The following is a 51554-nucleotide window of genomic DNA, read 5'->3' on the forward strand; positions in this document are numbered from 1 at the left end:
CTCCATTAACCCCCGGTGTCGATTCAACCAAACCGCCTTTTGCAAGTTTGGTCAGTATTTTCGAAAGGTAGGTCGGTGAAAGATCTTGCATTTCTGCCAAACTTTGAACCCCGATCGTACTTCCTTTCGGTACCGTTAGTAAATGCACCATTGTGTGTAATGCGTAATTTGTGGCTTTTGAGTATTTCATGATTTCTTCCTTTCTGAGTTATTGAAGATATTAAAGACTCTTTTTATCTATGATTAAATCAAGGATATCTCACTGTTGTGGATATGTCAATGTGGGAGATTGTGAAGGTTGTATTGAGGCGGTTTTATTAAGTGGTGTGAAGAAGAACAGGTAGATGATCTGGAAGATTAGTGGAAATGGTTGTTTGAGAATTCCAGCGTGTTAAAAGGATAAGTGCAACAAGGGAAATTAAAAAACCGCATGGACTCCAACAATCCATGCGATTTTCATATATTGTAAGATTAGTTCATCTCTTCAAGGAACGCTTTATTAAACACATCCAGAAGATATTCCAGTGTGATTGGATCACTATACGTAATCGCTTTTGTATCTAATTCTATGACTCTATTGTTTTTAACAGCAGGGATATTCTTCCATGTCTGTGTTTCCATAAATGAACCGTCACCGTCCTGGTTTTTACTAAGGACGATATAATCTCCTGCAAACTCTGGAAGGACTTCAGTGCTTAGGGCATAGTAGCCTGGTCCTAATGCATTTTCTTTCACTTTTTCAGGCATTTCCAGTTTCATTGTTTGATATAATAATTCGGTGCCCCGCGCCCAGTTGTTCCCGAATACATAAGCCGATTTCGTATCGTATTCAAAGACTGATACAGTGGCATCCTCACCGATCTTTTCTTTAATCTCTTTCCCTGCTTCATCTGCACGGGTAGTGAAATCTTCAACCCAATTTTTTGCTTCCTGCTCTTTATTGAGTAGCTTACCGATTTCGATTTGCTGTTCCAGGTAATCCAATTTCCCCCACGTATATGCAACTGTAGGAGCGATTTCACTCATCTTATCAATATTTTTCGAGTGTGAGCCCACGATGATAAGGTCTGGCTCCAGCTCAACGATTTTTTCGATGTTTTCCTCTGATACCACTTCAATTCCCTCCAGTTTCTCTTGAAACAGGGGATTCATATTCGTCCATTCATCGACCCCGACAATTTCACCATCCAAGGCAAGTACGTTTGGAGCGTTCGAAAGCGCCACAATACGGGTAGGATTTGCCGGTACCTCAACAGGGCCGGTTTCTGATTGATATGTAATGGTTTCTGATGCTGATTTCTGATTAGCATTCTCTTCCTTTTGTTCAGTCTTTGCCGTCTCGGTGCTGCCACAAGCATGAAGAATGAAGATTGCCATGAGCAGGAAGGGGATGAGTATTTTTTTCAATTTGTTTTCCTTCTTTCTAATTAATATTGATAATCATTCTCAATGATGTTTTAAATATACTAATGATGATTATGGTTGTCAATAAAATTTTACATTGGTTCAAAAGTTTGGATAATTGGAAATTATAGTGATTTTTTTTGTATACGAAGGGTGCTTTAAAGACAGGGGGGCGTTCTTTAAATTGAACAGTGGTGGGTCAGGTTCCCATACCTTTATGGGTCATCTACAGGTGGAAATATGGTTTGTGAAACTAGTAAACGAATAATATGATCAAAGGTATATGATGGGGACCTGCCCCCTTGGGATAATTCTCTAACGTGCCGGGGCAGGCCCTGATTTATAACGGGGACAAGGGACCTGTCCCCGTGGCTTTCGCTCTCTGTCGAAAAACATTAAGTCGGGACTTATTAATGATGAAACAAATTCCATCCATTTCCGTTATAATAGTTATTGATGAGTGATTTTTGTTAATATTAAAAAAATAATCGAAAGTAGGGAAGCAATGGCGATGAATCATTCTGATTTGCTGACTGGTTTACTGTTGAACCTTCTTGTCATTTTGATCGTTATTCTACTTTTAAACTTTAATTATCTTTCTAGAAATAAAGTACATAAGCTTCACATTCAACCACTTTCGATCTATTTGGCCAGTTCACTTCTCTTGTTGCTTAGTCTGGCTTTGTCCGTTCAATTTGAAGATGGATTTGTCTATGATTTGCGGTTCATCCCTTTTCTATTAGGGGGGATATACGGTGGGAAGCGGGTCTTACCTTGGCTTGCTGTCACGATGATTGCGATCCGTGCTCCGATGATGGGTCCGGGATTAGTGGTTACGGTGATCATGGCGATTGTCTTCACGTTTGTGATTTTGTATATGCGTCCGATATGGGAGAACAAAGCATGGAAGACGAGGGTATACTGGTATACGTTGATGTCGTTCGGTTACTCGGTTCTTTCTTTATGGATCCCGTCAATGATCTTTGATTTCGATTATTCGAGCTCGTTCCTGGTCTATACGGCTGTCCTGAGCGGCTCTACATTCTTTGTCTTTTACTTATGTGAAATCATCCGAAAGATTTATACTCTTCAGTTGGAAGCGATTAAATATGAGAAAATGCAGGTGGTCAGTCACTTGGCAGCCAGCATGAGTCATGAAGTACGGAATCCTTTGACAACGGTAAAGGGATTTCTTCAGCTGATTAATGAAGATCCTTCCAATGTAAGCACCAATAGCGAACTGTCCAAGGTGGCCGTCAGTGAAATCGACCGTGCAACAGAGGTGATCAACCAATACTTGAACTTTGCCAGGCCTCACCCGGAGCTTGAGATGGAAGTGGGGATCCGGAATGAGATCAACCGTTCGAAGGAGATCATCATGCCCCTTGCTGTCAAAAAAGGGATCATCTTAAAGGCAAGCATCCTTCATCACCTTTCAATCAAAGGCGATCCCAACAAGCTGCAACAGGTTCTCATCAACGTCATGAAAAACGGCCTTGAAGCAATGGAAACGGGCGGTACGCTGCGAATCTTCAGCTATCAAGAAGGAGACAAAGTGTTCATTGTCATTAATGATACAGGAGTCGGGATGACCAAGGAACAACTCATGCGCCTAGGGGAACCCTACTTCTCCATGAAAGGCAAGAACGGGACGGGCCTCGGAATGATGACCGCCTTCCAACTCGTGGAAGGCATGAAAGGTACCATCAAAGTCCTAAGCAAACCGGGCAAAGGAACCTCCGTCATCTTATCCTTTCCAATCCATGGGGGAGAAGAAAAAGTAAAAAGCGTCAAACAAACAACAAAGGTCCGTCCCTCACTGCGTTAATGCTTTACCGGAGCGAGGGACGGACCTTGGCTTTTGAGGTGGGACAGTGGGGAAAGGCATCTTGTCCCAGGATGGAGAGATTACTAGTTTCATTTCCATTTTGGTGCTTATTTCGGATAAGTGGATGTAGCTTTATGTATTTTATATAAATAACACGGCTATTCCAATGATCAGGAAGATTAGCAGGATCGATAATATGATTACTCTTCTATTCATGTTAGCAGCCTCCTAAGTTGATGAAGTTACACTCATCTTAACATAGATTTTCTGGGTCTTGATTCGCGTTCCCTGATAACGCGTTGAAGGGCCGGTGTCATTTGGGGTACTTCGGTCCAGGTCTTGGGTTGGAGCCAAGGTGCCTGTCCCCTTGGCCTTTTTCGTTATGATCGACTAGACAAGGGAAATAAAAAAACCGCATGGACTCCAACAATCCATGTGGTTTTCATATAGTGTAAGATCAATTCAACTCTTCAAGGAACGCTTTTTTAAATACATCCAGAAGATATTCCAGTGTGATTGGATCACTATACGTGATCGCTTTCGTATCTAATTCTATGACTCTATTGTTTTGAAAGGCAGGGATGTTCCTCCATGTCTGTGTTTCCAGGAAAGATCCGTCACCATCCTGGTTTTTGATGGCTTTAATGGGAGCGGGCTTTATTAAAAGAATCATAAACGATTTGGTTTATCGATACATCTGATTTAACGTTGCGCTCTTTGATATCATTACAAAATATGGATAGTTTTTCTATGTTAAGGCGGTGAAATAAATTGATTGATCAAATAAAAAAACTAGTGGAGCATTCAACAGAGGACGAAGTGAAATCCCTGCTATTCCACATACTGTTACGAATCAATATGGCGGAAGAAACAGAGCAAGCCCAGCTGTTAAAAGATCTGAAGAACACCTATCACAATTTTGTGGAGTATAAAAGAAGTCAGGCTGTGACGGTAAAAAACTATGAAACCGTCCATATCTTGTTTGGAGATTCTGCATCCGGGAGTTTGAAAGTGGCCTTAAAAGAAAGGGATGTAGGAGACGCTAAGGTGCTCGCTTTTTCGGATGTGTTCTCCATCGGTCCCGTATGGAAACTGCATGAAGAACGAGGGCTTCATTACCGTTATGAATGGCTCGAAAATCATATTCTTTTTGAAGGTGATGAACTAGCGGAATTCCTTGAAAGGTTCAATGAAACGATATCGGAGATTGAGGCGATTCCTGATCATATTCCCATTACGATTTGGGTCGGTGGAAATGCTCACGAACAAACGGCCATGCGATATGTTCTGTATCTATTAAAAGAAAAGCAAAACGATCTGTATATCATGAATACAACCCATTCCCATACCTTGCACACTGGAGAACTTCCCCCAGAGAAGGTAGGGCTCATATATGAAAAAGAATCTGCTCCATTGAATAAAGAACAAAGAATAGCTTACGAAGAGGAGTGGCAAGAGCTGTCTGCCACACAGGAAGTATTGAGAATCTGGGAGAATGGTGAAATAAAAAGGGTCCGGGAAGATTATTATGATGAGTACATCATCCATACAGCTGAAAAACTGCATAAAGAGTTGGAGAATCAGGGGTTCATGAAATCAGCGCGACTGATAGGTGAAGTGCTGGGCCATGTGGAACAATATATCGGTGACGGATATTTTGAGTATCGAGTAAGGCATTTAATCATGAATGGCGTATTTGAGATCGAAGGGGTCCCGAAAGCGATGAGGTTTTATAGTGTGAAACGTAAATAAAATGGGCGGTCTTTCACGCCCGCCCGTCATTTTGTCTCTAATCCTGCAACTTCTTATCCAGCTTGTCAGAAATGCTTTGCAGGATCCGGTTTTTCTCTTGTTGGATCTTCAGGAACTTCATCAAGAACCAGATGATGAATATAATGGGAGCCAGGTAAAACAAAAGGGTCAATAGCGGGAAAATACTGAACAGGACATCATTGGACATGGATGGGTCTCCTCTCGGTTATTGGATAATTATAACATATGTGAGGGTGTATGATTCTTGTATTTAAACAAGGAGGAGAAAGGTTAAATCCAATGAGACCTCTGGATGTATCTGAACACGCTATGAAAATAGATAAAGTGAAAATGAACAATTATTCCAGCAGCTCTTCAAATTAAAAATACAATAAAAAAATGGTCAGCAGCTAAAAGCCCTGACCATTTTCCAACTAACCTTCTATACTTGCTTGAGGTTTCGCCTCTCCACCAGCACTTGGTTTTAAGGCAGTGGCCAGTATCACAAGCATGCTCCCCAATCCAATCCACACAAGCGTCGACACAGATGAACTCCACGTCAACCCTTTTCCGAAGAAGAACAATTCACGTAAACCTTCTACCATGAATCGCATTGGGAGCCATGAATAAAACCAATCGCGATAAAACGACGACATCATTTCAGGAGCCATGGCAAGCAGTGGTGCTCCGAAGAATAGCATTAAGACAAAGAGGGGCATGCCCTTAAGTCCGATCAGTGAAAGAATGCTTGAGATCATGAGATAAAAGCTGAATGACGTGAGACTCAGGAACAAGGCGGTATCGGTCATATCCGGGATAGTGAATCCGATCAGCCCTTCAGCCATCCAGGTTAAACCAAATCCGACGACAAGGGCGACTACCGCACCGATCAGGATTTGGAGGAACTTTGCTGCAAGCTTTTCTTTTCGATTGGAGGCGGATACTTTGGTGACAGCGAGATAGATGATTGCTGCACTTGCCATGCTTGCCATCCAGAGAGGCTGGAATAGTGACACAGGCGCGTTTCCATTTGCGCTATTCGTCCCGATTTCATTCACGTTGGTCACGTTTTTCGTAATCGGATTAACCAGGCTTGAGACTTGTTTTGGCGTCAGGGTGACACCTTGCTTCTCAAATCCATCAAGGAGCTGCCCGCGAACATTGTTGTTCATATTGTCGACGATTCCATTCACCATTTGTCCGGCAGCAGTGGCAGCCATTGTATTCATCCCTTGGTTAATGTAAATCTTCACTTCAGGGGAAGTTGGATCCGGTGTACGCAAAGAAGCCTGCTTCGCACTGAAATCCCCCGGAATGACGAGTGCTGCGTAATACTCTTGGTTATCTAATCCTATTTGTACAGCTTCTGTACTTTTTACTTCAATCCATTTCACGGCATGGTCTTCATCCGTATTTGATTTTGACATCGTTTGGATCTTTTCAAGCAGTGTTTCGCCCATATTCATCTTTGGTTGATCTGGCATCTGCACACCCTGATCTTCATTTACAATCGCAATCGGCAAATTCTTCGGTTGGGGCTGAACCGATGGGAACAGGGTCAGGGAGAAAATAAAGATAATGGCCAATGCAATGAGAGGTGAGGCCAGCACCAGTTTGTTTTTGAAGATCTTCATATGTTTGAACCTCCGTTTAAGAAAAATATAAAAGGAGTGAGTAATCACTCACAATTAATATTACTTCCTTTTTAGGGAAAGTCAATAAAAAAGTGAGTGATCACTTTTTTAATTATGGGTCAGTCTCTCTTCCAAGTCCACCCATCAATCGCCACACAATTAACATAAATCCCCTAAACAACTACCCGGACCTTCCTGTTATAGTTATAGTACAATGAAGGTTAAAATAAAGTAGATAATGAATGTCTATTAATCTAGCGATGGTAGGGGAAATCAATCATGACACTGAAAAAGATAAAGAGCATCCTGTTTATGCTGCTTGGCTCGATATCCCTGGTGTTCGGGATTGCCGGCACTGTGCTTCCGGTTCTGCCGGGTGGCCCGTTTTACTTATTTGCCGCGTTTTGCTTTGCAAAAAGCTCCAAGCGGATCGATCGTTGGTTTAAGAGCACAGTCATATATGATAAATATGTTCTCGCCCTCCTTCAAAAGAAGGGGATGACCCGGAAAGAGAAGATCAGGATCAACGTAACGGCTGATTTCTTTATTCTGCTTTCAGTAGTATTCGTGGATATCCTGTTTGTCCGGATCATCTTAATCGGTCTCGCTTTATATAAGCATTATTATTTTATAAAAAAAATCGAAACGATCTATCCGGAGTCGTATCAGGTGGAGAAGAGCCAGTAATCTATGGGGATTACTGGCTTGGAATGAGCCAAGGAGTTACGAAAGACAATGCTGAAAAGATATCAATTAAAAAGCGATTTCAGAGGGTTCAAAAAAGGGTCCCACTTCTATTTGATTGCTGAATCGGAGTATATTGGCATCAAGGAATTTGTTTTACGAACGACAGATTTATCCACGAGAATGATTATCTCTGAAAGGGAAATGGAGAAATATTTTTTTCCTTTGAAATGATGCAGCCAAAAGACCCGTCGATAAAACGAGTCTTTTTTTTATGAGAAAATCATTTTTTCTTAGGCGACTATTTCTAAAAGGCTGTTGTCCAACACCAAAACATTTGAAATAATTGACATTAAGGCAACATAAAAAGTAAGGAGGGGGAAACAACATGATGTATTTTTTTATTTTCGTCGGAATTCTAATCCTTTACTTTGCTATTAGAATTTGGATCGGTTCCAGGAAGATGGAGTTTTACGGAGATAGCATCAAGAATACGTCCCGAAATCCAAGGGATGGAGCCTACGAAAAGTCCGCCCGGCACTCTCATCAAGCGATGAATTCGAATCACCATTCAGGTGGTGGATCCAATGGGTAACGGAAAATTTCATTTGAAACTAATGATGGTGTTCCTCGTTAGCTTGATGGCAGTCCTTTCATTATTAGGCTGTGCGAATGATGGGACGGGAGGCATTGACAGTGAAAAAGCCGAAGCTATTGCCTATGAACAATTTGAAAAAGATGTAAAGGAACATAATGAAACAAGCCGGGAGAAAATCAGTATGGATGACGCGGAACTCCTTTCCAATGAAACAAACTTCAGTAGTTCTTCAAAGGCATGGGAGATAACGTTTAACTATAAAGATGGGCTTTTGAGAGAAGAATCAGCATCCAACTCGATTGCTCAGTACAGTGTAAGTCCTGGGGGAGAAATCATTCAACAGTCAACTTCATTCAAATGAAAGACGCATGGACCACTCATCATGAGAGGTTCTTGCGTCTTTTTTATAACCCCAATCTCAAAGTGGCTATACGACTAAAAAAGATTCTTTCTCAGCGATAAGTGAGTAGAGAAGTCTATGATAACCGCATTTCCATAGGGAAGAAGAGAGGGATAAAACCCCAATTGTCCCATTCGTTAAACCATTATAGAATTCAACTAACATCACTAGATTGCGTACGAATCACTCCTTACTTCAGCTTCTATCACTCTACATCTCTACTCATTTCGAAAATCTACAACTTCATCATCGACCGACATTATACATAGCTTCTGTGAGGATAATCCATTGTCTATATGGGATGAAAAGTGATGGCAGATAGAAAGACGTTTGCTGTCGAAGAGAGGTTCGCTTCAACACGAAACAAAGTTCGAGAAAGGAAGGATGGAATTGAAACCATTCAATGCAGTAACAACAAGCTTCTTGGCAACCAGTTTACTAGTATCGGGGATTTCACCAGCGTTTGCAGAAGGAAGCTCAACGACAGAGGACAAGCTGGAACAGTATTTGCAACACGCCACCCAGGAGGATCGCGAACGTATTCATGAGGGGCAGAATCAAGCCGGGGAGAAATTCGTTTCTCCGGAGATTAATGTTCATTCAGATGAAGAGATTGCGGTCATTGTTCAGTTTTCACAAGATCCTGCAGAGGTGGAAGTGAAGAAGAAGGAGCTGAAGGGAGAAAAGGTTTCTCTTCAAGCTGCCAAAGAAAAGGTGCATAAAGTCCATCATCAATTTAAAGAAAAGGTAACGAAAAAACAGGCAAAAGCCAAAGGGAAGTCTACCATTCAAATCGGGACGGAATACCGTCAGGCCTTTAACGGGGTCGCGATGAAACTGCCGGCGAGTGAAGTGAAGGAGCTACTAACATACGATGAAGTCAAAGCGGTTTATGTAGATGCGGAGATAAAGGTTGATCCCGTTCCTTTTAGCGGGGAAATCACGGATTCTTCACCTGCGATGGATAGCCTATCTCAGATCTCTGCCCCGGCAGCCCACGCTGAAGGCTATACCGGTAAAGGAATTAAAGTCGGGGTACTGGACACGGGAATCGATTACCATCACCCGGATTTAAAAGAAGCCTACAAAGGTGGATATGATTTAATCAACAATGATGATGACCCAATGGAAACGACGTATGAAGAGTGGCTGGATTCCGGCCTATTGGAGTACCATCCACTGGGGGGGACCCCTTATTACACCTCTCATGGCACCCACGTAGCCGGGACGATTGCCGGTCGTACTGGGAATCAGGATGGGAATGGGGTCAAAGGAGTGGCCCCCGATGCAGATATTTATGCGTATAAGGTATTAGGTCCTTACGGCAGTGGGGCGATGTCAATAGTCATGGCAGGAATCGAGAAGGCCGTGGAAGATGGGATGGATGTCATCAATCTATCACTTGGCGGTTCCTCCATCAGTCCTTTGGATCCTACTTCAATAGCCATCGACAATGCCATGCTGTCAGGGACAGTCGCCATTGTGGCAGCAGGGAACACCGGGGATGACCAGTATACGTTGGGCGCACCTGGGACAGCGAGTCTCGGAATTACTGTAGGGGCAAGTGATTATTCTGTTACGACTTCCCAAGCGGAGGGAACTCTTGTAAATGGATCAGAAAGCATGGATCTTACCAATATTCGTTTACTTGGGAAAGATTTTGGTTCCCTGGATGGACTCCTGGGCACAGAAGCCTCCATCACATACGTAGGGGTAGGACGGGATGCTGATTACGAAGGAAAAGATGTAGAAGGAAAAGTGGTCTTAATCTCCAGGGGATCCAACGGTGTGAATGAAAAGATTTATATTGCCAAACAACATGGGGCGAAGGCAGCGCTTATTTTCAATACCAATCCGGATGAAGGGCATATCCCATATTATTTTGGGGAAGAAGTGGCATTCATTCCTGGATTTTCTTTAACGTATGAAGATGGACAAGCCTTACTAGGATCTTTAAAAGAAGACACTAGATTCTCGTTCAGCCATTTCGAAGAGGTTCAGTCTGAAGGTGACCACCTGGCCGGTTTCAGTTCTCGCGGTCCGTCAAGAATGACCCATGACATCAAGCCGGAAATCGTTGCGCCGGGTGTCGGTGTTTATTCCTCCGTCCCAAGCTATATGCAGGGAAGCGAGTATATTGGCAATTATGATGTTGCCTACAAACGGGCTTCAGGAACGTCGATGGCAGCGCCACACGTAGCGGGTGCAGCAGCTTTACTTCTTCAGGAAAATCCGGACTTAAAGCCGGAAGATGTAAAAACGGCCCTGATGAATACAGCGGATGAAGTGAAGGGGGATACGAGTGTGTTTGAACGGGGTGCCGGGCGGATTGATGTCTATGAAGCCATGCATGCTGATGTGGAAATCGAAGTGGAGCATGAGATCCTGACGGCATCTCCGGATTCAGAGGAAGCCCATGAAGATGAAACGCACGATCATACAAGTCATTTGGTGGATCAGATTGTCGAGCACAGCGGTGACCTGAGTTTTGGGGGGATAAGTCAAACAGGGGAAAATCTATCTGAACGTCTATCCGTAACCCTTCATAATAACAGTGATGAGCAGAAAAAGTTTGCCATCTCGTTTGAAGAGAATGGGATCGATGGAAACCAAAGCATGAAAGAAAATGGAGTCAGCCTGTCGTTTCCTAAAGCTGTAAATGTGAAAGCTGGAAAAGACAAGGATCAGAATGTGTTCTTGAACATTCCGAAAACGGCTAATCCGGGATTTTATGAAGGGATGGTGACGTTCACGAATCGAGAGAAGCCGGATGAGGTGTACCAGCTGCCGGTAGGGTTCCGTCTGTTGGATACAGGAATCAAAGAAGTGACGGCCCATTTTACTTCTTTCACGACTCGACGCGATTTCAATAATGGGTATATGGGATACTCACCGATTACCTTCTCCCTGAATAACGGAATGGAAACAGTGGATATTGTTCTGAAGGATGCAGATACAGGAGAAGGTCTTGGGGTGATCGATTCGTTCCCGTTTTATTTACCTGAAGACTATCTCTATGGAATTGAGTTTGGATTTGTCGGTCTGTACTATCCGTTCACAGGAAATGCCGACAATCCAGTAGCCTACTCAAAAACATTGGCTCCCCCAGGAAATTATGAGATTGAAATCGTCGGGACGGATTCAAATGGGAAGACCTATCGAAAATCCGACAATCTGTTTATTGAAAACACACTGCCGGAAGTAAAGACCGAGCAAAGGGGCGGGGTGTACGAAGTCAGCGATGAGGGCCTTGTGATAAATGGAAACATCCATAATGACCAGATCGACAAAATGAAAGAATACGGGGAAACCTTTGATCAGTCTACAAATACAGTCAGTGTACTGTCCTCAAGTCCGTACAGCATGACACCTGTTAACGTAGACGGGGAAGGAAACTTTGAAGCTGAATTCCAACTGCCTGAAGGAAAAGAGACAGGGAAATTCACCCTGAACTACTATGATCAGGCCGTGAATGGGATGAAGGATCATCCGGATCAAACGTATGATCTGATTAAGAAAGGGACGCCGTATGCGAAATTGACTTCTTCCAAGAGCGATGTAAAATACGGGGAATCCATGACCTTGCACCTTTCCTCTCATCACACTTCGATTCTTGGGGGCACCTTTGATGTCCGTTATGACAACTCTGTCTACGAAGGCTTTGACGTAACCATCAGTGAGGAGCTTCGAGCATTTGCAGATGAGCACGAAGTAGAGATCGTAATAGAAGCAAACGATTCTGTTGTGTCGGGATCCAGAACGACCATCCCAGTGACCTTGACGGTAAGCGGAGAACTGAATGAAGAAATACCAAACGGGATGAACCTGCTGGACATTCAAGTAAACGTGAAACAAACACCGGATACGTATAAAAAATGGATCTATCCAATTGAATTGACGAAATCTGAAGTGACTTCTTCAAATGGGGAAACCACCATCATTCGATCGTTTGGCAAGGGAGTCAACATCCTTCCGACCCATTCCCAACTTGAAGGCGGGTTTTTACCGGAAGGATTCACCGATGGCGTTTGGTTCCGACCTGGCCTTGATATGTCTTCTGTAGGAGCCAAGGTGAGCTTGTCGGATCAAGCGGGGAATGTTCGCGATGGCAGTATCAATCGCGGGGCCAGATACACCTTTAAAGAGCTACCCGTTACGGATGAAGAATATGATATCAAGATTACCCTCCCTGGGCACTTTACGCGTCATGCAACCGTCAGCCACTTGGAGGACGAATTCAACGGTGAGCCGACTGGACGAATGACCTATATCTTCTACGCAGAAATCCAAGCGGGGGATGTCACCCAGGATGATGTCATCGACGTGATGGATGCCATCGAGGTCCAGAAGCATTTTGGAACCGACCACCGCGCGGCAGATATCAATTACGATGGCAACGTGGACAAGACCGATTTGCAGTATATCATCGACAACTATCTGGTGCAGAATCCGGATGTTCCACATCCTCCTGCAGCCAAGACAGAAATGGATGGGAAAACATTAGATGATATCGTTGCAGAATTGAATTGAGAAGGGATGAACGTTTCTCAAAATAACTTTTAAAAGTGAAAGAGAGGCTGTCGATATAAGATTGACAGCCTCTTTTTTCATTTTCGATCACTCATATTGAACTCGTCCCTCTTCTATAACCATCGCCCTGCCCGACCTATTTAGTTAAGTTATAGTTAATGAATATTAAATTTAGTTAAATTTACATTAATGATAATTGATTTTATACTAGTTGTGACCTTGAAGAAATATTCATGATTTCCCAACTATATAAGGACTCCCTATCATTGACATTTTGTTAGTTTAGTTATAAACTGATAATCAAAGGGAATGATGATAGAACTTGTCATCCAGGTTTCATGTGCACATAAAAAAAGAACGGCTTGATCGCTTGAATCAATGCCGTTCTAGTTTTCTTCAGTTGACTCCATATGCTTTTGGACTTTTTTCAGAAGATCGATCAGTTGCATCTGCTCGGTTGGATCGAGTCCGCAGAACTGGGAGGCCTGGAAGTCCTCCTGATCAGGGACGACCTGATCGTAGAGTTTCTGACCCTGGTCGGTCAAGGAAATCGTTTTCGTTTTCCAATCCTGTTTGCGCTGGACCCACCCCAGCTTCTCCATTTTTACAAGGAGCTGCGTAATGTTCCCTTTAGTGACAAACAGTTTCTCGCCGAGTTCTTTCTGGGTGATTTCGTTATGAATCCCGACTTGGATCAGGATATCGAATTGTGCGCTTGTGAGGCCCCACTCTCTCAGGTGCTCGTTATTCCGGCGGATGCTGTGGTTGTAGACCCGGGAAAGGCGAAACCAGATCATCAATCCCAGTCGCTTATTTTTTTTAGAGTTATTCGTATCGCGTTCGCTGCCCATTGTAAGATTCTCCTAAACGGTTTGTGTATCTAGTTTAGAAACAAAGGGCGCCGATTGTCAAATCATACAAATATTGAAATCTTGAGGAGGTCATGTCTATGCAATTGAAAGGAATCCATCACGTATCTTCATTGACGGCGAATGCCAAGCAAAACCTGGATTTCTACACACGGATCATGGGACTGAGATTAGTGAAGAAAACCGTCAATCAGGATAATACCTCATATTATCATTTGTTTTACGGTGATGAAAAAGGAAATCCCGGAACGGAACTGAGCTTCTTCGAAATACCGAATATGGCGAGGAAGCATCCCGGTACAAACAGTATTTCCGGCATGTCGTTAAGAGTGAAAACCAACGCTGCCCTTACGTATTGGCAGAACCGCTTTGAGGAATACGGTGTTGTGTATGCACCGGTCACCGAGCGTTTCGGGCATGCCGTCTTGCCTTTTTGGGATTCAGAGGGGCACGAGATGACCTTGATCTCTGATCAGAATGATAGAGGGGTAGAGGCCGGGAAAGCATGGACAGGAAGTGGCATCCCAGAAGAATATGGAATTACAGGTCTGGGTCCAGTTAGGCTTACGGTTAGATACTTGGAGCCTACGATTCAGGTTCTGACTGAGCTCATGGGGTACAGGTCATCGGGAGAATACAGAGCCGGTGACGACGACTCCCATCTTGTCTACGTCTTTGAAACGGGTGAAGGAGGCAATGGCTCTGAACTCCATGTGGAACAGCGGAAGGACCTCCCCGACGAAAGACAGGGCAGGGGCAGCGTTCATCATGTGGCCTTCAGGGTCGAAACGGAGGACGAACTGCGGGAGTGGGTTCGACATCTGGAGGCGGATGGATTCAAGACATCGGGATTCGTCGACCGTTATTATTTCCAGTCCCTTTACGTCACAGAGCCAAACGGGATCCTGTTTGAGATTGCCACCGATGGCCCGGGCTTTGATCTGGACGAATCCATTGATGAGCTGGGGGGACGTTTATCCCTTCCAACGTTCCTGGAAGATCGCAGACAAGAAATCGAATCCAACTTAAAGCCTTTACCTTCCCCTTTTAAAGGAAAGGATTGATAGATATGAAACATTTTTTTCATGACAGTGAAGAGTCCAATCAAGTATTTATCCTATTACATGGAACGGGTGGCCGGGAAACCGATTTATTGCCTGTCGCCGGTCAAGTGGATCCGTCTCTTTCGGTTCTGGGAGTGAGGGGAGAGACTATTGAAAATGGGCAGTTCCGTTATTTCGCCCGTACGAAAGACGGTGGAATGGACGAAGGCTCCCTCCTTGAGAAAACAGGGGATGTTCTCAACTTCATCGAAGAAGCAGCCACCACGTATCAAATAGACAAGCAATCCTTCCACCTTATCGGATATTCGAACGGCGCCAATATGGCGATCAGCCTGCTGCTACATCGTCCTGATCTGTTCCGCACTGCGATGCTGTTTCATCCAAGTCACCCCCTGCAATCATTTGAGAAAAGTGATTTGGGGGGGCGGGACATCTTTATGACAGCTGGCGCAGTGGATCAAATTACCCTGCCGGGAGAGGCGTTTCAATTGAAGGCTCATCTCAGTCGTTTGGGTGCGGATGTTTCCATGCATATAACCGATCACGGACATGAACTAATGAAGTCTGAGTTCAGGGAAGCGTCTAAGTGGTGGAAAGAAATAAACATAGATGATAGGGAGAGATAATCATGAATAAACGTATAAAGATCGCCGCCATGTGCGGAAGCCTGAGAAAGGATTCATTTAACAAGAAGCTCCTGCAGGCGATAGCAGAGGAAGCAAACAACCAATGGGAGATGTCTTTTGTAGAGATAGGGGAATTGCCTTTATTCAATGAAGATCTGGAAAAAGAAGGAGATCCTGAAGAGGTCGTCACCTTTAGGGAAAAGCTGAAAGAAGCGGACGGCGTATTGATCATCACGCCTGAATATAATTCCGGGGTCCCAGGGGGCTTGAAGAATGCGCTGGACTGGGCTTCTCGTCCACCGAGGCAAGCGGTCTTGAATGGAATGCCGGCAGCGGTGGCGGGTGCCACTCCAGGAAGCGGCGGGACCGGGTTGTCGCAAATGCAGCTGCGTCAGACCCTGGTCGCCATGAATGTGAATGTCATGAGTGCTCCGAAAGTATTGGTGGGGGAAGTACACAAGAAGATCAACCAGGAAACGATGAGACTCGAGGACGAAAGAACCCTTACTCATCTTCAGAGTTTCATTCATGGATTCACGGAATTTGTGGAATTGTATAAGGGGAAGGGATACTAGGTGCCACATAAAAAGGTCAATTGGATCGAATTATTTAATGACTTGATTTTCGTAGCGGCGATTGCAACAGTGACACACACACTGGTTCACGTAGAAGACGGACATATCCATCCGGAATACTTTATCAAATTTGTCCTCATCTTTATCCCGATCTGGTGGGCTTGGGTGGGTCAAACCCTTTACATCAACCGCTACGGGGAAGATACAGTGAAAGACCGCTTATGGATGATCTTCCAGATGATGTTCGTCATCTTAATGACTGCCAGTCTCTCGGTTGATTTTGATGCATATTTCCTCCCCTTTTTAATTGGATATTTGGGAATCCGTTTCGTGGCAGCTGTCCAGTATCTCATTGTAGCACGAGTGGAAGCGGGGCCTCGGAAAGTCGTCGCCCAGTACCTTGGATACGGGTTCCTCATCGGGGGATTGTTCTCCCTCGGATCAGTCTTTTTTGATTCGTGGTTCAGATACTTTGTTCTATATTTGGGAATCGCGATTGACATTGTCATTCCTTTACTCGGTCGGAAACATTTGAAGAAGGTCCCGATCAATACGCCCCATTTACTGGAGCGGTTCGGCCTGCTCACGATCATCCTGTTTGGTGAATTCATTGTCAGCATTGTGGCGATTGTCAACGGAGTGGATCATTTAGGAAAAGGACTTTTTGTCTTATTCATTTCCTTTACCCTCGTCATGGCCATGTGGTGGCAGTATTTCGAGAATGTGGAGAAGAAAATCGATAAAGAAAGCGAAACATCGGGACAAGTGATCATTTACGGTCATCTGGTCATCTTCATGGCGATGAGTGTCATCGCTGCCATGATTCAAGTGGGCTTTCTCTATTCCCTGAATAAAGGGTTGTTTGTCTCATTGGTATTTGGCGCCACGTTCCTATACTTTATTGGAACGACGGCGGTCTTTCATAAGTACAGGCATCCACACACACGTTTAGGGATGAAACATTTCTTCACTTTACTGGGCCTGATTGCTGTTTTTTGGTCAGGGAGTTTCTTACTGCCAGTCGAAGAGACCGTGGTCTTTATCGAGCTTGCCTGCTTCTTTATCGTGTATGCTTTCATGACCGTGAAATAAATAAATGTGAGAAGGAGAATCAGCTATGAATGAATTAAAAGGAATCCATCACGTCACCGCCATCACGAGCAGTGCGGAGAAGATTTATGAATTCTTCACCTATGTACTCGGAATGCGCTTAGTGAAAAAAACGGTGAATCAAGATGACATCCAGACGTATCATCTCTTTTTTGCCGATGATAAGGGAAGTGCCGGAACGGATATCACGTTCTTTGACTTCCGTAACACCCCGAAAGGAACTCATGGAACAAATGAAATTTCGAAGATTTCGCTCCGTGTGCCAAGCAACGCAGCACTGGACTACTGGGTGAAGAGATTCGAACGCCTGAACATAGAACACTCAGGGATCAGTGTGCAATTCAACAAGAATACACTCTCCTTCACAGACTTCGATGATCAGCAGTATCAGCTGATTTCAGATGAAGGAAACGAAGGGGTCCCATCCGGCACTCCGTGGCAGGATGGACCGATTCCTCTTGAGTTCGCGATTACCGGCCTTGGACCTGTTTTCATTCGGATCCGAGAGTTTGATTTCTTTAAAGGGATGCTAGAAGAAGTTCTCTTGTTCAAGGAAGTAGGAAGCGAGGGTGCGTTCCACTTATTCGAGGTGGGCGAAGGGGGGAATGGTGGACAGGTCATTGTCGAGCACGATACGTCCATGCCTCAATCCCAGCAAGGGTATGGATCCGTTCACCACGTTGCCTTCCGCGTAGAGGATCGTGAAGAGCTGAACCAGTGGATCGACCGGATCGAGGGAATGGGTTTCCGTACCTCAGGCTATGTTGATCGCTTCTTCTTTGAATCCCTATATGTTCGGGTCTCTCCTTATATATTGTTTGAATTTGCCACGGATGGACCAGGATTCATGGGAGATGAACCTTATGAAACCTTAGGAGAAAAGCTGTCCCTCCCGCCTTTCCTAGAATCAAAAAGAGGCGATATCGAGAGGCTTGTCCGCCCGATTGATACGATGAGAAGCAATAAGGAATTCAAGAAAGAGATGGAATAGTACGCATTGAATAGCAAACAGCTGCTTGTAAGGATTGCAGCTGTTTGTTTTTTATCGGTGAATCAATTCCCTGACCTTGTGGTGGAAATCCCTAGCTTCCAAGGAGAGCGGTTGTTTAGCGGGATACATGACCCAGAAATCATACCCTTTAACCGATTCCTTATTTAAGGGGATGATAGCCAGGTTTCCATTCAAGACATCAGGATGATTCTTAAAGGTAAAGTCATAAATGATGCAGATTGCTTTTCCATCCAACACGGCGGCCTTCAATACCTCGATATTGTTCGAAGTGAAAAGCGTAGGGTTATTCTTGGTATATTGCTCATTAAGGGACTTGGCACGCTTGGAATTATAGATGACGATTTTTTCATTCCGTATGTCTTCTGGGTAGAGGAGGTTCTGATGATAGAGGGGAGAGTGCTTACTCACACAAACGCATACCTCACCCGTATACAATCGTTCAAACCCAATGGGAACGTGAGCGGTCTGTTTCTGTAATTCTTCCCTTGTAAAAGGAGAAAAGACGAGATCGATCTCCTTGCAGGAAAATGCTTCCCATACTTCGTCCTGATCCATTTCAATGATTTCAATGTTCACATGGGGAAATTCCTGATTGAACAGGACAAAGGCGTCATAGACCACATAAGTCAATGCTGGCCCACACCCGATTTTCAATGAAACCGGAGCTGTGGTGTCCGAGAGTTCATTTTGGAGTTCATCGAGTTTCCCAAGAATATCGATCCCTGTATGGATGATTTTCTTGCCTTCTGGCGTCGGAACCGTCCCCTGCCTCGACCGGTTGAAAATCGTGACTCCGAGTTCCCGTTCAAGTTGAGTGATGGACTGGCTGACAGCCGACGGAGATAAGTGCAGCTTCCTGGCAGCCCTCGTGATCGAACGCTCTTTCGTGACTTCCAGGACGTACTTGATTTGGTCTATATTCATATGACTGAATCGCTCCAACCTATTAAGTTTTTCTTCATTATACATTAAAAATGATTACATTTACTTAACCTAATAAATGGTTATATACTACTATTATAGTAAGAAGGCGAAAATGACGGTAGCCTGTGCTTCCCTTCTCTCTTCTATAGGATGGATTTCTAATAGGTTTCCCATTCATCCCAAACAAAATGAGGGAAGAAGGGGAGAGCACGTAAAGCCGAAGCCTTGGAAGCTGGAGGATCCAAATGAACATGCAACAACCTTCCATCTATCAGCTTATAGATGAAATGAAAGAGAGGTTGAATCAATCCGTTATTCAAAACGGTCTAAATAGCCACATCACCATACACATCAGTCAAGAACTTGATGCCTTATTAAACTTGGCGGAAAAGGATAAGCTCAGTCGGGGGAGAGGTTCCTATGCCCCATATTCAAAACGCTGAGGGAATGACCCATCACTATTGACGATTGTGGGATGCAGCCAGTTAAGGGGATGCATCCTTTTTTTATTTTCACATCCAGTCAGGAGGAGGAAGAATTTTAGCCCAATCGTAGTGAGCAATCCACTTTCCATTGACGGCTGACGGCTTCTTTATTATTTTCAATCCCCTTTAACTGTGAAGAGAGCAATTATCAAGAAATTTCGACACGAAGGATCAATTATGTGAAAAAGTGGTTCAATACATCAAACTCAGGTTCAACAAATCCGAAAAAGGATCCATTATCCCAAATCAGGATTGAAAGTCGTTCAAACCGGAATCATTACAGGTCTGCCCCTTGTAGAAAAGGGCGGATTCCAGACCTTTACTCGTTTGGCCCTTTTTCTATAAATCTCTCAAAAGAAGGAATTTCCTCTTCAGAAAGAGTATATATGCCTTAGGAACAAGTACAAAGTGCATAAATAGGATGTGAATCTCATTGAAAAAATCAATGCTCCCCATCTTAATCGGAATCATGGCTGCCCTCTACATATGGATTATTCCTTCAGAACCGTTGACATTAAAAATCGTCTTCAAGCTGATCCCCATGGCACTCATCATTTTTTTACGCATTCCGTCAGCTGCCCGCCAAAGCGGCACCAGCCATGCGTCTCATCATCATCGGCCTTTTTTTCTGCATGCTGGGCGACGGGTTTATTGTCTTGTCATTTGTTGCCGGGCTCGGGGCCTTCCTCATCGGGCACGTCTTCTATTTAATGGGCTTTATCAGAATGTCCCGTTTCAACAAAGCGCGCCTGGCGGCCTTATTACCGATTGCCTTGTATTCCTTCTTCATCGGCCGCCAGCTGATTACCGCGCTCCAAACAGATGGAAATGATGGGCTCGTGCTTCCGGTCGTTTCCTACATGCTGGTCATATCCCTGATGGCCCTGACTGCCATCTTGACGGGTAACCTATGGGCAACTGTCGGTAGCATCCTGTTTGTCATCTCGGACTCCATACTGTCCTGGAATATGTTCGTTGCAGCCATCCCTTATTCGGATGTCCTGATCATGACAACCTATTACTCGGCGCAATTCCTGATTGCCTCAAGCCTCGCAAGCATAGGGATCACAAACAGGTATCAAGAAGGAAAAAGTATGAACATGTAATCAGCTTTTGCGCCTGTCGAGGGGTCTCGTCAGGCGTGTTTTTATGACAAATTGTGAAATAATCCAAACTTTTTCTAATTAAGAAACGTCTTATTTAGTGAAGATACATACAAAGCAGGTGAGTGTTTGAAATCCGGAAATGTTTCTAAATCCGAGAAGGATCGACTACTTGAGAAAGCCATGACGGAATACGGAAATGATGTCTATTACATTGTCTATTCCTATGTGAAGGAACATAGCCTGGCGGAAGATCTGACACAAGAGATTTTCATCAAGTTTTATCAAAAGATGGATACCTTTCGCGAGGATTCCACCCTTAAAACATGGATCATCAGCGTGGCCGTCAATCATTGCAAAGATTATTTAAGGCGGTGGGATACACGTATGGTCAGTATATCGAATAAAATCAATGAAATGGTCAAAGGAAAGATGGGGGCGCCGGAACAAACCGTGATCGAGAAGGAAAAGAATTCAGAGCTGATCCAACACGTTCTATCCCTGCCCATCAAATATAGAGAGGTCATCTTTCTTTATTATTTTGAAGAGATGAAGCTTTCCGAGATCGGGGCCTGTATGGATTTGAACACCAATACGGTGAAGACCAGATTGACAAGAGGGAAGGCATTGCTCGGTTCAACGATTAAACGGAATGAGGTGTATAACAATGGATGAGCTTAAACAACTCCGTGGCCTGATGAAAGAAGAAACCTTCAAAGGGCATGGTTTCACGAATAAGATGAGGAAAAACATTTTGAATGAGATTCATTCGAAGAGGTCCAAATCGTTCACTTACAATAAAAAACCAATCCTGGCTCCTTTGATGTCCTTTCTATTCGTTGCGGCATGCCTCTCTTTATTCGTTTATTTCGGTGGAACACAATTGGGACTCTTTGACGGAAATAACGCCAGTGCCCCTTTTTATCGATATCAGGCCAAAGATCGTCCTGAATCCCTTGGCACAGAATACAAGTTTCTCACAAAGGCCCCATTTGAAGTAACGGAGGTCACAACCAAAACAAGTGAGGATTCTTCAGGAAAGATAGAAATGGTGACCTTGAAGGGAAAAGAAAAGCAAACAATTAGACTGTCGTTTCAATCCATTGATCCGAGTGAATATCTGACCTTGTCCCAGGACGAAGTGAAAGTCGGTCAATCCAAAGGAAGCTATTACGAATCTGAAGGTCCGGCGAAGGTCAGCCGTCTGATATGGATTGAAGGGGATACCATTAAATATGAAATGGAGTACATGCCAGGGGGATCTGTCGTCACCTTATCCAAGAAAGACATGATTAAGATGGCGGAGTCGTTTCGTTAAAGTCTCCGGGTTGAATAATGTAAGGAGGTTCTGCATCATTAGCGGGCAGACGGAGAAATTTGGAGGTGTATCACATGTACAGTTTTATCGTTTATATTGTCATCTCCTTGGCCGCGTACTTTATCGTTGAGAAGATTGTCAGGAGATGGTGGAACATCCCAAATAACAGGAAATCCGGCTTTGAAGGACTTGGTACAACTCACACTTGGGTTATGCGAATCGGTTGGACGGTCTTTTTTATATGGGTCGTGTTTTTCAAAGCAGAACTGGTAAGTGCGATGATCATTTTCTTAATAGGGGGATTCGATGCCTTTATTCAATGGAGAATGAATAAAGCTGAAAGAGAGTACGTCATTAGACTCTTTGGCCTTGTATTCTTCATCATCTTTGTAACGGTTGGCTATACATTTGATTTCTTAGTGTAAAAAGATGGGAGATCGTAGTCCCGTCCCGGCGCATCACTCAAAGAAAAGGATGGTGGATCCAGAGTCCATCATCCTTTTTCCCTTAATATGTCCCATACACAACCTTAACGATGTATCCATACTTATTATAGGTCACTTCTTTCCACTGACTCCCGCCATTTCCACTTCGATACACGATGATGGTGTAGCTGCCTACAGTCTTTCGATACGATTCCTGCCAGGTGACTCCCCCTTGGCCGCCGCCATCTTCTATGACATTTGTATCGTCATTCTCTGCTGCGAAAGTCTGCGTTATCCCTACGGCAGCACCAGCAGAAAGAACCAGTGAACACGCCACCACATACTTTACTGAACATAGAAGGAATCCTCTCACTATTATCATCCCCTTTTGTTAATAAATGTAATTATATAGTCAATCATACTATAAATAACTTTGTGTGGACTAGGTCGTATTCTCTATTATTCAGGAGAAATAACCTCCGGATAGGACGAATTCTTAATGATTCTTGTTGGGTATAAATATATTAATAATTCAATTTCGCTTCGTTGTGTAAATTCGATGTCATTAAAGTAATGGATAAGAAATTGTGGAAAGTTGAATAGTTAGATGTGGAGTTGTGACAAAATCACGGTCCCATTTCTAAAATCCCTCTTATAGGATACGAATGGTAGGAAGCGCGGGAAGGGTTCTACTGCTTTGGTGATTTTTTGTTACATGAATGTAATAAACGTAACATTGTGCATGGGGATGTTAATTAAGTGTCTGCCAAATGATGGTATACAGCCTCTGTGTGATGCCTTGTGCATAATGGTTACCCTCCTATTAAAAGTGTTTTATAAACCGAAAATGAGACTCATATAGTGGTTAAGATTGAAATCAGGGGGTGTGTTTAGGTGAGTTTCTTTCTATGAAATAACCTAATTGTAAAATAGTAGAAATAAAGGGAGATATTTTCTTTTGTATAATGTAAGTATTACATATTGATAGGAGAGTTTACGATGAATGAAATCATTACAAATTACTCTGGTTTAATGAAAACGCTGGATTCTCTACTAAGAGATCCAACCCAATTTTGGGATGAATTCTATGCAAATCGAGATAAGGAAATCCCCATTTTCGTGAATTCACCTGACGAAAATTTAGTGAGCTACCTCCGGGAAGGAATCATAACCCCAGGAAAGGTGTTGGATCTCGGATGTGGGGCGGGAAGGAATGCCATCTTCTTAGCTGAAAATGGGTTTGAGGTCGATGCTGTGGACTTATCGATCACTTCACTGGAATGGGCAAAAGAGCGTGCAGATGAAAGGGGGCTCTCGATCAATTTCATTCATGACAATATATTTGAATTGAAGGTTCATGAGGGAGAATACGACTTCATCTATGACTCTGGGTGTTTTCACCATCTAGCCCCTCATAGAAGGATTACCTATATTGAATTACTACAAAAGGGTTTGAAAGAAAAAGGACACTTTGGGATCACTTGTTTTCTTGTAGGAGGCAGCTTGGGTGGAGCAGAGCTATCGGATGTAGAAGTGTACAAAAAAGGTACGTTAATGGGTGGACTGGGATACACAAAAGAATCGCTAGCCAAAATCTTCAGCGTGTTCGAGCCGTTAGAACTTAGAAGAATGAATGAAGGCAGTGAGGCAGAGGGCACATTTGGTTCATCCGACCTTCTAGCAGGTTTGTTTCTTAAATGAAAAGAAATTCGACGAACCGTTTTTCACTTCTCGGTATAAAGACTAAAAATATGTTAGACGGAATTAAAGCTCTACCTGAGAAAGTAGCATTTACAATAGGTTTATCTTTAATATTATGTAGTCCATTATGTTTATTTTTCATGTCATTTTTATTCCCATTAGGTAATGGGACAAAGATGATTATAGGAAGTGTTGTTTATTTTTTTGCTCTTTTATTGATACTTAGTGCGGCTGATAAAAGACATTCTAGAATTGGTAAGAAAACGTGAGGATTATCTAATGAGAGAAAGGCGGTAAAGATAGTTGACAGGTTGTAAAGCAATCCTATTTGATCTGGATGATACCTTACTTAACAGGGATCTGGCAGTAGATAAAATGTTTTCGATTATTTTAGAAAAGTGTTATGAGGGAGTTCCACATCCAGCAAAAGACGAAATGTTGCATAGGTTCAAAGAATACGACAAAGGAAGCTATGGCGATAACAATAAGATAAACGTTTTGGAATCATTATTTGATAAGTTCCCGCCACATTATAGATTGCCGCGCCATGACATCCAAGATTTTTGGAATCATCATTTTCCTCGTTGTTTTTCTATTAACCAGCATACTCTTACTATCGTAAATACTATAAAGCATCACCTTAAAGTTGGGATTATTACAAACGGCTCCACTCAGAGACAAAAAGCGAAAATAATGAACTCCGGGTTAACTCATTATTTCGACACAATCATTATTTCTGAAGAAGTGGGAATGAGTAAACCAGACAAACGCATATTTGATTTAGCATTAAGTAAGCTGAATGTTCAACCGGAGGATGTCTTATTCGTAGGAGATGACTTAGAAAAGGATATTAGCGGTTGTCAACATGCTCATATTAAGGGCATATGGTTCAACCCTAACAGGATTAAGAATGATACCGATATCAAACCATATGGCGAGATTGATTCTTTTGATAGACTAATAAGCTATATGACATAATGCCAACACGCCAGAGGTGAAAAAAGATGATTTTTGTATTCGATTTAGATGGGACGATTTGTTTTAAAGGAAAACCCTTAAGCAAAGAGATATGTGATGCGTTAAACGTTTGTAAGCAACAGGGACACGAAATAGTATTTGCTTCAGCCAGGCCCATTCGTGATTTATTACCCGTTCTGCCTGAAGATTTCCGGCATTATCGGATGGTTGGTGGGAATGGTGCCTTTACGTATGCAGATGGGGTGATTAAGACCCGTACTTTCTCAGCAGAAACAGTAAATCAAATAAAAAATATAATAGAAACCAACCAGCTGACTTATCTGATAGACAGTGACTGGAACTACAGCTACACAGGAGACCGTCATCATTCTATATTTCGTAATCTTGATCCTGATAAGCGTGCTGAAAATCAGCCATTGGCTCAATTATTAAAGATCACCAAAATCGTATTATTTACAAAAGATCAAGCTATCAAACAACAACTCGAGAAGCTATCTGTACAAATATACGAACACGGGGATGAAGAACTCATGGATATAAGCCCGTTAGGAATACATAAGGTAGAGGGTATGAGACAATTAGGCATCCATCCAGGAGAGTTTATTGCATTCGGAAATGACCAAAATGATTTACAACTGTTTCAAAACGCAAAGCACAGTGTTTGTGTGGGACAGCATCCAATAAAAGAATTTGCATCTACTGTTATAAGTGTTGAGGATGTTCCTTTCAAAATAAAAGAAATCAGTGAATTATATCAACAAAGAGGACTACTGCTGGAAAGCTGATTTAGTCCGCTAGAGCATCTTGCCATGGGCTTATCCAAACAAGGATAGGCTTATTTTTTAGGGAAAATTCTTGAGTATGGTGCAGAGTTTTGAAATAATTGGTAGTAGGTTTGGTTTGTATATATATTCCATGCGGTTGTAAAAACTATTTCATCGAGTTATACGCCTAATAAACAATAAGAAAAAGGAGATTGTATATATGTTTGGTTTACTTAATCTTGGAAGCCTCTTGCTTGGGCTCATTGCCTGGATACTCCCAATTCTTAATCTAACCCGGGATAAAAAGCAGAATAAAAATTGGGTTGTTCTTTCCACGATCAGTATCTGTGCTTGTGGTATTTCACTATGCTTCCAGATATTTTATACCTACTATAAAGTAACGGTTGAGGATTGGACTGCTCTTATGGACACCATGTATGCCGTGGCTTATGTTTCAGCAATTCTTCTCATCGTTACGATCATACTAAATGTCATCACTCTGAAAGTTTATCGTAGAAGAACAGTAGAGTAGGAATGTTTTTTAATTATTGGCTGTGTTAAATGTTAATGTTGATAAATTAAAAAAGATTGGGAAACCGAAATATAAAGGTTTCCCAATCTTTCTTAACTATTTTCTCATTCGTTACGTGAGATCAAACTATTTTAATTTTAACCTATATTTATTAAAAGCTACTACTGGAGGTTTTGTTTTCTCAAAAACGTCGGTATCGTTGTAAGGCATATCAATGGAATCCCAATTGAAGTTATCTGGAACACAAGATATAAATAAATCATATCCTTCATTATCTGATGTCGAAGAGCACGTTCTAAATTCCCCATGATTCAAAGCCATATCAATAGCTTCTCGAAGTTTTTCCAGACCGATTCGGTTGGCAACAACATAAGCATTGTCGTGCCACATACCTTGTCCATACAAATGACATAGCGGAGTTTCTTCATAATAAGTGCCAGCTATGATAGCTTCAGTTAGTCTAATGGGCACATCTTTCAAGGAATTGGTATCCAAGTAGACATCCATACCGCCAAGTTCCCCTTCACCTTCACTTCCAAATTGTTTAGTGAATTCATCGTATAATTCATTATTTTCGATGAATAATAGCCTATCAGGCTCTTGCCAGTCCTCAACAACATAGAAACAATGAATCAATTTGTCTGCTTTGCTATAAACATAATGATAAACACTATTATTTAAATGCTCGCTGGTATGAATTTTGAAATCATATTTCTTGGCTTTCTTTGGTTTTAGTTGCCCGTTTACAAAAGGGGTATCTGCTATATATATGGGTGTAAATAGTTTTTGATTTGACATTTAAAACACCTCGGAATTTCATTTATCTAATACATTTATTCCGTTTTTCTGATTGTTCCTTCTTGGTGTGTGGTAATTTGTTGATGATTTAGAAGGTTACTGAGCGCCTTGCTCAAACTTAGGTCCTTCAGAATATTTGTTTTTATATTAATTTTACTAAGAATTCAGGGAGGCATCAAATATCAACATTTACCTTTAATAAAGCCTAATTTTTATTGCCTGACCCCAAGCACGGTAAGCTTAACCTGCCGGGGTTCAGCCCAGCCTATTATATTTAAACAATGTTATCAATCGAACCTTAATGGAGGCAAATAGGTGATGAGTACGTTTGTTTATATGGTGAGGCACGGTGAGTCACCAAAGGAAGGAAATGAAAGAACAAGAGGGCTAACTCAAAAGGGTCATTTGGATGCTCAAAGAGTAACTGACATTTTAAAAGATGAGAAGATTGCCGCAGTTGTTTCAAGCCCCTATAGACGTTCAATCTTAACTGTCAAAAAAGTAGCTGAACAAATAGGACAAGAAGTTATCGTATATGAAGATTTAAAAGAGAGGATCTTTTCTTCTGAAGATAATCGAGTTTCTGATAAGGAATTGGTTCCACTATTGGAGAAGTCGTTCGGGGATTCAAATTTCGCTTTAGAAGGAGCAGAATCAAATGCTGACTGTGAAAAAAGGGCTATTAACGTTTTAAAAGAACTATTAGAAACCTTTAGAGATAAACATATCGTAATAGGATCTCACGGGGCTGTTATGACCTTGATGATGGGATATTTCGATTGTAAGTATGACTTGGATTTTTTACATAGCACATCCAAACCCGATATTTATAGGATGGAATTTAAAGAGAAGGAATTGGTGGATGTTCGAAGACTGTGGGGTATAAAGTAATACGTTAATTATATTTTAAAAAAATAAATCAAGGCTATACGTTATTCAATTACAGGGAGTAAGTTGTACAATGTCATTAGATGCTATTAAATTGAGGTGTTATCAATGATATTAGTGAGTTCATGTTTAGCAGGATTGGAAGTAAGATATAACGGTACGCATAGTTTAAATCATAAGATCAGTAAACTAATAGAAGAGAAGAAGGCAATACCTGTATGCCCGGAATTGCTTGGTGGATTTTCAACCCCCAGAGAACCTGCTGAAATAGTAGGTGGTCATGGGGAAGATGTATTGGATGGGAAAGCTAAAGTAGTGGAGAAGTCAGGAAGAGACGTTACGGAACTGTACTTAAAAGGGGCTAATGCTACTTTAGAAAAGGCCAAAGAAGTTCATGCAAATGTAGTTGTTCTGAAAGAGTACAGCCCATCGTGTGGAAGTGCAATGATTTATAATGGTGAATTTATAAGTAAGAAAATTGTTGGAAATGGAGTCACAACTGCTTTACTCAAAAGAAACGGAATACAAGTCATTTCTGAAGAACAGCTTTCCCATTACGGTCATTTATCATAAACATTGATCATAATCCTGTTGTCATTGGCAACAGGATTTTTTCTTATTCAATAAATGAGCAAATACATATGAACAGATGACATACACGGATGAAGCTTATCCGCAATAGGATAAGTTTTTTTATGGGGATTAGTTATTGAGTTTCTAACATTGATTTGAAATAATTGGAATTAAATAATAGCATCGACCACCATTATAGGTCTTGAGGGCAAGATATTAGAAAAAGACATGGATTAACAAGGATATATTGTTTTTTTAAGTATCTTATTTAAGAGACGAACAAAAAGAAGTAGGTGAAAAATTTGAATGGAATTTCCAATAAGACGGCCTTTGAAGATATAACCAACTATACTGAAGAAACGAAAGATAAGATGCATGCTTCTGGGGCAGCGTTAGTCATAATAAAGGATAACGAGATAGTACACGAGTGGTATTCTGGTACCCATCATTTTGAAACGGGAGCTAGGAATATAGATCGCTCCTCACAATTTAACGTATATTCAACCAGGGTTACATATGTTGGTTTAGCGGCTGCATTGGCTGTGTTTGAAGGACACATTGATCTTGAGGATAAGCTCAGTGATTATTTTAAAGAATTGGATAAAGAAATCTTAGGCGAGACTACAGTTAGACATTTGGTAACCAGATCTACTGGTTTAAAGATTAAGAATGATACAGTCCAGAGGGTATTTGATTCAGGAACCAACATTGAGGGTAAACGACCAGACTTATTAGCTAAGATCGTCAGGAAAGCTACCGGCAAGACTGTTAACCAAATTCTTACTGAGAAGGTTATTAAACCTTTGGGTTGGAAAAGTACAGAATGGGCGACCGAGGGAAAAAGCTCTTTAGTATGTGACATACATTCGCCAGATAGTCAGCCTTCCATTAGGATTGGGTCAAATGTTGGGGATGAAAGAAACTTATATGTTAATAGCAGAGAGTTGGCTTTATGGGGAAGCTTACATTTGAATAAAGGATTCATGGATGGAAAACAAATCTTGCCGGAAGAAGTATTTGACCTTTCTACCACCATCCAAAGTCCAGGTGAAATGGGTGAGAATCTACCTAAGTTCGGTTTGTTCTGGTGGCTGAAAGATAACCAAGTGTCGTGGGACTACAATGAATTAGGAACAGACTTACCTGAAGGCAGTTACCAAATTCTTGGGGCGTCAGGATGTGCCTGCCTTGTCATTCCCCGATATAATGCTGTTGCCGTAAGGATGTATAACAGTCTATATACCTATCAGAATAAGAATTTTGATCATATCGAGGATATCCAAACGTTTGGGAATTTGGTTGTGAAGGAACTTCAATTATCTATTAAATAGGAGAAAAAAGATTAGTGTTAAAGGTATCTGTCATCACTAATATATACAGCAATAGGCAAAAAACATTTTTCATTAAACGAAAGGAAGTATTTAAATGAGTGACATTAAACTGCTTATTACGTTCAAAGGTGACCTTAACCATTATTCAATAGAACAGCTAAGGTATATTTCGAAAGAAGGGGTATGGTCCATTGGACAGATGTATGACCATTTAATGGTTGTTGCCCATGAGTATCTTGATAGTATGGAAGAATGTGCTGCATCGAATGGGGAACAGCCCTTTGGGAAAACCCAGTTTGGTGAGCAATTATTTGAGAACGGAGGTTTTCCACCAATCAAAATAAGGTTACCAGATGAACTGAATTCTCCTCCAAATAATTCAGACAGCAAGGAAGAACTCATTAGCAGGATGGAACAATTAATCCAACGATTGAATCATTGGGAAACGAAAGTGGATGATATTCACCCGGAAAATAAAGTTGAACATGGAGGATTCGGCTGGCTGAATGCAAAGGAATGGTATGATTTGGTCGGAATGCATTTTCGTCATCATGTACGTCAAAAAGATGAGCTGGAGAGTTACTTAGTATATAAATGAAGGAGAGGAGAGTATGAGTAAATCATTTATTGAACAAGTACATTATATTAGAATTCCTGTAAAAGATTTAGAACGGTCTGCACAATGGTATAAAGATGTATTAGGGCTCCAGTTAGTAAACATTACGGAGGAACATGCGATTATAAAAGTAAATGAAGGACCTTTCTTACTTATCTTAGTTCCTACTGAAGATGAAACATTTGTACATTTTACAATTGATCATGAACCAGAATTTAGCATTGGCTTTACAAGTCCGGAATTATCTGAATTTCATCAACACTTAATGGATCATCAAGTAAAGGTCGAGGATATAAAAGAAGATAATGGTCATGCCTTTTTCCACTTTTATGACCCAAATGGTAATAAACTTCAAGTACACTGGTAAGATTAGACCAGCTTCATGAATTGGGCTGATGGTGGATTTCTTTTAAAAAGTAAAAGGAGTGAAAACAATGAATTTAGGAACTCCTATTGCCATCGGAAATACAGCAAATGTATTTCTTTATGAGAACAAGGTCTTCAAAGTTTATAATGACTCTTTACCAGATAAGGAATCCACTAATGAAGCTCATAAGCAAAAGTATGCGTATTCTTGTGGACTCTCTGTGCCGAAAATAGTTGATGTGACCAAAATAGATGGTAAACAGGTAATCGTCATGGAGCATATAAAAGGGAGAACTATAGGGGATCTTCTAACGGACAACATGGAAAAAGCGGAATATTATCTGAACATCTCTGTTGATATACAAATGAAAATACATAGAATCAAAGCGGATTCTATTGAACCTATGTCTGAAAAATTAAGTAGACAAATAGAAAGTGCACCAGGTTTGGATATTCAACTTAAATCTACTTTAATTAAAAAACTGGATTCAATGACCTTCGACGAAAAACTTTGTCATGGGGACTTTCATTTATTCAACTTAATTATGTCAGATCATAACGTCACCATTATCGACTGGGTTGATTCCAGTGCAGGGGATATACGTGCTGACGTATATCGAACGTATCTCTTGTATTCCCGGTTTTCAGTGGAATTGGCTGATATGTATATGCGTCTTTATTGTGAGAGAAGCGGTTTGTCTAAAGATGAGGTTTTTCAATGGGCGCCCATCATAGCTGCGGCAAGATTGTCTGAGTGTGTTTCATCAGAAAAACCAGAGCGTCTTTTGGAGATTGTTAATCAATATTGTCCCATTTAACTACTTCATTTTGGATTACTTTAGGTGCGTCAGAACCATTCCGCAGCTTGCTCTGGTCCCTTTTATTGAACCATTAACCAGTCTACTTGAGGATATCCCCGATTTATAGAAGATTTAAAAGGATCGATTTTATAGATATCGGGTAGATTTTTCAGATTGCCTTTATAAAAGGAGGAACCTTTATGCTGTTTATGATAATTGTCAAAGCCTCGAAGAATTCGGAAGCCGGAAATCTTCCAAGCCCTGAGCTCATGGAAGCCATGACAAAGTACAATGAGGAATTAGTGAAGGCAGGCGTGCGGGTTATGGCTAAAGGGCTTCATCCCAGTTCAAATGGGATTCGCCTTTCGTATCCAGAACCAGGAGGAAAGCCGGTTGTGACGGAAGGTCCATTTACTGAATCGAATGATCTAGTTGCCGGTTTTTTCCTCCTCGATGTGAAGTCGAGGGAAGAAGCCATCGAGTGGGCCATGCGAATGCCGGACCCGCAAGGACATGGGGAAGGTCAGATTGAATTGCGTCAGGTGTTTGAAGCACCGGAGCAGGAATGAAATGATTTCAATACATAATCAATCAGATACTCTAATGATTGTCATACACGAAATTTATGGAATTAACCAACATATGCAGGGCTTTTGTGAACGATTATCAAGACAAAGGTTTGACGTGATTTGTCCTAACTTTTTAGAACGAAATACACCTTTTCATTATTCAGAAGAAAAAGATGCTTATTATCATTTTATGGAAAACGTTGGATTCCCTGATCCTTTATACAAAATAAAAGATATTATTTCTGAGGTTAAAGATGAGTATCAACGAATATTTATCATTGGATTCAGTGTGGGGGCAACTATTGCCTGGTTGTGTAGTGAGGGAGAACACATCAATGGAATAATTGGATACTATGGTTCCCGTATTAGAAATTATGTAGAAATAACACCAAAATGTCCTACAAAGCTATTTTTTCCACAAGAAGAACAATCTTTCAATGTCGACGAGTTGATCTCAACCTTGCATATGAAAAATATCGATGTACATAAATTTAATGGAAAACACGGATTTAGTGACCCGTACTCTCCTGATTATAATGAATTATCAGCACAAAAAGCATTTAGTGAAATGATAGAGTTTATTATGAGACATTAATGGTGAAACCACGAATAGCCGAGGATAAGGCAGTTGATCTATGGTTTTTCATGACTACATATTACACAAAGGACCAAAAAGAAATAGATACACACGTTCCAATTCAAGTTGGAACATAGAGTTCTATCAAAGTGAAAATCCCACTGATCTTCGAGTAGATTAATTCGATTCCAAACTGTAATTTAAATTATAGAATAGGAATATACTATCGAGCAGTATGGAGGGAGAAAAATGAAGATAATAGAACTACCCATTGAATTTGAATTCAATGGACAAAAAAATTATATTTATCCCAGTTTAATTATATTGAATAATGAACTAACGTTGGTCGATACAGGGTACTCAAATTTCTTACCTTTAATCGAAAATGAAATTTTGAAAAATGGCTTTGAAATGAAGCGCTTAAAGAATATCATCATTACTCACTATGATGATGATCATATAGGTTCCTTATATGAATTCAAAGAAAAGTATCCTTGGATAAAGATTATAGCCAGTGAAATGTAGAGTAGTAGCGACACCGGGACATACCTCAGGTCATATCTCATTGTATTTTCCAAGTTTAAAAAGCGTCATTACAGGTGATGCATCTGTTACGGAGAAACATGAATTAGTTATTGCTAATCCACACTTTTGTTTAAATGTTGAGCAAGCAGAACAGTCTTTGACCAAGATTAAAAATCTCAAAGCTGAAAATTACTATTGTTATCATGGTGGGAAATTCGCTATATAATTATCTCTACATCCAAGCCAATTTTCACCTTCTTGTATACTGCATTAGATCTTCAAAAATCTTAGGCGTAAGTTATTGAATTCAATAAAGAGATGTAATCAAAATGGTACAACTCTGAATAGGGAGGAGTCGTTTAAATGGATTTACGTTATCCGATAGGGAAGTTTAATTATGAAGGTGATCCTACAACCGAAGAATTAGAGAAGTGGATAATAGAGATTGAAGAATTACCTCTTCAATTAACAGAAGCCGTGAAGGGTTTAAGAGATGAGCAGTTAGATACACCTTACCGTTCTGAAGGGTGGACCATTCGTCAAGTAATCCATCACATTGCCGACAGTCATTTAAATAGCTACACTCGTTTTAAGTTGGCCCTCACAGAGAACAATCCCACCATTAAATTGTATGAAGAAGGGAAATGGGCTGAGCTCCCTGATTCGAAGTTACCAATAGACATTTCATTAAAACTAATAGAGGCTTTACACAGTAGATGGGTTTGTCTGTTGCGTTCTATGAAATCAGATGAATCAGGGAAAACTTTCCATCATCCAGAATCAGGTATTGTCACGTTAGGTATCAATATTGGGATCTACGCTTGGCATGGGCGACATCATGTAGCGCATATTACTTCTCTTCGAAATCGATCAGGTTGGTAATTTGATATTTTTTCATTGCTCAAAATGAGCTTAACTAAATAACCCTAATTTCAAACTCTTGAGTAAGTCAGAAATGAGAAGCATGAAGTAAGGTGCAACGATAGTTTATGGTTAAGGTGGTGCAAGTAAGATGAGTGATAAATGGTTAGAATGGGCAAAAAGGATCCAAGCATTATCTCAATCAGGGCTGTCCTTTTCAAAGGATGTTTACGATATTGAGAGATATGAAGAATTACGAACGATCAGTGCGGAGATCATGCAGGAATACACGGACTTAGAGATGATGAAAATAAGGGAATTATTTACGAACGAATCAGGTTATCAGACACCGAAAGTAGATGTGCGCGGTGTCGTATTCAAGGATAACAAAATCCTAATGGTAAGAGAGAAAGTTGATGATAAATGGTCTCTCCCAGGTGGATTTTGTGATGTAGGACTGTCTCCAAGTGAAAACATCGTCAAAGAAATAAGAGAAGAATCAGGATATGATGTAACCCCTGTAAAATTACTCGCACTTCTCGATATGAACAAGCATCCCCATCCCTCGCAGCCTTACCATTACTATAAAATATTTATTCAATGTGAGGTGACGGGTGGAGAGGCAAAAAGCGGAATCGAAACAAAGGGGATCAATTTCTTTGGGGAAGAGAATTTACCGGAGCTATCGGTTGGGAGAAATACAGAATCTCAGATTAACTTGCTATTTGAATTTCTAAGAGATCCTAGTAAAGAAACTGTATATGATTAATGGTGATAAAGATAATGGAATAACCTTTATTTAGTAACTGAATAGATTAATTAATTTAGTAAGGGGAGACGAAAGGTGAGTATTATCCTTTTTGCTATCCTACATATAATTATTGGACTAGCATCAATATATTTTTACAAAAGCTTACCAAAATTTTTAACCACTTTTGTAGTTGTATTTTTCACAATGAGCCTTTTGTATTGGGGAAAGGTAGTTTTAGATTCTTTTTAGTAAAGAGTGCTATGGTTTAAGATTCGCTGGAAGCATATAGAGAGCGATGGGAGGATTACAAACTTGAACAAGTACGGACAAGACCTATTTAAAGGCTCTGCAGGATATTATTCGAAATACAGACCAATGTATCCTTCTTCTTTGATACGATTCCTGGTTGAAGCGTTCTCTTTAAATGGGGAGCAGAACCTTCTTGATTTAGGCTGCGGAACAGGGCAGCTCACCATGAGGTTTTCTGATTGGTGTCATAAAATAGTTGGTATAGATGTTGAACCGGAAATGATTGAAGAAGCTACGCGACTCCATCAAGAAATAAGGATGGGGGAGATTCATTGGTTCAATGGAACTTTGGAGCAGTACAGCCTTGAGAATCATGAGCATTTTTCTCTCGTGACGATTGCCAAGGCTTTTCACTGGATGGACAGGCCGAAGGTATTAGAGGAATTATTTGATATGATTCCTCCTGGTGGAGGGGTAGCGATCATTGATCATTATGACCCCAATCAAACGTTGAAACCTTGGCAAGTAAGGTTTAATGAAGTAATCGAAAAATGGTATGGAAAAGATCGGAAGGCTGGAAATTCAATCTATACTCATCCCGTTACCAGTCATGAAGAAGTCATATCCCATTCTCAATTTGACCTTGAAGTTCATACTTTACCGACATACGAAATCACTTGGACGATTGAGTCACTATTAGGGAACCTGTATTCCACATCCTATGGTTCTAAGCGTTTTCTTGGAAGTGACGTCTCGCTATTTGAACGTGATGTGAGAGAGGCGATGCTCGATATTTGTGAATCTGGAGAATATAAAGAAGAATCTACGCTATCAGTCAAGATCGGGAGAAAACGGTTATGAAAAATATGGGAATTTCTGCAGGGTAAACCCATGTGAAAAGAGAATGTTTACTATATCTGATTGCGGGAGGGAAGTATAAATGAGCGAAAAATTATTAAGGGTTGGCACAACCTATATTCCAGTAACGAATGTCGATCTTTCATCAGAATGGTACATACATAAATTAGATGCAGAATTAAGCTATAAAGATGAAGATAAAGCCATCTTGAATCTTGCTAACCAAAGTATTTTTCTTGTTAAATCAAAAGAAAATCAAAGTGCGAATTTCATAGATGTTTATGGGGAAGAACGCTTTTCGTTAACATTTGAAGTGAATGGTTTAGAAGCGTTAGAAACACTGCATAGGGATTTTATAGATAATGGGATTCGGGTTGGCACGATTGAAAACAGGGGACACTCTGGAAGGAATTTTGTTTTTTATGATTTAGATGGAAATAAGTTTGATGTGTGGAGTGAGCTTAGTCCGGTTTTTCGGGAGAAATATTTCATTTCGAAGTGATCATGTAGGAACACGATGCGAGAGCTTAGGCAGCCACGTGTAAATGAAATAGTCAAGTGTAAAACATGCTGAGGTCCTTTTGGTCCCTCGTACATTTGTTATTCATCTACAAAACCACATTTCATGTTGAGGTTTATGGCAGCAGCTCCGGAACCGCCCCGACGCTTCCGGAGAATAATTATTGAAAAACTTCGACATTTCCTGTGCTAAGTTAGCAATATTTGTTATTATCTAATGTAGAGATGTAAAGAAAGGGGAATCTATCGTACACATGTGGAATACCTCGAAATGATTCGTTAATTGGATAGAGACAGCGGCGTTCCTTGATCCTTAAGGATGCGTTTATTTGTCTATCTGAAATCATTCAAGGGATACATGGTGTGGACAATTATATTCCCATTGCCAAGCAGATACCTTTGTATATCTGCTTTTATTTATGGGCAAAAATACATCTCGATTGACACAATCACAGCGTCCCTAAATTGGGGGAATTTAAATGAAGAGTCAGAATGAAAACGAAGAAATGCTAACAGGAGGGAATGTCTCGGACGTATATCGTTCGGGAGATACGGTCAGGCGGGAATTGAAGTCTGATAGTGTTAAAATCCATAGGTTATTGCAGCATTTGGAAAGTAAAGGTTTTGATTATGCACCGAAGTTTTTAGGAATAGATGAAAAAGATAGAGAGATATTATCATTTATAGCAGGAGAAGCCGGTAATTATCCTTTAAAAGAATACATGTGGTCTAATAATGCTTTACAAGGAATAGCGAAGATGCTCCGGCATTACCATGATGCTGTGAGTGACTTTCCATTTATTGATGAATGGCAACCCATGGACAATACACCGGCTAACATAGAGGTAGTGTGTCACAATGATTTTGCCATTTACAATATTATTTTTAACCAGGAAAAACCAGTAGGTATTATTGATTTTGATGTTGCGGCCCCAGGTTCGAGACTTTGGGACATCGCTTATACTCTCTACACCTGCGTTCCTTTAAGCAGGCACTATCATACCGAAGCGGGTGAAGCTGTTCACTATGACCCAACACATGATGCCGACCGTATAAAACAAAGAGTGAGATTGTTCTTTGAATCCTACGGTATGGAGGGAATGGAAGAAGGTTATTTGGAGATGGTATTGCTGCGCTTGGAAGGATTATGTGCCTACATGAAAAGGAAAGCCGGTGAAGGTGACCTTGCTTTTAAAAAAATGATCGATGAAGGGCACCATGAGCACTATCAAAAAGATATAAAGTTTATTCGTGAGCATGGGAAAGAGTGGGTTAAAAAGGCAGGTCAGTAAAAAAACGTGATCATTGTATATAGTGTAAGCAGGATTCGACCCAAGTTGCACCGAATATATAGGTAAAAAGTGGAATATAGGTGAAAAACATGAGTAAGATCATTCAGTATTACAATCAATTCGATGAGTGGGGAAGACTTGAACGTGAACCAGTAGAATTCCAGGTGAATTGGCATTATATAAGAAAATATATGCCCCAAACAGGCAATGTACTTGATAATGGTGCAGGACCGGGGAAATATTCAATGGAACTTGCCAAAGCTGGTTATCAGGTAACACTGACCGATTTGACCCCAAGATTAGTTGAAATCGCAAAAGATAAAGCGAAAGAACTTGATTTAGACGAACAATTTGAAGGGTTTCATGCTGCAGATGCCAGAGACCTTTATCTGTTTAAAGATGAACAGTTCGACTCCTCATTGATGCTCGGCCCTATGTACCATCTGCAGGAAGAAAATGACCGTATTAAGGCAATGGAAGAATTAAAAAGAGTGACGAAAAAGGATGGATTGGTCTTTGTTGCCTTTATGCCTAGAATTAGACACATCCTTACATCGCTCTTATCTCCTGACAATTGGAAACCAAACAATGATATGGATACCATTTTACAATTTTCCCAATCAGGCTGCTTTAATCACGCAGATGAAGGACGTTTTACTGGCGCGTATTATTTTAATATAGAAGACATCAATCCTTTTATGGAAGCAAACGGATTTGAAACCATCGAGCTGATAGGTTCCAATGCAGGAACGGTTTTGAATCATGGCCATTGGGAGTACTGGAGAGAAAAAGGAGAAGTAAGGAAATTAATTGATTTAATTATCGAGAAGGCAACAGACCCTTATATCCTTGGTATTTCCTCTCACTTGCTTTATATTGGCAGGAAAAAGTAACTCTACTATACTTTCTTTATGATCGAATGAAGCCCGCTGTATTAAGGTCAATCTATAGATGGATTTGAAAGGGCCATTACCTTTTTCTTTAAGAAAAGCAGCTACATTCATCTTTTTGTAGCTGCTCTCCTTCATTATCATTCAAATGATTTCTTCAGAACATTAACCTATAATTCCTCTAATCAAAGCTACTCGAATTAATGGATAGTCATAATATATTAGCTGAGAGATTTAATCTCATCAATCAATCTCTTTATTTTACTGCTGGGACCACTGTCAGATAAAGACTTCCTAAACTCAACATAAAATGCTCCTTCAGCCAATAAGCTATCCACCAATTTTTTTTTGGGAAGACAAACTGTGATCATTTCATAAACTGTATTCCAACTTGGATCCCAATGATTCCAAGTGAATAATATAGAGTCGTTTGAATCTTCTTTCATTAATTTCATTTCCCAATCCAATGTTCGCATCGAGAAGCCGCTAATACCATGACCATATTTCAAGCAGTGTTTCAAAGATTCAAGAAGTGAAAGCCATAATTCATCAACATCATCCCATTCATTAAAGGTAGAAAGAGGTTTTTGATAGATGGAAATCGTAACAGCACCAAAGATTGAGATTCCATCTGACTTGATTAATTGATTGTTTCCATACTCTTTTGACAAAGGCTCGTCAAGAGGTGAAAAATCATGATAGATAGCACCATTTAAGGTCATCTCTTTACAGTCTTTTTTTGAAATGTATGTCTGAATTGTTAACATTCATAAATCACCTTTTATAAAGTATTTAGATTTCTAGATTATAAGGTTTTCGAGTTACTCATAAATGCCATTTTCAACTCATGTTCCTTCCGTTCTTAGAGGGCGTCTTTTTGTAAGGTCTTACTTTGGAAGATTGCAGTACCGAGTAAGGAGGTTATTAAACCTAGTTCAAAGAAATTTGTGATGGCTCCGCTCTCAATCGGTAAACTTACAGCACTTCCGATAATCATTGCAAGGCTACCGGCAAAAAACCACTTCCATTTTTGTTTACTCCAAATGATGATTGAAGACACAAGCAATACAAGAGATACGATTAGTACCATTACGGGCGGGCCATTTGAAGGTTCGTCAGAGCTATAGCTTAGGACACCATTTTCCATATTCGCCACTACATGAAGTCCTGCTACCTCAGTAAAAAGTTCAAATAATACCAATGAAAAAGTCAATGCATAAGCAGAAAATGTACTGAAAGGTTTCTGAGCCCACAATACTTCTCCTTGCTCCAATGTTTTCCAGGAAAACAACACAAGAAGAGGGGTAAAAAATGCATGTATCCAAAATCGTGCGAGGTTTAATCGTTCTAATAGTAATCCTTCCCCTATGAACTGACCTATTGCTATGATTCCGTTGTCATAGATAAGGCCGACAACAACCGGCAATAAAAAAACTATACTTTTTAATTTGTAAGTTCTTAGATAAATCACTCCAATTAACAGAATCCCGATGTAAGCAATTGAGAAAAAGCTAAATAGAAATGTATCGATTGGAATTCCCTCCATTCTTGTATTCTTTAAATAAAAGACAAATAAAACATTTATGTGAACTTGAGCGCCAGCACAATTAATCGAAACCCCAAGCCAGAACAAAACTATCGGTTGAGAAAAAATATTTCAACTGTGATAACCATTATTTGTTTGAATCACAAACGAATTCTTTTCATTTCTTGATTATTTCAAATCATTCTTTTCTAACCAATTAATAGTAGCCTTTACCATGCTATCTTGTTGCTGCTTGACAGAAATAGAAGCTTGATTGTCACCTTTTTGTTTTCCGTAAATGCCAAATTGGCTGTGGTTTCCACCTTTTATTTCATACATGGCAGCTTCTGTTGACAAGAGATGTCTTGTCTCAGTTATTTTGTCTATCGTCGATAACCCATCTTTTTCAGCGTATATTGAAAGCATAGGAATGTTTTTATTGGAGAAATCAGTTGTTTCACTAGGATAAGATCCTAACAAAATCACACCATCAATTTCACTTGGATGATCATAAGCAAATGTTGAAGCTGAGACGCCGCCTAATGAATGTCCACCCACTATCCAATTTTGGACGGATGTATGGCTGTCCATTATCTCTTGCATTTTGTTAGTATCAAACAATGAAAAATTAAGGTTCACATTAGGGATAGCAACTAAATAACCTTTCTCTGCTAATTGCTTACCATAGTAGCTGTAAGCTTCAGGTTCAACTTTTGCACCAGGATACACCACAATTCCTACATGATTATTTTCAGTTGGATTAAAAATGATCCAATCCTTCTCATAGTTGATTTCATCTTTATTTATGAGGGTGTAGAGTGTCTGAGACGGTTCATACGTCTGTTGTGACCATGTATAAAAACCAAGAAAACTTACTACAAAAAGCAAAGAGATACCGATTAAGAAATAAAATATTTTTCTTTTCATATCATTATTCATTGTCCCTTCTTCATCTAGAGGCTTATTTCCATATTTGTTTTTTTTACTAAATTTATTACAATAGATTGAGTCAGTATACTTTTATTAATTATATATACCTGAAGGTTAATTAATCAAATGTTTTATATTGTATTTTTTTTGAACATCAAGGAGGTACCTATGAATAGTGAGTTACCGAAGAAAAAACCTGGAAGACCAAAAATAAAAATTGAGAACAATCTAACGAGGGAGAAAATCTTAAAGACATCTGCTCATCTGTTTCTAACATATGGATATGAGGGTGTTTCCATGGAACAGGTGGCTGAGGCTTGTAGTGTGACCAAAGCTAGCGTTTACTATTATTTTAAAAACAAAGCAAACTTATTCTCAGTCGCTGTGTCAAGTATGTTCCAACGAATCACGATACAAACAGAGAAACTTTTACATAGTTCTAATGGCTTGAAGCAAAAATTATATGAAGTCACACTCGATCATTTAATGAGACCCCACATTGATTTTGAAACGTTATTAAAAGAAGCTGCTTTCTCACTAACAGAGAATCATATTCAGGAAATTCGAGATGCCGAGAAGGAAGTTCATAAAGCGCTGGAAGATATATTCAAGCAGGCTATGGAAAAAGGTGAAATAGTGGTAACAAACCCATTATTGCTTGCACATGCATTTTCTACAGTGGCAATGATTCGAAACAAAAAGGATTTAATAGAGGAATTAGGAGGGCCCCAAAAAACAGCACAAGCTTTAGTTGACCTTTTTTGGAAAGGTATTGGTCCAAAATAATTAATTATTAATATATAAGACTGGTGACGGGTAATCAGTGTCCAACTCAACTGGTGTTGGCTAAAGAGGATGTATGAGTTTCTTGAAAGTAAAACAATGGCAGCAGCTTTGTTTTTGTGTGCTAACCTGAAAAAGCTCTAAGCTGAACGTGTATCTTTTCTTTCTGTATTAAACTGTATTAAATGGGATGAAGTCATGTAAATAAAATGCCCTGATTAAGATAAAAGATTCCTCGGATAAAAAGAGTTGGTATTTTTGCATTTTAAGATCGTCAGGCAGGGATGGTGTACCGATGATAGATTTATTCGCACGTATGAAAAAGGGGACGGACAGGCAACAAAAGGCATATGCAGTCATCATGGAACTGGATATTTTGAATGCCATGAATACCTACAATCCTGTTCTATGCGGTACCGTGCCAATTGGGGTAGACATTGGGAGTTCAGACCTGGACATCATTATGGAGGTACAGGAATTTGAGCCGTTTGAGGAATTGATCCTAACGTTATACAGCAAAAACGATGGATTTACAATCAAGAGGAAAACGATTAATGGTAAAGAAGTCGTGAAGGCGAATTTTATCTTTAGTGGTTTTGAGTTTGAGTTGTTTGGCCAAGCCCAACCAGTACATAAGCAACATGCGTATCTCCATATGCTGATTGAACATGAACTTTTGCAAAGATATCCTGCTCTTAAACAAAAGGTGATACATCTCAAAAACCAAGGATACAAGACAGAGCCGGCGTTTTGTAAGCTTTTTGATATTACGGGAGACCCTTATGAAGGCTTGATCCGTTTTGGGGTTGGAGAAGGGATTATCACGGGGTAGGTAGTTGAAATTCAATGAAGAGGTGAGCTTAAATGAAAAATAATCTATTAAATATATTAGATCTCATCAAACTTGGAGAAAAGTTGAAATCTGAGATGAGGCACAGCTGGCTGTCCAATGGCAGACAAGAAAGCGTCGCGGAGCATACATGGAGGGTTTCCCTGATGGCAATGTTGATCGAACCTTACTTAACTCAGAAGGTGGATTCGGCTAAGTTATTAAAAATGATCATCATACACGATCTGGTTGAGGCTGAAGCAGGTGATATTCCAGCATTCGATACAATGAACGATCGAATAGCGAAGGAACAAAAGGCAATCAATGAAAGGAAATCCATCGAGAAAATAAAGGAAATGTTAGGGAACGCTTTAGGAAATGAACTATACACCTTGTGGTTCGAATTTGAAGAGAAAACGACATACGAAGCCAAAGTAGCCAATGCGCTGGATAAATTAGAAGCCCAAATTCAGCATAACGAAGCGGATCTCTCCACATGGCTGGACATCGAGCACAAGATGAGCTTTATGATGGACAACCATGTTGGGTTTGATCAAACATTGCAGCTCTTCAAGGATATCATTGAAGGTGAGGCGGAAGTGAAATTGAAAGAGGCTGGGATCGATACGGAGAAAATGAAAGGTACTTCATCACCACTATTTACTTAGAACATCCCGTTTTTGGCTTGATTTGAATGAAAGTAGTGTGTAAACCTTTCAATCTAGGGGCTTATAGAGGTCAATGGGGTCCATCACCATCCATTGACCTCCCCTCCCTAAGCCCGAAGTGAAAATCGCATATGCGGATGATGTTGAAGGGCTTCCAAGAAAAGGGGTAATGGCCTTTAGGCGGATTGTCCCCCCGCGAAGTACGTTGGCCAGTGATGAAGATGGTAAATTCATCTTTCCACCAGGAGGGTCATTTATCCTTTTCCTGGTAGCACCAGATCATGAAATCATACAGGCGGAAGTGGCATTTGGCTGGTTTGAAAAAGCTGAGATGGATAGTTGTAAATGATTCTGCCGGACTGATGGTGGGAATGAAAAAGGACGATACTTCTGCTTTTTCCTAGTAAGCAGAAGTATCGTCCTTTCAAGGTTTATATGCAATGCAGTATGGCTTAAACCCACAGAGGGTACAGCCGCCTGATTTCAGTTACCAACTTTTCTTAAAGGATTCCTTCACATCGCCAAACTTTTCCTGAACCTTTCCTTTATCTTTGTCGCGTTCGCCTTCCGCAATTTTAGAATCATCGTTTGTAAGTTTACCCAAACCTTTCTTCAAATCTCCCTTTGTCTGCTTACGCTTTCCTTTTACTTGATCATCATTTATTCGCATGTTTCCCTACCTCTTTTCATTCATTTAATGTGTTATTATTCAATATCCAAATGGGGTTAAGAATAAACAAAAAGGTTGTCGAAAAGTAATAGTAATTTATGCTAATTCAGTAACATGAAAGAAATATCCGGCTGACCTTTCATACGAACGGAGGTTGATCAAGAATTAGGTAAGCTTCTTTTTTTTCCAAAATAATCATTGAGTTAAAAGGGGTAATTTGAAATAATTGGTAGAGGGGAATAGTTGAAAAACGATGATTAGGGGGCAGGTAAACATGGTTAACTTATTCCTGTCTGGCGGAGGAGATAAGGAACAGACAGAAATAATAGATAAGGAATTTGTTAAGGCATTAGATCTTGATAAGCCGTTGCTATATATTCCAATCGCGATGCAGGGGGAAATTCATTATAAAGACTGTTCCAAATGGATACATAGTGTGTTTAAACCTCTAGGCATTACTGAAATAGAAATGTGGACTGATTTAGAGGCTGTGTCTCCAGAGGATCTAAGGAAATTCTCCTCCATTTATATCGGCGGAGGCAATACATTCTATTTGTTGAATACCATACGTGAGACAGGCTTTGATACGATTTTAAAAGAATATGTAGACAATAAGGGGATTGTATACGGAGGGAGTGCCGGGGCAATTATTTTTGGCAGAGATATTTTAACATCTTCCCATATGGACTCAAACCAGACAAATATGAAAGCCTTTGAAGGATTCAACTACATAGAAAATTATTCAGTATGGTGCCATTATGAAACTAGTAACGATGACTTAGTTAAAGAATACGTAAACAAATATGGATTTTCTGTCATTGCATTACCAGAGGAAGCGGGCATTGTTATGAGTGAGGCTACATTTAAAGTAATAGGTTCGTCTCCTGCTTATATTTTTAGAGATGGGGATAAATATGTTGTTGAACCAAATGGGGAATAAGATGTCAATTGTTCAAATAAAAGAAACGTTGCTATCCCGATATCAAAAAGAGTTCTCGGAAAACCGTCGTTTCATTGTAGGTATCGATGGCTTAGGAGGAGCAGGTAAGACCACGGTTGCAAAAGAGCTTCGACATGCATTGGAGCTTTCAAATCATGAGGCTTCCATCTTCCACCTTGATGATCATATTGTTGAAGCACATAAGCGATATGAAACCGGGAATGATGAATGGTTCGAATATTACTTTCTCCAATGGGACATTGGATTAATCGAAACAGAGCTGTTCAAAAAGCTTCATGTTAACAGCGGCTCTATTACCCTCCCGTTCTATCACTCTTCAACGGATACAGTCATTACAAAACCCATCCATCTTGCCCCTTCTGCCATCATCCTTATTGAGGGTGTCTTCTTACAAAGGAAAGAATGGAGACGATATATTGATTTTATGATCTATATTGATTGCTCTCATGAATTAAGAGTTGAAAGAGTATTGGGCCGTGACCTCTATCTCGGTGACGATCAAGCAAGGCTTGATAAGTATAAAAGAAGATACTGGTTGGCTGAAGATTACTACATGGATGAGGTGGATCCGGTAGGGAGTGCGGATTACATAATTAAATAAAAAGGGGACTACGAATATGGCGACTTGGATGGTACATTTCAGGATTGCAGAGAACCTGCTGAATAAGGGGTTACTGGTATCTGAAAAAGAGTTTGCAGTAGGGAATATTGGGCCGGATTGTGGTTTGCCTGATCAAGTGACGGGAGAATTTTTTCCTGACAAAAGAGTAACCCATTTTAAAGTCGATGGGAAGATCAATCCAGGTTTGTTTCTGGATCAGTACATAAAGAAAGATAGAGTTGATTTTACCAGTCCGAGGTTTTCATTTTATTTAGGGTATTATCTTCACCTCGTAACGGATGTGGAATGGAGTCGGATGCATAGGGAAAAAAAGAAAGAGCCTATGTATCAAGACATACTGGGAACGCCTGACTATACTAAAAAGATAAAAGGTGATTGGTATGGTTCGGATTTTGTGTATTTACATGAGAATAGGGATACGATTTTTCATCATGTATTTCAACAGATTAAGAGTTTCCCGGATTACCTGGATATTTTTCCTGAAGAACAGATTTCAAAACAGATTAGACGAATTACAGAATTTTATTTAGGTGATTCGTATGCTTTTGCATTGGATCCGGAATATAGGTTTGATTATTTAACACCCGATGAAGTGTCTCAGTTTGTTAACACGACGACCGAGATAGTAGTGGCTCATCTACAAGCAACTTTTGATGAAGAAATGTTGTGGGACCAACGACAGAAACATGAGATTTCAATAAGTAAAGGGTGATGTCTTGTTTCATTCATGGACCAAAATAGAAGACAAAGGGGATGTTAAAATGCTGGATATTCTGAAACAAAATAAAAAAAGCTGGGATACAGTCGCCCGCCATTTTAATGGAAAGGATGCATTGCCGAGTTACGGACCGTTTACACAGACGGAAGACGAATTGAGGCTGTTTGATGAAATCACCAGCAAAAAGGTGCTTGATATTGGATGTGGCAGCGGACACTCATTACTTTATATGAAGGATATGGGTGCCCGTGAAATATGGGGCGTTGACCTGTCAGAGACTCAAATCGAGACGGCAAAAGAAACGTTAAAGGGGTTAAATGCCAATTTATCCTGTTCGCCCATGGAAGAAGACATCGGGCTGCCAAAGGATTATTTTGACATTGTCTATTCGATTTATGCGATTGGCTGGACAACAGACCTGTCATCTACTTTAAGGTTGATTCACTCCTATTTGAAAACAGGTGGTTCAATGATCTTTAGTTGGGATCATCCCTTATACCCCCATATGAAAAGTGAAGGTGGCCAAATCTATCTGGAGGGTTCTTACCAGGAAGAGGGAATCACTACGTACCCGAACTTTAAAGGCGAAGATGCACCTGTCGTCATCCCTAAACGAAAACTGAGTACATATATAAATGAAGTCATCAAAGCAGGATTTACGGTTGAATCGGTTATTGAAAGCGACGTATCAGCAGCTTTTGACTCAGTGGAAGAGGAAGTTTCTGATCGCTATTACTCATTATATAAGGCGAGGAAATTTCCTACTACGATGATAATCAAGGCAAGGAAATGATAAGACGCTCATTTATTTAAAGGGGGGCCATCATGTTCTATAGAAGAAAGTTCTATCTAGTCAAAAAAGAGTTCGTCGAAACGTTCAATGCTCATTTCAATTACACCAATCTGCCGAACCAGCTTAAACACGGATCGCGACTGGTTGGCCGCTGGATGAAGGATCATGCTGAAGAGACCGTTGAGATCTTTGCGATTTGGGAATACGACAGTCGCGACGATTATATGAGGATTGAAACCAGCATCAGGAATGACGAAGAGCATCTTAAACGGATCAGGGATTGGTACGAACAGCATGGCGGAAGGGAACATGTGGCTAAGGAATATATCATCGAAATGAGGAATGAGGAGTTGGAGACGACGGTTCGATGAGTTAGGTGAGGGATGATGAAAAATTTCACGGACTGAGGATCAGACCCTGTTTTTATTGGAGTTGTTAGGGTTCCGCAATAAAGAAAATTCGACATGGAGGATCAATTAATCCAAAAAAGGATTAATTAATTGGAAATAGGATCGATAATTGTTATACAGGTTTGATTATTCTCATTCAGGATTGAAAGTGGTTCAAACAGGATCAATTATGGATGAAGGTCGGATTTCTACTGCCCATCCGTTCACAGAATCCAGGGATGATCGGCATCACATCCCCATTTATAAGTAATATGGCTCAATAGCTCATCTATATCCGATCAATTTGTAAAAATACGTAAGAAAAAAGGTCGGATTTTGTTCACACAATCTATATCAAGCTGTATTGTTACCTTCACATCAACTCAACATCTCTTTCCTATAATAAAGTAGAAATACATATTCAGGATTGGAGATGAAGAAGATGAACAAAAAATTATTAATCGGTACAGGGGTTGCATTTTCATTGTTATTCAGCCCGTTCAGCCAGGCGTTTGCAGAAGAACCGACAGCAGGGGAAAGAAAACAGGTGGATAATGTAGCACACCGCGGGGCAGCAGGTTATGCACCAGAAAATACGATCGCCGGTTTTGATGTGGCAGTTGATATGAAGGCGGATTACATTGAAATCGATGTTCAACGAAGCAAAGATGGTGAATTGGTTGTCATCCATGACACAACGGTGGATCGTACCACAGATGGAACGGGAAAAGTGGGGGACTTAACCCTTGAACAGCTTCAAAGTCTTGATGCAGGTAGTTGGAAGGGAGAAGCATTTGCAGGAGAACCGATTCCGACCTTTGAAGAAATTCTTGATCGTTACCACGGTAAGGTTGGGATTTTAATCGAATTAAAGGCTCCAGAACTTTATCCTGGTATTGAAGAACAAGTGGCAGAAGCATTAATAGAACGGAATCTCGACAAGCCGCAAAACGAAAAAATCATTTTACAATCCTTTAACTTTGACTCTATGAAAAAAATGGACGAGCTGCTTCCTCATGTTCCAGTCGGTGTTTTAACTTCTAACCGTGCACTTACAACAGAGGAAGCATTAAAAGAAATCTCAACCTATGCGGAGTGGTTCAACCCAAGCTATGGAATCGTGACAGAAGAAGTCGTGAAGGAAGTCCACTCCCAAGGGATGCAAATTGGATCATGGACGGTACGCAGTCAAGAAGCAGCAGACTTCCTATTCGACATGAACGTCGACGCGATCATCACGGATTATCCGGATTATGTAGATCCTAGAAACTAATATTCTTTTAAAAGGGAGTGGCTTCTGCTGCTCCTTTTTTTGTATGGTTGCCGGGGGCAGACTCCAATCTTTATGGTATGATTATCCAAAAAGAAGGTGTTATTCGTTATAAATCTCGGAGATTTACTCTATCAGTTGGTCATCTTTTCATTACTGCTGGTGGGAGCCGTATCTTTCACCCTGTTCATCAGAAGGCTTATCATCAATCATAAGAAAGAGGTTCAGGCTTCAGATGATCTCCATAAGAAATTAGATAGAATCATTGAATTGCTGGAAAAGCAAAACCAAGGTTAAAGACCGATCTATTAAATTACGTACAAAATGAAGTGAGGTACTAGTCAATGAATGAACTCAAGATCGTTATCGGCGCAGGAGAATATGTGAATAATCCTGGCTGGATCCATACACAGGAAGAGGATTTAAACTTATTAGACGAAAGTAAATGGAAAAACAGGTTCCTTGAAAGTTCTGTAGATGTCATCTTGGCTGAACATGTCTGGGAACACCTTACATACGAAGAAGGATTAGAGGCTGCTGAACTGTGTATCAAATATCTGAAACCTTCCGGATATATTCGTTGCGCCGTCCCAGATGGCTATTTTCCCAATGAATCTTATCAGCATATTGTACAGGTTGGAGGACCAGGTCCAAAGGATCACCCGGCTGCGGGTCATAAGATCGTTTACAATTATCATACGTTGACGAAAATGTTTGAAACGGCGGGATTTAAAGTGACATTACTTGAGTATTTTGATGAAGAAGGAACGTTTCATCAAAATCATTGGGACGGGGCTGACGGGGTGATTTTTCGTTCTAAGAAGTTCGATCCTAGAAACGAGGGGGAAAAGCTGGCGTTTCCTTCTTTAATTATTGATGCTGTTAAGCTATGAGGCGAATGCCTGGTTCTTGATTAAGTAATCCGGGTATTTTCCATGAAACAACTTTAATCTGGAATTTCGGTTACAGAAAAAAAGAAAATTCGACATGAGGGATTAATTACCTTCAATCAGGATTGATTCATTGAATGAAGGATCAATAAGTTTGAAACAGGATTAATTATTCTGATTTCGGATTGAAAGTGGTTGGAACAGGATAAATTACTGAAGGTTTTCTGATCATTCAAGCGGAATCAAGAGATAATAGTTGAGGTTTTCCTCGTACTGTTAATGATAAGTTGGTTTTTATCGTAAGTTGGCTGGTTTCGATGGGAGTTTACTGGGTCAGATCCTTAAATTTAAGTGAAGAAAAAATAATAACTCTAAAAAAGAGGCTGTTCCGGTCCTTTTCCCGGGACAGCCTCTTATTAACTTTATTCCGAAAAAGCTTTCGAATAATGAACGACACCCTGTACATTTCTAAGAGAATGCTCCGTCAATTCCAAAGCCATAAATACTTCATCAGGCACTTCAAACGGAGGCTTGATCTTCCATAATGTCGCTTGTTTAAAGCCAAACTTCGGATAATAGTCTTTATGCCCTAACACAATCACGGAATGATAACCGATCTCTTTAGCCTTTTGCAGGGCTGCACGTATCAATTGGCTTCCAATACCCTTTTTTTGAAAGGAGGGTGCTACAGACACGGGAGCCAGTGCCAGAGAATCTGCCACTTTATCATGATCGACAATGGTGATTTTAGAAAGTAGGATGTGGCCGACCACTTCATGGCTTTGATGGATGGCGACCAATGAAAGCTCAGGAATAAACGCATCTGATTTTCTAATTTTATTTACAAGCAGATGCTCTTTCTTGTCGCTATACTCCTCATGTAAAAATGCTTGTTTCGTCATTTCTTCTGTCATGCTATATTCTTCAGGGCGTTCTTGTCTAATGAAGATATCCATTTATAGTCTCCTTCTCTTTCATTAAAGTTATCGGGCTTATAAATGGTACTTTCCTAATGAATAGAATCATTAAGAAAGTTTTCATCCCAGTAATAAACAGTTGTTTAGCAAACAAAAACCTCCAAATTAGTATGAATTCATTATATATAGTTAGGATTTCGAGAGCAACCGGTATAAGGATCAGAAGAAGTCAGCTTGTCCAGAACCAGAAAGAACTATATAATAAAAAAGAATCTTAAACATAAAGGAGGGAATATTCATGCATTCGTTCACTGTAGACATCAAAGCCGAGAAGAAATATCTTGTTTTCATGATGTCTATTTTTGGAATTTCAGCTGTCCTCAGGACAAGTATGTCCTTTTTTAGCTGAATTTCAATAATGCGAACGAACGTATGAATTCCTGAAAATAGCGAAAGCCACGGGGAATGATTCCCTGTGGCTTTTTTTGATCTAGCTCCGGCGGCTAGAGGCTCGAGGTCATAAGATGAACAGGCCAAAAAGGCAAAAAGCGCCTTTCCGGCATGTTCATCTTATGCTTGTCGCCTCTGAACGAGCCGCCTCCGCTTTTTTTGATCTAGCTGCGGCGGCTAGAGGCTCGAGGTCATAAGTTAAACATGCCAAAAAGGCAAAAAGCGCCTTTCCGGCATGTTCACCTTATGCTTGTCGCCTCTGAACGAGCTGCCTCCGCTTTTCTTGATCTAGCTGCGGCGGCTAGAGGCTCGAGGTCATAAGTTAAACATGCCAAAAAGGCAAAAAGCGCCTTTCCGGCA

Annotated in this window: 60 protein-coding genes and 2 pseudogenes (1 of these 62 cut by a window edge); 48 read left to right on the forward strand and 14 right to left on the reverse strand. The window is 40.6% G+C overall.

Translation table 11 applies throughout. The features are described from left to right. A protein-coding gene (locus Q1B03_RS14330; RefSeq protein WP_299742443.1) for an Rrf2 family transcriptional regulator crosses the window boundary here: on the reverse strand, positions 1-190 show its 5' end (the start). Its footprint begins 230 nt before the window's first position; the window shows 190 of its 420 coding nt (coding positions 1-190); its start codon is at positions 188-190; its stop codon lies off the left edge, out of view. Between the two features lie 281 nt (positions 191-471). Continuing rightward, positions 472-1407 (reverse strand): iron-hydroxamate ABC transporter substrate-binding protein, encoded by a 936-nt coding sequence (locus Q1B03_RS14335; protein ID WP_299742446.1) that lies wholly within the window; start codon positions 1405-1407, stop codon positions 472-474. A gap of 502 nt (positions 1408-1909) precedes the next feature. On the opposite strand from Q1B03_RS14335, the gene Q1B03_RS14340 reads away from it, so the two are divergent. Further along, positions 1910-3232 carry a HAMP domain-containing sensor histidine kinase gene (locus Q1B03_RS14340; RefSeq protein WP_299742448.1) on the forward strand — a complete coding sequence of 441 codons (1323 nt, stop codon included), beginning with the start codon at positions 1910-1912 and terminating at the stop codon, positions 3230-3232. Positions 3233-3689: 457 nt separating this feature from the next. On the opposite strand, the gene Q1B03_RS14345 is transcribed toward Q1B03_RS14340, so the two are convergent. Continuing rightward, positions 3690-3905 (reverse strand): hypothetical protein, encoded by a 216-nt coding sequence (locus tag Q1B03_RS14345; protein WP_299742451.1) that lies wholly within the window; start codon positions 3903-3905, stop codon positions 3690-3692. A gap of 98 nt (positions 3906-4003) precedes the next feature. Here Q1B03_RS14345 and Q1B03_RS14350 point away from each other — a divergent pair, with 98 nt between their 5' ends. After that, positions 4004-4984 carry a DUF1835 domain-containing protein gene (locus Q1B03_RS14350; protein WP_299742453.1) on the forward strand — a complete coding sequence of 327 codons (981 nt, stop codon included), beginning with the start codon at positions 4004-4006 and terminating at the stop codon, positions 4982-4984. 37 nt (positions 4985-5021) lie between these two features. Here the strand turns inward: Q1B03_RS14350 and Q1B03_RS14355 are convergent, their stop codons facing one another. Then, on the reverse strand, positions 5022-5192 hold the full coding sequence (locus Q1B03_RS14355; RefSeq protein WP_299742456.1) for a hypothetical protein: 171 nt from the start codon (positions 5190-5192) through the stop codon (positions 5022-5024). 226 nt (positions 5193-5418) lie between these two features. Beyond that, positions 5419-6612 (reverse strand): YhgE/Pip domain-containing protein, encoded by a 1194-nt coding sequence (locus Q1B03_RS14360; protein WP_299742693.1) that lies wholly within the window; start codon positions 6610-6612, stop codon positions 5419-5421. 285 nt (positions 6613-6897) lie between these two features. Between Q1B03_RS14360 and Q1B03_RS14365 the strand changes: the two genes are divergently transcribed. The 5 genes from Q1B03_RS14365 to Q1B03_RS14385 all read left to right on the forward strand — a co-directional run bounded on the left by Q1B03_RS14365 (position 6898) and on the right by Q1B03_RS14385 (position 12830). Beyond that, the gene (locus Q1B03_RS14365; protein WP_262371814.1) at positions 6898-7305 is read left to right on the forward strand and encodes a YbaN family protein; all 408 of its coding nucleotides are present in this window, start codon (positions 6898-6900) and stop codon (positions 7303-7305) included. Positions 7306-7353: 48 nt separating this feature from the next. Continuing rightward, positions 7354-7536 (forward strand): hypothetical protein, encoded by a 183-nt coding sequence (locus Q1B03_RS14370; RefSeq protein WP_299742462.1) that lies wholly within the window; start codon positions 7354-7356, stop codon positions 7534-7536. Between the two features lie 154 nt (positions 7537-7690). Beyond that, a complete protein-coding gene (locus Q1B03_RS14375) occupies positions 7691-7897 on the forward strand; it encodes a hypothetical protein (protein ID WP_299742465.1) in 207 nt (68 codons plus the stop codon). Further along, entirely contained in the window at positions 7890-8261 is a 372-nt protein-coding gene (locus Q1B03_RS14380; RefSeq protein WP_299742468.1) for a hypothetical protein, read from the forward strand. The genes Q1B03_RS14375 and Q1B03_RS14380 overlap by 8 nt, the downstream gene beginning before the upstream one ends. Positions 8262-8690: 429 nt before the next feature. Then, positions 8691-12830, forward strand: a complete 4140-nt coding sequence (locus Q1B03_RS14385; protein WP_299742471.1) for a S8 family serine peptidase — start codon at positions 8691-8693, stop codon at positions 12828-12830. A gap of 386 nt (positions 12831-13216) precedes the next feature. Here the strand turns inward: Q1B03_RS14385 and Q1B03_RS14390 are convergent, their stop codons facing one another. Then, positions 13217-13681: a MarR family winged helix-turn-helix transcriptional regulator gene (locus Q1B03_RS14390; RefSeq protein ID WP_299742474.1), complete on the reverse strand. Its 465-nt coding sequence runs from the start codon at positions 13679-13681 to the stop codon at positions 13217-13219. A gap of 98 nt (positions 13682-13779) precedes the next feature. Here Q1B03_RS14390 and Q1B03_RS14395 point away from each other — a divergent pair, with 98 nt between their 5' ends. Genes Q1B03_RS14395 through Q1B03_RS14415 form a run of 5 tightly spaced genes read left to right on the forward strand, consistent with a single transcriptional unit; the run spans position 13780 to position 18065 of the window. Then, the gene (locus tag Q1B03_RS14395; RefSeq protein WP_299742476.1) at positions 13780-14763 is read left to right on the forward strand and encodes a ring-cleaving dioxygenase; all 984 of its coding nucleotides are present in this window, start codon (positions 13780-13782) and stop codon (positions 14761-14763) included. A 5-nt stretch (positions 14764-14768) separates the two neighbouring features. Continuing rightward, positions 14769-15389 (forward strand): alpha/beta hydrolase, encoded by a 621-nt coding sequence (locus Q1B03_RS14400; RefSeq protein WP_299742479.1) that lies wholly within the window; start codon positions 14769-14771, stop codon positions 15387-15389. 2 nt (positions 15390-15391) lie between these two features. Continuing rightward, positions 15392-15964 carry an NADPH-dependent FMN reductase gene (locus Q1B03_RS14405; RefSeq protein ID WP_299742482.1) on the forward strand — a complete coding sequence of 191 codons (573 nt, stop codon included), beginning with the start codon at positions 15392-15394 and terminating at the stop codon, positions 15962-15964. Further along, entirely contained in the window at positions 15965-17056 is a 1092-nt protein-coding gene (locus Q1B03_RS14410) for a low temperature requirement protein A (RefSeq protein ID WP_299742485.1), read from the forward strand. A gap of 25 nt (positions 17057-17081) precedes the next feature. Then, on the forward strand, positions 17082-18065 hold the full coding sequence (locus Q1B03_RS14415; RefSeq protein WP_299742488.1) for a ring-cleaving dioxygenase: 984 nt from the start codon (positions 17082-17084) through the stop codon (positions 18063-18065). 51 nt (positions 18066-18116) lie between these two features. Here the strand turns inward: Q1B03_RS14415 and Q1B03_RS14420 are convergent, their stop codons facing one another. Next, a complete protein-coding gene (locus Q1B03_RS14420) occupies positions 18117-19010 on the reverse strand; it encodes a LysR family transcriptional regulator (RefSeq protein WP_299742491.1) in 894 nt (297 codons plus the stop codon). 245 nt (positions 19011-19255) lie between these two features. Between Q1B03_RS14420 and Q1B03_RS14425 the strand changes: the two genes are divergently transcribed. The 5 genes from Q1B03_RS14425 to Q1B03_RS14445 all read left to right on the forward strand — a co-directional run bounded on the left by Q1B03_RS14425 (position 19256) and on the right by Q1B03_RS14445 (position 22341). After that, positions 19256-19453, forward strand: a complete 198-nt coding sequence (locus Q1B03_RS14425; RefSeq protein WP_299742494.1) for an aspartyl-phosphate phosphatase Spo0E family protein — start codon at positions 19256-19258, stop codon at positions 19451-19453. 674 nt (positions 19454-20127) lie between these two features. Then, positions 20128-20601, forward strand: a complete 474-nt coding sequence (locus Q1B03_RS14430; protein ID WP_366141297.1) for a lysoplasmalogenase — start codon at positions 20128-20130, stop codon at positions 20599-20601. A gap of 126 nt (positions 20602-20727) precedes the next feature. Beyond that, a complete protein-coding gene (locus tag Q1B03_RS14435; RefSeq protein ID WP_299742496.1) occupies positions 20728-21273 on the forward strand; it encodes a sigma-70 family RNA polymerase sigma factor in 546 nt (181 codons plus the stop codon). After that, a complete protein-coding gene (locus tag Q1B03_RS14440) occupies positions 21266-21916 on the forward strand; it encodes a hypothetical protein (protein ID WP_299742499.1) in 651 nt (216 codons plus the stop codon). Before Q1B03_RS14435 ends, Q1B03_RS14440 begins: the two co-directional genes overlap by 8 nt. 74 nt (positions 21917-21990) lie before the next feature. Beyond that, the gene (locus Q1B03_RS14445) at positions 21991-22341 is read left to right on the forward strand and encodes a DUF4181 domain-containing protein (protein WP_299742502.1); all 351 of its coding nucleotides are present in this window, start codon (positions 21991-21993) and stop codon (positions 22339-22341) included. An 82-nt stretch (positions 22342-22423) separates the two neighbouring features. Here Q1B03_RS14445 and Q1B03_RS14450 read toward each other — a convergent pair whose 3' ends face one another. Continuing rightward, positions 22424-22714, reverse strand: a complete 291-nt coding sequence (locus Q1B03_RS14450; protein WP_299742505.1) for a hypothetical protein — start codon at positions 22712-22714, stop codon at positions 22424-22426. A 626-nt stretch (positions 22715-23340) separates the two neighbouring features. Between Q1B03_RS14450 and Q1B03_RS14455 the strand changes: the two genes are divergently transcribed. The 4 genes from Q1B03_RS14455 (at position 23341) to Q1B03_RS14470 (ending at position 26316) form a co-directional block, all read left to right on the forward strand. Continuing rightward, positions 23341-24042, forward strand: a complete 702-nt coding sequence (locus Q1B03_RS14455; protein WP_299742508.1) for a bifunctional 2-polyprenyl-6-hydroxyphenol methylase/3-demethylubiquinol 3-O-methyltransferase UbiG — start codon at positions 23341-23343, stop codon at positions 24040-24042. Positions 24043-24363: 321 nt separating this feature from the next. After that, positions 24364-25020, forward strand: coding sequence for an HAD family hydrolase (locus tag Q1B03_RS14460; protein WP_299742696.1), 657 nt, complete (start codon positions 24364-24366; stop codon positions 25018-25020). Between the two features lie 26 nt (positions 25021-25046). Continuing rightward, a complete protein-coding gene (locus Q1B03_RS14465; protein ID WP_299742511.1) occupies positions 25047-25805 on the forward strand; it encodes an HAD-IIB family hydrolase in 759 nt (252 codons plus the stop codon). Between the two features lie 199 nt (positions 25806-26004). After that, on the forward strand, positions 26005-26316 hold the full coding sequence (locus Q1B03_RS14470; protein ID WP_299742514.1) for a hypothetical protein: 312 nt from the start codon (positions 26005-26007) through the stop codon (positions 26314-26316). A gap of 126 nt (positions 26317-26442) precedes the next feature. Here Q1B03_RS14470 and Q1B03_RS14475 read toward each other — a convergent pair whose 3' ends face one another. Next, complete coding sequence (locus Q1B03_RS14475; RefSeq protein ID WP_299742517.1) at positions 26443-27114, reverse strand: hypothetical protein; 672 nt, start codon at positions 27112-27114, stop codon at positions 26443-26445. A gap of 318 nt (positions 27115-27432) precedes the next feature. Between Q1B03_RS14475 and Q1B03_RS14480 the strand changes: the two genes are divergently transcribed. From Q1B03_RS14480 to Q1B03_RS14550, 15 genes and pseudogenes are all read left to right on the forward strand, one after another. Beyond that, complete coding sequence (locus Q1B03_RS14480) at positions 27433-28005, forward strand: histidine phosphatase family protein (protein WP_299742699.1); 573 nt, start codon at positions 27433-27435, stop codon at positions 28003-28005. A 105-nt stretch (positions 28006-28110) separates the two neighbouring features. Further along, on the forward strand, positions 28111-28575 hold the full coding sequence (locus Q1B03_RS14485) for a DUF523 domain-containing protein (protein ID WP_299742519.1): 465 nt from the start codon (positions 28111-28113) through the stop codon (positions 28573-28575). A gap of 302 nt (positions 28576-28877) precedes the next feature. Continuing rightward, positions 28878-29906, forward strand: a complete 1029-nt coding sequence (locus Q1B03_RS14490) for a serine hydrolase (protein ID WP_299742522.1) — start codon at positions 28878-28880, stop codon at positions 29904-29906. 94 nt (positions 29907-30000) lie between these two features. Beyond that, positions 30001-30504: a DinB family protein gene (locus Q1B03_RS14495; RefSeq protein ID WP_299742525.1), complete on the forward strand. Its 504-nt coding sequence runs from the start codon at positions 30001-30003 to the stop codon at positions 30502-30504. A 13-nt stretch (positions 30505-30517) separates the two neighbouring features. Next, the gene (locus tag Q1B03_RS14500) at positions 30518-30889 is read left to right on the forward strand and encodes a VOC family protein (protein ID WP_299742528.1); all 372 of its coding nucleotides are present in this window, start codon (positions 30518-30520) and stop codon (positions 30887-30889) included. A gap of 67 nt (positions 30890-30956) precedes the next feature. Next, on the forward strand, positions 30957-31706 hold the full coding sequence (locus tag Q1B03_RS14505; RefSeq protein ID WP_299742531.1) for an aminoglycoside phosphotransferase family protein: 750 nt from the start codon (positions 30957-30959) through the stop codon (positions 31704-31706). 182 nt (positions 31707-31888) lie between these two features. Beyond that, entirely contained in the window at positions 31889-32257 is a 369-nt protein-coding gene (locus Q1B03_RS14510; protein ID WP_299742534.1) for a YciI family protein, read from the forward strand. 1 nt (position 32258) lies between these two features. Beyond that, positions 32259-32852 carry a dienelactone hydrolase family protein gene (locus Q1B03_RS14515; protein ID WP_299742537.1) on the forward strand — a complete coding sequence of 198 codons (594 nt, stop codon included), beginning with the start codon at positions 32259-32261 and terminating at the stop codon, positions 32850-32852. A gap of 231 nt (positions 32853-33083) precedes the next feature. Further along, positions 33084-33585 (forward strand): annotated as a pseudogene (locus Q1B03_RS14520) (MBL fold metallo-hydrolase). Positions 33586-33722: 137 nt separating this feature from the next. Beyond that, complete coding sequence (locus Q1B03_RS14525; protein ID WP_299742540.1) at positions 33723-34241, forward strand: YfiT family bacillithiol transferase; 519 nt, start codon at positions 33723-33725, stop codon at positions 34239-34241. A gap of 130 nt (positions 34242-34371) precedes the next feature. Further along, entirely contained in the window at positions 34372-34989 is a 618-nt protein-coding gene (locus Q1B03_RS14530) for an NUDIX hydrolase (protein ID WP_299742543.1), read from the forward strand. 294 nt (positions 34990-35283) lie between these two features. After that, a complete protein-coding gene (locus Q1B03_RS14535) occupies positions 35284-36081 on the forward strand; it encodes a class I SAM-dependent methyltransferase (RefSeq protein WP_299742546.1) in 798 nt (265 codons plus the stop codon). A 79-nt stretch (positions 36082-36160) separates the two neighbouring features. Next, positions 36161-36580, forward strand: coding sequence for a VOC family protein (locus Q1B03_RS14540; protein WP_299742549.1), 420 nt, complete (start codon positions 36161-36163; stop codon positions 36578-36580). 496 nt (positions 36581-37076) lie between these two features. After that, positions 37077-37889, forward strand: coding sequence for a phosphotransferase (locus tag Q1B03_RS14545; RefSeq protein WP_299742552.1), 813 nt, complete (start codon positions 37077-37079; stop codon positions 37887-37889). An 89-nt stretch (positions 37890-37978) separates the two neighbouring features. After that, positions 37979-38782: a bifunctional 2-polyprenyl-6-hydroxyphenol methylase/3-demethylubiquinol 3-O-methyltransferase UbiG gene (locus tag Q1B03_RS14550; RefSeq protein WP_299742555.1), complete on the forward strand. Its 804-nt coding sequence runs from the start codon at positions 37979-37981 to the stop codon at positions 38780-38782. A 218-nt stretch (positions 38783-39000) separates the two neighbouring features. On the opposite strand, the gene Q1B03_RS14555 is transcribed toward Q1B03_RS14550, so the two are convergent. The 3 genes from Q1B03_RS14555 to Q1B03_RS14565 all read right to left on the reverse strand — a co-directional run bounded on the left by Q1B03_RS14555 (position 39001) and on the right by Q1B03_RS14565 (position 41243). Continuing rightward, positions 39001-39546 carry a hypothetical protein gene (locus Q1B03_RS14555; protein ID WP_299742559.1) on the reverse strand — a complete coding sequence of 182 codons (546 nt, stop codon included), beginning with the start codon at positions 39544-39546 and terminating at the stop codon, positions 39001-39003. Between the two features lie 95 nt (positions 39547-39641). Beyond that, positions 39642-40325 (reverse strand): hypothetical protein, encoded by a 684-nt coding sequence (locus Q1B03_RS14560; RefSeq protein WP_299742562.1) that lies wholly within the window; start codon positions 40323-40325, stop codon positions 39642-39644. Between the two features lie 168 nt (positions 40326-40493). Then, positions 40494-41243, reverse strand: a complete 750-nt coding sequence (locus Q1B03_RS14565; protein ID WP_299742565.1) for an alpha/beta fold hydrolase — start codon at positions 41241-41243, stop codon at positions 40494-40496. Positions 41244-41360: 117 nt separating this feature from the next. Here Q1B03_RS14565 and Q1B03_RS14570 point away from each other — a divergent pair, with 117 nt between their 5' ends. The 4 genes and pseudogenes from Q1B03_RS14570 to Q1B03_RS14585 form a co-directional block, all read left to right on the forward strand. Then, positions 41361-42020 carry a TetR/AcrR family transcriptional regulator gene (locus Q1B03_RS14570; protein ID WP_299742568.1) on the forward strand — a complete coding sequence of 220 codons (660 nt, stop codon included), beginning with the start codon at positions 41361-41363 and terminating at the stop codon, positions 42018-42020. Positions 42021-42312: 292 nt separating this feature from the next. Continuing rightward, positions 42313-42849, forward strand: a complete 537-nt coding sequence (locus tag Q1B03_RS14575) for a DUF4269 domain-containing protein (protein WP_299742571.1) — start codon at positions 42313-42315, stop codon at positions 42847-42849. A gap of 32 nt (positions 42850-42881) precedes the next feature. After that, positions 42882-43514, forward strand: coding sequence for an HD domain-containing protein (locus Q1B03_RS14580; protein ID WP_299742574.1), 633 nt, complete (start codon positions 42882-42884; stop codon positions 43512-43514). Between the two features lie 112 nt (positions 43515-43626). Continuing rightward, positions 43627-43863, forward strand: a pseudogene (locus Q1B03_RS14585) (DUF6143 family protein); the annotation flags it as partial. Between the two features lie 138 nt (positions 43864-44001). Here the strand turns inward: Q1B03_RS14585 and Q1B03_RS14590 are convergent. Then, positions 44002-44178 carry a CsbD family protein gene (locus Q1B03_RS14590; RefSeq protein WP_299742701.1) on the reverse strand — a complete coding sequence of 59 codons (177 nt, stop codon included), beginning with the start codon at positions 44176-44178 and terminating at the stop codon, positions 44002-44004. 280 nt (positions 44179-44458) lie between these two features. On the opposite strand from Q1B03_RS14590, the gene Q1B03_RS14595 reads away from it, so the two are divergent. The 8 genes from Q1B03_RS14595 to Q1B03_RS14630 all read left to right on the forward strand — a co-directional run bounded on the left by Q1B03_RS14595 (position 44459) and on the right by Q1B03_RS14630 (position 49830). Continuing rightward, entirely contained in the window at positions 44459-45124 is a 666-nt protein-coding gene (locus tag Q1B03_RS14595) for a Type 1 glutamine amidotransferase-like domain-containing protein (RefSeq protein ID WP_299742577.1), read from the forward strand. 1 nt (position 45125) lies between these two features. Then, entirely contained in the window at positions 45126-45746 is a 621-nt protein-coding gene (locus Q1B03_RS14600) for a kinase (RefSeq protein ID WP_299742580.1), read from the forward strand. Between the two features lie 16 nt (positions 45747-45762). Continuing rightward, a complete protein-coding gene (locus tag Q1B03_RS14605) occupies positions 45763-46479 on the forward strand; it encodes a zinc dependent phospholipase C family protein (protein WP_299742582.1) in 717 nt (238 codons plus the stop codon). A gap of 49 nt (positions 46480-46528) precedes the next feature. Beyond that, positions 46529-47278, forward strand: a complete 750-nt coding sequence (locus Q1B03_RS14610; RefSeq protein ID WP_299742703.1) for a bifunctional 2-polyprenyl-6-hydroxyphenol methylase/3-demethylubiquinol 3-O-methyltransferase UbiG — start codon at positions 46529-46531, stop codon at positions 47276-47278. Between the two features lie 32 nt (positions 47279-47310). Then, the gene (locus Q1B03_RS14615; RefSeq protein WP_299742584.1) at positions 47311-47649 is read left to right on the forward strand and encodes an NIPSNAP family protein; all 339 of its coding nucleotides are present in this window, start codon (positions 47311-47313) and stop codon (positions 47647-47649) included. Between the two features lie 460 nt (positions 47650-48109). Next, a complete protein-coding gene (locus Q1B03_RS14620) occupies positions 48110-48940 on the forward strand; it encodes a glycerophosphodiester phosphodiesterase family protein (RefSeq protein WP_299742586.1) in 831 nt (276 codons plus the stop codon). Positions 48941-49036: 96 nt separating this feature from the next. Then, a complete protein-coding gene (locus tag Q1B03_RS14625; RefSeq protein ID WP_299742589.1) occupies positions 49037-49234 on the forward strand; it encodes a DUF4083 domain-containing protein in 198 nt (65 codons plus the stop codon). Between the two features lie 47 nt (positions 49235-49281). Next, complete coding sequence (locus Q1B03_RS14630; protein ID WP_299742592.1) at positions 49282-49830, forward strand: methyltransferase domain-containing protein; 549 nt, start codon at positions 49282-49284, stop codon at positions 49828-49830. Between the two features lie 419 nt (positions 49831-50249). Here Q1B03_RS14630 and Q1B03_RS14635 read toward each other — a convergent pair whose 3' ends face one another. Beyond that, a complete protein-coding gene (locus Q1B03_RS14635; RefSeq protein WP_299742595.1) occupies positions 50250-50783 on the reverse strand; it encodes a GNAT family N-acetyltransferase in 534 nt (177 codons plus the stop codon). Between the last annotated feature and the right edge of the window lie 771 nt (positions 50784-51554).

Origin of the sequence: uncultured Rossellomorea sp. (assembly GCF_947488365.1) — a bacterium.
Classification (GTDB): Bacteria; Bacillota; Bacilli; order Bacillales; family Bacillaceae_B; genus Rossellomorea.

Coding starts and splice junctions, on each gene's coding strand:
- Q1B03_RS14340 (WP_299742448.1), top strand. CDS start 1,910: ATGGCGATGAATCATTCTGATTTGCTGACTGGTTTACTGTTGAACCTT.
- Q1B03_RS14345 (WP_299742451.1), bottom strand. CDS start 3,905: ATGATTCTTTTAATAAAGCCCGCTCCCATTAAAGCCATCAAAAACCAG.
- Q1B03_RS14355 (WP_299742456.1), bottom strand. CDS start 5,192: ATGTCCAATGATGTCCTGTTCAGTATTTTCCCGCTATTGACCCTTTTG.
- Q1B03_RS14365 (WP_262371814.1), top strand. CDS start 6,898: ATGACACTGAAAAAGATAAAGAGCATCCTGTTTATGCTGCTTGGCTCG.
- Q1B03_RS14370 (WP_299742462.1), top strand. CDS start 7,354: ATGCTGAAAAGATATCAATTAAAAAGCGATTTCAGAGGGTTCAAAAAA.
- Q1B03_RS14375 (WP_299742465.1), top strand. CDS start 7,691: ATGATGTATTTTTTTATTTTCGTCGGAATTCTAATCCTTTACTTTGCT.
- Q1B03_RS14380 (WP_299742468.1), top strand. CDS start 7,890: ATGGGTAACGGAAAATTTCATTTGAAACTAATGATGGTGTTCCTCGTT.
- Q1B03_RS14390 (WP_299742474.1), bottom strand. CDS start 13,681: ATGGGCAGCGAACGCGATACGAATAACTCTAAAAAAAATAAGCGACTG.
- Q1B03_RS14395 (WP_299742476.1), top strand. CDS start 13,780: ATGCAATTGAAAGGAATCCATCACGTATCTTCATTGACGGCGAATGCC.
- Q1B03_RS14400 (WP_299742479.1), top strand. CDS start 14,769: ATGAAACATTTTTTTCATGACAGTGAAGAGTCCAATCAAGTATTTATC.
- Q1B03_RS14405 (WP_299742482.1), top strand. CDS start 15,392: ATGAATAAACGTATAAAGATCGCCGCCATGTGCGGAAGCCTGAGAAAG.
- Q1B03_RS14415 (WP_299742488.1), top strand. CDS start 17,082: ATGAATGAATTAAAAGGAATCCATCACGTCACCGCCATCACGAGCAGT.
- Q1B03_RS14420 (WP_299742491.1), bottom strand. CDS start 19,010: ATGAATATAGACCAAATCAAGTACGTCCTGGAAGTCACGAAAGAGCGT.
- Q1B03_RS14425 (WP_299742494.1), top strand. CDS start 19,256: ATGAACATGCAACAACCTTCCATCTATCAGCTTATAGATGAAATGAAA.
- Q1B03_RS14430 (WP_366141297.1), top strand. CDS start 20,128: ATGCTGGGCGACGGGTTTATTGTCTTGTCATTTGTTGCCGGGCTCGGG.
- Q1B03_RS14440 (WP_299742499.1), top strand. CDS start 21,266: ATGGATGAGCTTAAACAACTCCGTGGCCTGATGAAAGAAGAAACCTTC.
- Q1B03_RS14445 (WP_299742502.1), top strand. CDS start 21,991: ATGTACAGTTTTATCGTTTATATTGTCATCTCCTTGGCCGCGTACTTT.
- Q1B03_RS14455 (WP_299742508.1), top strand. CDS start 23,341: ATGAATGAAATCATTACAAATTACTCTGGTTTAATGAAAACGCTGGAT.
- Q1B03_RS14465 (WP_299742511.1), top strand. CDS start 25,047: ATGATTTTTGTATTCGATTTAGATGGGACGATTTGTTTTAAAGGAAAA.
- Q1B03_RS14470 (WP_299742514.1), top strand. CDS start 26,005: ATGTTTGGTTTACTTAATCTTGGAAGCCTCTTGCTTGGGCTCATTGCC.
- Q1B03_RS14475 (WP_299742517.1), bottom strand. CDS start 27,114: ATGTCAAATCAAAAACTATTTACACCCATATATATAGCAGATACCCCT.
- Q1B03_RS14480 (WP_299742699.1), top strand. CDS start 27,433: ATGAGTACGTTTGTTTATATGGTGAGGCACGGTGAGTCACCAAAGGAA.
- Q1B03_RS14485 (WP_299742519.1), top strand. CDS start 28,111: ATGATATTAGTGAGTTCATGTTTAGCAGGATTGGAAGTAAGATATAAC.
- Q1B03_RS14495 (WP_299742525.1), top strand. CDS start 30,001: ATGAGTGACATTAAACTGCTTATTACGTTCAAAGGTGACCTTAACCAT.
- Q1B03_RS14500 (WP_299742528.1), top strand. CDS start 30,518: ATGAGTAAATCATTTATTGAACAAGTACATTATATTAGAATTCCTGTA.
- Q1B03_RS14505 (WP_299742531.1), top strand. CDS start 30,957: ATGAATTTAGGAACTCCTATTGCCATCGGAAATACAGCAAATGTATTT.
- Q1B03_RS14510 (WP_299742534.1), top strand. CDS start 31,889: ATGCTGTTTATGATAATTGTCAAAGCCTCGAAGAATTCGGAAGCCGGA.
- Q1B03_RS14515 (WP_299742537.1), top strand. CDS start 32,259: ATGATTTCAATACATAATCAATCAGATACTCTAATGATTGTCATACAC.
- Q1B03_RS14525 (WP_299742540.1), top strand. CDS start 33,723: ATGGATTTACGTTATCCGATAGGGAAGTTTAATTATGAAGGTGATCCT.
- Q1B03_RS14530 (WP_299742543.1), top strand. CDS start 34,372: ATGAGTGATAAATGGTTAGAATGGGCAAAAAGGATCCAAGCATTATCT.
- Q1B03_RS14540 (WP_299742549.1), top strand. CDS start 36,161: ATGAGCGAAAAATTATTAAGGGTTGGCACAACCTATATTCCAGTAACG.
- Q1B03_RS14545 (WP_299742552.1), top strand. CDS start 37,077: ATGAAGAGTCAGAATGAAAACGAAGAAATGCTAACAGGAGGGAATGTC.
- Q1B03_RS14550 (WP_299742555.1), top strand. CDS start 37,979: ATGAGTAAGATCATTCAGTATTACAATCAATTCGATGAGTGGGGAAGA.
- Q1B03_RS14555 (WP_299742559.1), bottom strand. CDS start 39,546: ATGTTAACAATTCAGACATACATTTCAAAAAAAGACTGTAAAGAGATG.
- Q1B03_RS14560 (WP_299742562.1), bottom strand. CDS start 40,325: ATGGAGGGAATTCCAATCGATACATTTCTATTTAGCTTTTTCTCAATT.
- Q1B03_RS14565 (WP_299742565.1), bottom strand. CDS start 41,243: ATGAATAATGATATGAAAAGAAAAATATTTTATTTCTTAATCGGTATC.
- Q1B03_RS14570 (WP_299742568.1), top strand. CDS start 41,361: ATGTTTTATATTGTATTTTTTTTGAACATCAAGGAGGTACCTATGAAT.
- Q1B03_RS14575 (WP_299742571.1), top strand. CDS start 42,313: ATGATAGATTTATTCGCACGTATGAAAAAGGGGACGGACAGGCAACAA.
- Q1B03_RS14580 (WP_299742574.1), top strand. CDS start 42,882: ATGAAAAATAATCTATTAAATATATTAGATCTCATCAAACTTGGAGAA.
- Q1B03_RS14595 (WP_299742577.1), top strand. CDS start 44,459: ATGGTTAACTTATTCCTGTCTGGCGGAGGAGATAAGGAACAGACAGAA.
- Q1B03_RS14600 (WP_299742580.1), top strand. CDS start 45,126: ATGTCAATTGTTCAAATAAAAGAAACGTTGCTATCCCGATATCAAAAA.
- Q1B03_RS14605 (WP_299742582.1), top strand. CDS start 45,763: ATGGCGACTTGGATGGTACATTTCAGGATTGCAGAGAACCTGCTGAAT.
- Q1B03_RS14610 (WP_299742703.1), top strand. CDS start 46,529: ATGCTGGATATTCTGAAACAAAATAAAAAAAGCTGGGATACAGTCGCC.
- Q1B03_RS14615 (WP_299742584.1), top strand. CDS start 47,311: ATGTTCTATAGAAGAAAGTTCTATCTAGTCAAAAAAGAGTTCGTCGAA.
- Q1B03_RS14620 (WP_299742586.1), top strand. CDS start 48,110: ATGAACAAAAAATTATTAATCGGTACAGGGGTTGCATTTTCATTGTTA.
- Q1B03_RS14630 (WP_299742592.1), top strand. CDS start 49,282: ATGAATGAACTCAAGATCGTTATCGGCGCAGGAGAATATGTGAATAAT.
- Q1B03_RS14635 (WP_299742595.1), bottom strand. CDS start 50,783: ATGGATATCTTCATTAGACAAGAACGCCCTGAAGAATATAGCATGACA.